This window comes from Thomasclavelia sp. (genome assembly GCF_047249845.1).
Classification (GTDB): Bacteria; Bacillota_I; Bacilli_A; order Erysipelotrichales; family Coprobacillaceae; genus Thomasclavelia.
Map to the genome: position 1 here is coordinate 1 of NZ_JBKTWO010000015.1, position 55,176 is coordinate 55,176.

The window sequence follows — 55,176 nt, forward strand, 5'->3', positions numbered from 1 at the left end:
TTCCCTGCTACAACAGTAGATAAAATAACTGTATCATTATATCTTACCAATACAGATCCATTAGCCTGTTTAGCTAATTCTCCAACTTCCACACTTAGATTTTTACCATAAAAATCCATACTAAACACTTGTTTACTCATTCTTTCACCTCATCTATTATCTTAGCCATTATAACATATAAATTTCTATTTCAAAACAATTTATTACTTAACTACTGCAAATCTATGGAAAAAAATGTTATAATACTAACCAGAGGTGATTTTATGAATGAAAATGAATTAAAAAGCTTAGAAGTATACAATGCTAAATTTAAAGAAGATCCTACTTCCTTCAATGATTTTCAGGCTAACGACTACATAAAATTATTGAAAAAAAGCGACAACAACGAAGAAGCAATCGAGGTTGGAAAGACATTTATGTCACAATGTCCAAACCTAAAAGGGTATTTAAATCAATATGGTTATGCCCTTTACAACAAATTCATCAATGTTGATGATGAAAAAATCAAAGAAAATGAAACACTTTTCTTTAGCGTACTTGAGGATATCTTAGCTGTCTGTAAACAAGAACGCTATTCACCAATGGAACCATCTGTAAATCGGGCAATTAAATATTTACAAAGAGAAAAATCTAGCGATTATGAAAAATTAATTGAAATGCTTGATCTATTAGATCCTAATTTATTAGATGATAAACCATTCACTAATTCTGAGGGTAAAGAATTTGAATCAAAAAAAGAACGGTATTATCGACTAAAAGTAAAAGCTTTATATGATGCTAAAAGGTATCAAGAATGTGTGCAGGTTGCAAACAATGCTTTATCCTTACCATTAAAATGGCATTTCAATACTTTGCAATGGATCAATTATCAAAGAGCTTGTTCATTAGTTGAATTAGAACAATTTGAAGAAGCAAAGAAAGTTTTCTTATCTTTACATAATCGTATCCGTAACATTAATTTCTATGAAGTTCTTTATAAAACAAATGCTAACATTGGTAATATTAAAGAAGCTAATGCCTACTTACTATATGAATTCTTTGAAAATGGTTACAGTTTTAATCATTTAGGAATTTATTTACGATTAAAAGAAGCTACAATGAAGACTAATGATCCTGAATTAATAGAAATTGTTGATGCTTTCTTAACTAAACTTTGCCAAGAAAACAATCAAGAATATACATCAGAAAAGGATTATGGTGATAAATATCTTGATTATGATTCAAGTGAATTATATGATATCATGTATGAAAAAATCATGAATAATTTAGGTAAGTATGTTGAAAGAGTTGAAGGAACTGTTGTTCATTACAACAATCAAAAAGCCTTAGGAACTATTTCTAAATATGATGAAGATGGTATCTTCTTTAGACAAGCTGATTATGTATATGACGAAGAAGTTCAACGTCATGACAAAGTTGAATATACTCCAATTGAAACATTTGATAACAAAAAAGGAATTGTTACAAACAAAGCTATTTTAATTATTACAACTGAAGAATACTTAGATTTTGGGTATTAAAAAGCGCTTTACGAATAAGCGCTTTTTTATTATTACCTTTAGCTAAAACCTCATCATTTAAACTCATATACCATAACTCTTTCACCCTTGGTATCATATTCACCATTAAAATAAAAACCAATTTTTTTATAAAGATGAATTGCAGCTTTATTAATATCATACACACTTAAATAGACTTTATTTTGCTTATATTCATCTTCTAAAATTCTCAACAACTTTATTACTGCCTTTTTTCCATAACCTTTACCTTGATAATCTTTATCTATTAATAGACGGTCTAACCAAACTTGCCCTCTCGATTGAATTTCTTGAAAAAAACCATACATAGCAAATCCAATTAATATTTGATCATCATATATACCAACAGTTTTCCAAATATTACTTTCATCAGCTTCGATTAAACATTCTTTTACTGTTTCAATATAATCTTTTTGATTAGGAAATAGTTTTAATTTCTCTATTTGCTTTCGATTTTCTGATGTAACTTTTTCAAAATGTAAAGTCATAAACTCCTCCTTATATTTAATATTATTATATAACGTTTAGCAGCTGTAACGTCAATAAATTTTCAAAACAAATAAGACACCTCTATTTGAAGTGCCGTTTAAATATTTTTTACTGCTCATTTTAAACCTAATAAAGTATTTACATCCAAAATAATCTTTCAACCTTATACATTAATCCAGTTTCTCTTTTGGGTAATTTTCCATAAATACCTGCATAGCCTTGATGCTCTCATCAGAAATAACATGTTCAATTAAACAAGCATCAGTATCAGCAATTTTTTCATCAATATTTAATACTTCAATAAATAATTGTTTAATTGTTTGATGCTTGCTACAAATAAACTCTGCAGTTTTTCTACCTTTATCTGTCAACTTAATATCAGCATATTTTTCATAGTCAACATAACCATTTTTAGCCAATACTACAACCGCATTATTTACACTTGGCTTCGAGACCCCAAGTTGTTTAGCTATATCACTAACACGTGCTTTTTTTCCATCAAGAGATAACTCATAAATTAACTCTAAATAATTTTGCATTGCAATCGTCATTTCTTCCACTATCTATCACCCCATTGCTTTAATAATAGCACATTATTATAAAAGCCTCAACATATATGCCCAGAAGCAATAATGATATTTGCATATTAATAAATGAGGTGAAATAATGGAATATTTACTATCATTAAGTCCATTTATAATTGTATTGATCGTAGCAACATTTAACTGGTTAATGACTTTTTTAGGGGCTTCATTAGTGCTATTTGTTAAAAGTGCAAGTAAAAAACTAGTATGTATTGCCCTAGGCAGTTCTGCTGGAATCATGGTGGCAGCTTCTTTTTTCTCTTTAATTCTTCCTGCAAAAGAACAGCTTGAAAATGCCGGAAAATTAAATTTATTAATTGTACCAATAGGTTTTATTTGTGGCGTGGGATTGTTAATGTTAATTGACAAACTACTCCCTCATGAACATATGATGTCTCATGTTCAAGAAGGAATTAATCCAAGCCATTATTCAAAAAATAAGTTACTAATGCTAGCAATGACATTGCATAATATCCCTGAAGGCTTAGCTGTTGGCGTGGCTTTTGCTGGATGTCAAAATGGTAACTATCTACCAGCATTGATCTTAGCTATTGGAATTGGAATCCAAAATTTTCCTGAAGGAACAGCTATTTCACTACCGATGCATCAATGTGGCAAAAGTCGTTTTAAAGCAATGATGTATGGTCAGTTTTCAGCAATTGTAGAAATTCCGGCAGCATTATTAGGATTTATTTTTGCTACACTAATAAATGGAATATTACCATTTGCATTATGTTTTGCTGCTGGTGCAATGATGTTTGTATGTATTGAAGAATTAATTCCTGAAGCTAATGCTACAGAAGGAATCGATATTGGAACGATTAGTTTTATGATTGGTTTTGTTATAATGATGTCATTGGATATTTTGCTTTCATAATATGTTTATTATTTTCGCTTATTGACAAATTAATTATGATAACGTATCATAAGAGTAACAATTTATTAAACAAAGACAATGAAGTGAAATAGTAAATATAACTTAGACATCAGAGACATTGTGGTTGGTGCGAACAATGCGTTAAGAAATATTGAATTCATCATGGAGTCGGATACTGATATGTAGGTAATCATCGGTCACTAACCGTTATCTAGTAAAGTTTTACACTTATTGAGATTATTAGCGTGAGTTAATAATGAATTTGGGGTGGTACCACGACTCTGTCGTCCTCTTTAGAGGACTTTTTTTGTTTAATAATTGAAAATATGGAGGGACGATTTATGAAAAAAATATTAGGTAGTTTATTAGCTTTAGCCATGTGTGCCAGTATTACTGGATGTGGTACCGGTGAAGGAGATAGTGGTGAGGCAAAAGATTTATCAGATGTTAAAGTTGGGGTTATTCAATTAATGCAGCATGATGCACTAGATGCTTCATACAAAGGGTTCAAAGATGAATTAGTTAAAGCTGGGGTAAAAGAAGAAAATATTGATTATAAAGTTGCCGGTGATACATCAAATTGTACTACGGTGGCTGATAAATTAGTAAATGATGGTAATGATTTGATCTATGCCATTGCTACACCTGCACTTCAAGCAACAGCTGCTGCTACCACTGAAATTCCTATCATTGGATGTGCAATAACTGATTACGAAAGTACAAAATTAGTAAAAAGTAATGATAAACCTGGTGGTAACGTCACTGGAGCAAGTGACTTAACTCCTGTAAAAGATCAATTTGATTTAATGGAGAAAATGTTACCAGACGCTAAAAAAGTAGCAATTATGTATTGTGGTAGTGAAGATAACTCAATTATTCAAGGAAATTTAGCAGAAGAAGCTGCAAAAGATAAAGGGTTAGAATATAAGGTTTATAAAGTTTCTGATTCAAATGAAATCCAAGCAGTAGCTAGTCAAATTGTTAGTGATAATAATGATGTTGTATATATTCCTACAGATAATTTACTTGCAACGTATATGAGCAGTGTTGAAGCTATTACTACACCAGCAAAAATTCCTTGTATCGTAGGGGAAGAAGGAATGGTAAAATCTGGTGGATTTGCAACTTATGGAATTAATTATGAAAATTTAGGTCATGAAGCTGGTAAACAGGCTCTTGCAATTTTAAAAGGTGAAAAAACTGCAGCCAATACACCAATCGTGACACTAGGGGTTAAAGATTGTACGTTAGCAATCAATTTAAAGGTAGCTGAAAAATGTGGCATTACAATTAATAAAGAAGACTATCCTGATGCTTCTTTTATTGAAGAATAGGAGTTTATAAAATGGGGTTATTTTATACTTACTTAGGAGCAGTTGACCTAGGTTTAATTTGGGGATTTTTAGCACTAGGTGTCTATATTACTTTTCGCTTATTAGACATTGCCGACTTAACTGTTGATGGCAGCTTTGCAACTGGGGGTGCAGTTTGTGCAGTCTGTGTCTTAAACAACATTCATCCCTTACTTGCAATCTTAGTTGCTATCCTAGCAGGATTTTTAGCTGGAGCGATTACTGGTATTTTACATACAAAATGCAAAATACCAGCAATTCTAGCAGGTATCTTAACACAGATTGGTCTGTATTCAATTAATTTAAGAATCATGGGTAGTCGTGCTAATTTACCTTTAACTACAGCAAACACATTATTTTCAGACTTGTCTGTAGCCTTAAATATTAACAAATATTATATTACACTGATCGTTGCTTTGATCTTTGTAATTATCTTTATCGCTTTACTTTACTGGTTTTTTGGAACCGAGACAGGATCTTCACTTAGAGCCACTGGTAACAATGAACAAATGGCTAGATCTTTAGGAATCAATACTAATACAATGAAATTAATAGGATTAATGATCAGCAATGGATTAGTTGGTCTATCAGGGGGATTATATGCATTGTATGGTCAAGCAACTGATGTCCGGGTTGGAACAGGTGCTATTGTTATTGCTCTAGCTTCAATTGTTATTGGTGAGGTTATTATTTCTGGTAAAAAGAGTGGTTTTGCTTTAAGATTAGTATCAATTGTAATTGGTTCTATTATCTATCGTATTATTGTTGCTCTTGTACTACAAATGGGATTAAATACCGATGATTTAAAGTTATTAACAGCAATTCTGGTAGGTATTGCTTTAACAATTCCAATTATGCTTTCAAAACGAAAACAAGTTGCCACATATAAAAAATTAACAAAGGAGATTGATGAAAATGCTTAAATTGCAAAAAGTAAGTAAAACATTTAATCTTGGAACTGTTAATGAAAAAAAAGTTCTACATGAAATTGATTTAGAATTAGAAGATGGTGACTTTGTTACAATCATTGGTGGAAATGGTGCTGGAAAATCTACATTATTAAATATGATTTCAGGTTTATATCCTCTTGACTGTGGAATTATTACTCTTGATGGTGAAAACATTTCTTTACAACCCGAACATCAAAGAGCTAAAAAAATTGGTCGTTTATTCCAAGATCCTATGTTAGGAACTGCTGGCGATATGCAAATATTAGAAAATCTTGCTCTTGCAAATCGTAGAGGTAAACGTCGCGGTTTATCATGGGGTGTTACTAAAGAAGAAAAAGAACAGTATCGTGAACTTGTCAAATCATTGAATCTTGGTTTAGAAGATCGTTTAACAACCAAAATGGGCTTACTATCTGGAGGTCAAAGACAGGCAATTACATTATTAATGGCAACTCTACAAAAACCTAAATTATTACTATTAGATGAGCATACAGCAGCCTTAGACCCTGCTACCTCAGCAAAAGTTTTAAAATTAACTAATGAAATTGTAACTAAACAACATTTAACTGCTATGATGGTTACGCATAATATGCGTGATGCTATCGATGTTGGTAATCGCTTGATCATGATGTATAATGGACATATTATTTATGATGTAAGAGGCGAAGAGAAAAAGAAACTAACGGTTGAAGATCTACTTCGTAAATTTGAAGAAGCCAGTGGTGAAGAATTTGCTAATGATAGAATGTTACTTGGATAGAACTGTTTAACAGTTCTATTTTTTTATTACTAGTAATTTATCTTTCTCTAAAATACAATAAAAAACATCTTCAATATGATTGATATGTTGTTTTTTTAATTCTTTCTTCAACCAATTAAGATCTCGATTTAATAATTTTAAGTTATCTTCATCAACAATTCCATCACAAATCAAAGCATCAGGAAGTTCTACTACACATTCATCTTTAGAAATTATTGATAGCGAGCCATTAGTCTCTAATAAAGCAAATTCTACTTTAGAAATACTATCAATATCATTGACTCTTAAATGATGTGATAAATCATCAACAGTATAACGTTGTTTCTTCATTTTTTCCTGATCTAACTTTCCTTTAAAAATAATATATGTAGGTCTTCCTTCAAATATATCACGCAGCTTCTTTGATTTCATTGTTATCATCGAAACCAGACGATCTACCACAATTAAAGTTACTGTTGCAACAACACCATGAAAAAAAGTAAAATCTTTATTACCAACTGTATCGGTCATAATTTCAGCAATAATTAAAAATACAACAAAATCAAATACATTTAATTGACTAAACTCTTTTTTACCAAAAATTCTTAATAAAACACTTAAATAAATATATATACAAAGACTTATTAAAAACACTTCGAAGATATTCATATTTCACCAATCCTTAAATATAATGTTAGTAAGATAAAAAGGAGGAAATATGAAATCATATTTAAAAATATACTTAAAATTTGCATTATTTATCCTAATCACCTTTACTATAACTAGTCTTATCTTAGCCTCTATTATTAGTTTTATTCATTTATCTAATTTTATTTATCATACTATAGTAAACCTCTTTGCTGGTATTATTATGATTATTTGGGGATTTATGATTGTTAAAACTTTTTCTAAAAATGCTATTTTGCATAGTTTATTATGTGGATTAATTTTTGCACTTATTGCTTTAATGATCAATATTAATGATATTAATATCATTAATATTATTTCTCGACCATTTATTTTAATCATGACAGTAATTATTCTATCTTTATATAAAAAGAAAATAGCAGTTTAAATCCAAAAATTTATATTATAATTTATTTTTTAAAACAACCTCGATTATAAGAAGGGTATTTACTCTATAGTTATAATAATATTTAAATACCATTATTATGACTTTAACTCAAATCAATGATATATATCTAAATAAAAAAGCATCAGATTCTGATGTCTTTTAATTTCTCGATTAGATAAACAATATCTCCTCAGTAAATTTATTAATCTTTTTTAACTAAGTAAAATTAAGATTCATAATCATTATAAGTATATAGTAAAATTTATTTTGTATAGCTATAAGAGAATGACTTTAAAATAACTAAGTATATTACTATTATCACTGAAAACATTTTATTAATCCATAATAAGATATAATAATACTACTGCTTTTCTAACATTTGCTACTAAAACACTTATATTATTGCATGAATTATCAATTCTGATGAATAAATTATTTTATTTACGAGCTAATAATCAAAATAAATATAAGTTAATCTTTGGTCACTAATTCACACAAATATTTATTTTTTACTATAGAAATGTATTGTAATTATCACACTTTATTCACATCAAATTCACACTCATCAAAAAAGAACTAGTTATAATAACTAATTCTTTTTTTAGCTTTTAAATTCAATATTAACAATTCTTACATCATAAGGTTCTGCAACCCCTACTGTAACAATTTCATTTACACCATGTCCTAAAACTGCTTTAGCAAGTGGTGATTCATTTGAAATCTTACCGTTTAAAGGATCAGTTTCAGTAAATCCTACGATTTGATAGCTTTCAGGTTCTGCATCCTTTTCTGATAAATCTAAAATAGTAACTGTAGTTCCAGGTTTAACTACTTTTAAATCCATTTGATCTTCAGAAATAACTTCTGCATTTTGAAGCATATAATCAATTTCTTTAATTCTTGATTCTAAGTGAGCTTGTTTTTCTCTTGCTGCATCATAGTCAGCATTTTCTGATAAGTCACCTTGAGAACGTGCTAATTGTAATTCTTCAATAACTTTCGGTCTTTCGACATTAATCAAGTTATCTCTTTCTTGTTCTAATTTTTCTAACCCACTTTGAGTTAACAATACTTTTTCTTGTTCCATTATCTCACCTCGTAATCACTAATATAGCATATATCTAGCTAAATATCTAGTCCCTAATCCTCAACGATCGAACAAATTTTAGTTATCAATAAATCAATTGCAACTATATTACTTCCACCTTCAGGAATAATAATATGAGCATATTTTTTAGATGGCTCTACAAACTGCTCATGCATTGGTCTTACTGTCGTTAAATACTGATTACAAATAGAATCTAAACTTCGTCCTCTTTCTTCCATATCACGTCGTAATCGTCGAATAAAACGTATATCAGCATCAGTATCAACATAAACCAAAATATCACAACGCTCTCTTATTTGCGGCTCATTCAATACAAATAAACCTTCTAAAATAAAAACATCACGTGGATAAATAGTTTCAATCTCTTTAGCACGATTATGAACTTCAAAATTATAGATTGGCTTATTAATCTCTTGACCAGTTTTTAAACAATCTAGATGATTAACCAATAGCTCCATATCAAAAGCAAAAGGATGATCATAATTAGTTAAAACTCTCTTTTCCATTGTTAAATGTGACTGGTCCTTATAATAATCATCTAATTTAATAATTTTAATCGTATGCTTTCCTTTAAAATATTCATACATTTTAAAAGCAACCTCCGTTTTACCAGAAGCACTTCCTCCAGCAATCCCAATAATAACGGGTTTATCCATCAAATTACTTTCCTTCCCATATCATCCTTTTCTAATTCAACCTCTACAGGAATTTTCAATATTTCCATAGGATGATTAGCAACAACGACTTCCTCATTATCCTCATTAATTATTTTTGTTACAGGAATAATAATATTTTCATGTCGAGGACTAAAAAATTCAATTTTATCACCAACTTTAAAATAATTGCGTTGTTCAATAATCGCTAATTTATTGATCTTATCATAACTAATTACTCGAGCACAAAACTCCTGTGTAGGATGTTCATCACGTTGATTAAATAGTTGCTTAGAGTTATCTGCCTGATTATCATAAAAGCCGGTACATAAAGCACGATTTGCCGCTTTTAAAAGCTCTTGATAATAATTTTGACTAAAAACAAAATTATCAGGATCCTTACAATAATCATCTATCAACTTTCGATAAGTAGAGACTACTGTAGCAACATAATGCAATGATTTCATTCGCCCTTCTATTTTAAAAGAATCTACACCCAATTCAATTAATTCTGGTAAGTGATTAATTAATGACATATCTTTACTTGACATACTAAAAGGAATTTTACCTTCATTAATCTTTTGACTACCATCAAAAATATCATAATACCAGCGACAAGATTGTGAACAACCACCACGATTTGCATCACGATGAGAAAAATAGTTTGATAACATACAACGCCCTGAATAATGAATACACATAGCTCCATGAATAAAATATTCAATATCAATATTTGTCTTATCTAAAATAGTTTTTAAATCTTCATAACAAACCTCACGACCTAAAACAACCCGATCCATTCCCAGATCCTGATAAAACTTAATTGCCTTCGTATTTAAAGTAGAAAGCTGAGTTGAAACATGAACCTCTAAATTCAAATCCAAATCCTTAGCTATTTTCATAATATAAGGATCAGCAACAATAATAGCCTTAACACCAGCTTTATCTAAAGCTTTTAAATACTCTTCTATTCCCTGCAAATTATCTTGATGCAAAATAATATTACATGTCACATGAATCGTTGCATTATATTGTTTTGCAAAATCAACAGCTTCTTTAATATCTTCAAGAGTAAAGTTTGATGCTCCAGATCTAAGAGAAAATTCCTTTCCTCCAACAAATACAGCATCAGCACCATATCTAATTGCAACTTTAAGTTTTTCAAGATTACCAGCTGGTGCTAATAATTCCGGTTTTTTTATGATTACTCTTTTACCATCAATAATCTTACTTATGTTTCTCATTTTCTTCTCGCTTTCTTACATCATCAATCTTATATACAGTAGCATCAAACATAAAACTATGATGATAATCCACGTCAGGTTCTACTTGATGAAGTTGCGGTAATAATTCTTTTCGTTCTTTACCATATGTTCCAATACTAATACTTTTTAGTCCATCTTGATATAAATTTACTATTTCTACTAATTTCAAATCATCAACAAATAAAGATTCAATATATAAATAATCAAAGTCAATAAAGCTACTTAAAATATCCAGTCCACAAATCTGTTTTTGACTTAATATATGACATCCAAACTGATCTTCATATATATGACATCCATAATTCACACCATTAGCTTGAATAATTATATTATCATTTACAGAAACTGATTTCTTTAAATTTGTTTCCATAAAATAATTTGATAATAATTTTCTCTTTGAGTATGCCATATATTCAACTCCATGAATTTGTGTCATAGTCTTTATAGATGTATTTTGAGCAATCATAATTTTTTCATCTAATGGTATCTCACGTGCTAAAAAAGCACTTTTAATTCCTAATGTAGCTAAATAATTTAATGTAGCTTGATTAGTGTTTAAAGTATCAGGACTATAAATTAATTCAAAATCATAGTTATTTTCTTTACATATTTCTAATACACCAAAATCTTGAAATAATATTCCATCTATCTTTAGTCTATATAATTTATCTAAATGTTTAGTCAATTCATCTAAATTATGTTCTTCAATTAAAGCATTAACTAATACCCATATCTTATTATTCTTTAATCTATCTTTTAAATCACTTAATTCCTCATAATCAAGTGATAATGCTTGTCGACAAGAAAAATATTTTGTTCCAACAACAAAATATTTAATCCCAATATCAATAAAATCATTAACAAATTTTACACTATTTAAATGTACTACTAATTCCATTATGTCACCCTTTTTCTTATTACACATATTCCATCACCAACTGAATGGTATGTAACTTCGTATTGTTCATTATCAAAAATCCAATCTTTAAAGCGTTTGATTTTTTTTACTAACTGCTTAGTATTACGATTTTTAATATTATCTATATCAAAAATCATTCCATGGAAATCAAGATTATCAACAATACAAATACCATCATTAGAAATTAACGGCATATATTTCTCAAAAAACTTTTGATACTGCGCTTTAGCAGCATCAATAAAAAGACAATCATAGTTATTCAAAACAAGATTACTTACCTCAAACTGTAAAGCATCATCATGATGAATAATAATTTGACCCTTTAAATTATTATCTACTATATTCTTTAAAGCTTCTAAATACCTTTCATTATTTAATTCAATTGTTTCTACTTTGAAATTTTCAATATTGCTTACCAGCATCATCGCAGAATAGCCAATTGCACTACCAATCTCTAAACAGCAATGACAGTTATTTTCTTTAAAAACACTGATCATAAACTCTAATCCATCACGTTGCATGACAGGAATATTACGATTAATTGCACTCAATTCTAATTCTTTATAGTACTTCATTTTAATACCATTTATTTTCCTTTACTACTTTTTGATGTTCATCATATGTTTTTGAATAAATCACGGTTCCATCTTTCAATGCAAAAAAGAATAGATCATCAGTTGGCTGATAATTTAAACATGATTCCATAATCTCAGTTGAAACCATACTTATAGGTCCTACAGGCAGTCCCTCATACTTATATGTATTATATTTAGAATCAACTTCTAAATGATTATATGTGACTGCTACAGTTTTAATTTGATTAGCATAATTAACAGTTACATCACTTTGTAAACGCATTGGCTTTTCTAAACGATGCATAAAAACACCTGCAATTTTAGACTGATCTTCTTTTTTTCCAGATGATTCACATTGTACAACTGAAGCTAATGATAAAAATTGGTGAACAGTTATATTATTACCATTTATCTTAAATTCTGCAATTTTCTCTTTAATTGCAGTTAAGTTTTTATCCATTTGATCTAACATTAATTTAGTAACATCTTCAATCGTAGTCTTTTTTGAAGTAATTACATATGTTTCTGGTCCAAAATATCCTTCTAAAGGAAACATAATTTCACTACCTAAAATACTTTGATCCAAAAACCAATATTGATCAACCAAGCTTTGTAAATATTCCTTATTAGTCCATTTCTCTAATACAACCTTGGTTTTTGCTGCCAATATCTGTTCCTCATCCAATCCATTAGTATCAACTTCAATGTTTAGTGCCTTAGCTACCTGTTTAGCACATTCTGGAATTGTATTACCATCAAGAATAGTAATTTTAGCAGCAGATATATATTTTTTATCACCCTCAAGAATTTTAAAGATTGTCTCAAGATCCATATTTTTATCTAATACATAAACATTTGCTATAAATTTATGTTGATTTAATTTTGCATAAATACTAGCTACCATCTTATTTTTAATTAATCCTGCTGCATCTAATTGATCTATTACTGTGCTAGTTGACCCTGAAATTTCAACTACTACTTGTTCACTTTTTGAAGACACTGCTTTTTGACCATTAAAATAAAAAAATAGAATACTAAAAACAATGACCAAAACAGCAGCAGTTATCCCAATAATAATTTTCTGCTTATTTTTCATAATTTCCTCCGTTTTTTACATTATAAGATATTTTTCATCCTTATTCAACTTATCTGTAAATATAACAAAAATTGACAATTATATTATTAGTATAACCAATTTTTATGCATCCAAAAAAGAGATATAAATATCTCTAATAAATTGTATTAAATTCCTTTATCAAAAAAAGCTAAAATAATTTAGCTTTTTAATTATCATTTTTATTTTTACAACACTCATGGTTGTCATGACCATGACCCCCACAGCATTCATGATCTTCTTCTTCATGGCAACATCCACCATCACCATGATTTCCACAACATTCATGTTCTTCTTCATCTTCTGCCATAAAACTTTGGAAAACTTCTTCTACCATTTCCCATTCTTCAGGTGTTTCAATTGGATATAATCTTCCTTCATCATCAAAAATCGATGCAAAAACACTAGGCTCCTCAATTGTTGAATCATAATATAAAACATATTGTTTATTTAATTCATCATTATTAAAAGTAAACAACACCTCAAATTCTTTTTCATTTCCTTGATCATCAATTACTTGAATTTTATTTGCTTCCATTAAATTTCCTTTCTATTGAGCATCCAAATATCCTTGTAATATCGCTACTGCTGCCATTTTATCAATTACTTGTTTTCGTTTTTTTCGTGAAACATCAGCAAAAATCAAGCGATCCTGCGCTACTTTTGTAGTTAAACGTTCATCAATTAAAATGACATTTAACCCCTCTACTCTTTTTTCTAACATTTCTTTAAACATGATTGAGACTTCTGCTCTTTTACCTAAATCACCATTCATATGCTTGGGTAATCCTAAAACAACAGTTCTAACCTGATTTTCATCAATTACATTTTTAATGTAATCCGCTGCCTTATCATAAGCATCTTCTTTAAATCGATATGTTTCAATACCATGAGCAAGCATCCCCAAAGCATCACTCATAGCAATTCCACATGTTCTTGAGCCCAAATCTAATCCTAATATTCGTTCCATTTTATTTCTCCAAATATGACTTGACTAATTCTTCAATAATTTCATCACGTTCAATTTGTTGAATTATATTTCTAGCATTTTTATGACTAGAAATATACGCAGGGTCATTAGAGATTAAATAACCTGCAATTTGATGTACTGCATTATATCCTCTTTCATTCAAAGCATCTATTACAGTTTGGAGATTACTACGAATCATCTCCCGACGCATATCTTCGGAACTAAATACTTTTGTCTTTGTTAAATCATGCATATTATTCGACCTCCTTTAAGGCATCGCCTATAGAATTATTTTACACCAATTACTAATAAATTAAAAGAAATTTTTAAGTTCATCATGAATACTTGCAATTTTTTCATTTATTGGACAGCCACCTTGAGCAAAATCAGGTTTTCCACCACCACGACCATCAACAACTAAATTGATTTTTTTAACAAGATCTCCAGCTTTAAAACCATTTGCAACATAATCTTTAGTTACACCAACAAAATATGAACATTTATCCTCAAAACGAGAAACTAAGATTACAATTCCAGAATTCATTTTATCCCTAAAGTCAAATGTTAATTGTTTAGCTTTAGCACTTTCCAAACTTTCTTCAACATACAAAACTTTAACACCATTGATATTTTCAATATCATTAACCTTATTAGCTGCATTTAATGCATTTAATTTAGCAGTTAAAGCTTCAACCTCTTTTTTTACTGCTGATAACTCATCATTTAAAGCATTTACCTTTGCAGTAACTTCTTTACGATTTTTTAACTTTAATGTTTTACTGATCATATCTACAGTTTCTTTTTCCTGAACTAAAGCATTATAAGCACATTTACCAGTAACTGCTTCAATTCTCCGAACTCCACTACCAACACTTTCTTCAGTTTCTATTTTAAATAATCCGATATTAGCACTATTAGTTACATGACAGCCCCCGCACAATTCTTTTGAATAATCACCAACTGAAACCACTCTAACACTATCACCATATTTTTCATCAAATAAAGCCATTGCTCCACTAGTTAGCGCTTCATCTTTTGTCATATTAGCAATCTCTACATTAATTCCTTTAAAGATTACATTATTTACTTTTTCCTCAACTGCTTTTAACTGTTCATTAGAAATTTTTTCAAAATGAGTAAAATCAAATCTTAATCGTTGTTCATCAACATAAGAACCAGCTTGGTTAATATGATTTCCAACAACTTCCTTTAAAGCCGCTTGTAATAAATGAGTAGCTGTGTGATTAGCAATAATTTTATTTCGTTTTTCTTTATCAATATCTAATGTCAAAACATCACCAATATTGATAGTCCCTTTTTCAATCTTAACAAAATGTAAATGCTGCTGATTAGGCGCTTTTAATACATTTATAACATCCGCTTTACAATTTTCATTATAAATTATCCCAGTATCAGCACACTGTCCTCCCATCTCAGCATAAAAAGTTGTAACATCAAAAACAACTTCACCATAATCATCTAGGACATCTGTTTTGATACCATCCTTAAATAAACCTATTACAATCCCATTAATATTAGCTGGATCATATTCAAAAGCTGATGGTAAATCAAATGACATTAAATCTGGTTTTTGACTAGCCATTGACTCATTATCCGCTCTAGCTCCACGAGAACGCATTTGTTGTATTTTCAACTCTTCTTTAAAACCTTCTTCATCTACTTTTAAATTTGATTCTTCAGCTATTTCTAATGTTAATTCAAATGGAAAACCATAAGTATCATATAACTTAAAAGCATCTTCACCACTAATAACACCATCAGTATTCTTTTTAATCAAACTATTTAACAGTTTTTCTCCATTAGATAAAGTTTTATGAAAAGCTTCTTCCTCTTTTTTCACTAAATCACTTATGTAATCAACTTTCTCTGGTAAATAATCATAAAATTCTTTCATAATATCACTAACAACAGCTACCAAATCATACATAAATGCTTTTTCAATTCCAATTTGTTTTCCATAACGAACAGCTCTTCTTAAGATTCTTCTAAGTACATAGCCACGTCCAGCATTATCAAATAAAGCTCCATCTGCTAAAGCAAATGTAACAGTACGAATATGATCTGCAATAACTCGATAAGCCATTTTATTTTCGTTATAACTTACATTCGCTAGTTTTTCTGCAGCATGGATAATCGGTAAAAAGAAATCAGTATCAAAATTTGTTTCACCATTTTGAATAATACTTGTAAGTCTTTCTAAGCCCATTCCAGTATCAATATTTTTTTGTGGTAATTCTTTATAATCTTCTCTAGCTATGCCTTCTTGTGAATTATATTGTGAAAATACTAAATTCCAAATTTCAATATAACGATCATTTTCCAGTTCTTCATAAAATAATTTTAATCCTAAACCATCAGGATCATATTTTTCACCACGATCATAGAAAATTTCTGAATCTGGTCCACATGGTCCTTCTCCAATCTCCCAAAAATTCCCAGGTGTTTTTAACATATGACTAGGTTCCACACCAATTACATCAACCCAATAATTATATGCTTCATCATCATGATCATGAACTGTAATATAAAGTTTATCTTTTTCAAAAGCAAACCACTCTTCACCTGTTAATAATTCCCATGCAAAGTCAATAGCATCTCTTTTAAAATAATCACCAATTGAAAAATTTCCTAACATCTCAAAGAAAGTATGATGACGTGCAGTTTTACCAACATTTTCAATATCATTAGTTCGAATTGATTTTTGAGCGTTGACAATCCGAGGATTGTCAGGTTTTATAGTTCCATCAAAATATTTTTTTAATGCTGCTACTCCAGCATTGATCCAAAGTAAAGTCGGGTCATCATTAGGAATTAATGAATGACTTGGCTCTACTTTATGTCCTTTACTTTCAAAAAAATCTAAAAACATTTTTCTTACTTGATTTCCTGTTAATTGTTTCATTTTTTATCTCCTTTATCCAATATAAAAAGTCGTCCTATTGCTAGGAACGACTTTAATCGCGGTACCATCCTAGTTCATGAATAATTCATGCCCCTTATTTAGCTAGTAACGCAGCTTACACGGTAATATTTAATTACTCTCCAAAGTAGCTTTCCTATAAACATGATTAGTATTTTCACCTGCCATACTATCTCTATAAAACATCTTTATAGTACTCTTCTTTTTCAACGATTTATCAAATTATAAACTATTGAAAACTATTTTTCAAGTCTCATCTTTACATCTTTGCTTTTAAATTATCCATCATATCTTCAACACATTCGCATTCACTAAATAAAATCATTAGTGAAGCAACGGTTAAGCCAATCAGTAATTTATTTCTTGCCAACATAATCTCACCTCAGTATAGTTTGTCATTATTCCATAAAATCATACACATTTAATTCTTCATCAGATTCAAATCGTATTTTCAAAGTTGTTTTACGTCGGCCATCCTGATAATTCTTTAAACCATGCATAAAAGCTTTAGAATTACCCAAAATAAAAAGAGATTGTTTTGCACGAGTTATAGCTGTATATAATAGATTTCTTCTTAACATTACATAATAATCTGACAATACCGCCATAATTACAATTTTAAATTCATTTCCTTGTGATTTATGAATTGACATGCAATAAGCATGTGTAATAGTATTAAAATTTTGTGAAGTATATTCAACAATATTCCCATCAAAATCAACAATTAAAGTATCTTGCAAATATTCAAAATTATCTTTACGACAAATTTCTATCAAAGTACCAATATCACCATTAAAAACATCATCATCAGGACGATTTTTTAATTGCAAAATTTTATCACCAACCCGATATTCAATCCGTCCTATTTTATAACTCTCTGTAAAATCACTCCTAGGATTAAAAACATCTTGCAAAGCATCATTTAAAGCATCAATACCAGCTACCCCCTGATACATAGGCACTAATACTTGGATATCATTTACATCATACCCTTCACTTATCGCCTTTTTAACAATTGTTTTAACATTTTTAACGACATCATAGTTTAAACAGGTAAAGAAGTTTATATCCCGATATTGATTAAATATTTCCATATCTTCGATTTGTCCATCAATAATATGATGAGCTAATTGAATAATTCCAGAATCTTTAGCCTGCCTAAAAATCTCATCTAATTCTATCATTTTTACGCTAGACTCCATTAGATCCTGTAAAACATTACCTGGTGCAACCGATGGCAGCTGATGATAATCGCCAATAAATAAGATTTTATTAATTTTTCTTCCTGCATCAAATAACTTACTTAAAAGCAAACAATCGACCATTGAAAACTCATCAATTATTAAAACATCTATATCTAAAGGATTTGTACTATTCATTGCAAATGTATTACTATGTAGATCCCATTTTAATAAGCGATGTATTGTACAAGCAGGAATCCCTGTTAACTCAGTTAATCGTTTGGCAGCTCTTCCAGTAGGAGCAACTAAGCCAATTCGATCCTCTGGATATAAAGTTGAATAAATTTTTAATAATGCTTGAACAATTGTTGTTTTCCCTGTTCCTGGTCCTCCAGTTAAAATCATTACTGAAGATTTTAAAAAATAATTAAGGGCTTCTTTTTGTTTTTCAGCATAAATAATCCCCTGTTTTTTTTCATAATTACTTAATAAAAATTCAACTTTATCTTCATCGAAAATTTCTTCGGGACGATTAATCCGAACTTTTAAATATTCTGCAATATTTTTTTCAGCTTTATACATTTCATGATAATAATATCGTTCATCTTCTTTTACAACTAAACCTTCATCTATCAATTCTTCTAAATAATCATAAAAAACCGATTCATCAAGATTATAAATAATTTTACTAAACATATTTATTATCTCATCAATTAAACAATATGTACTACCAGTATTAAAACCATATTGCTTGATACTATAAACTATCCCTGCTTTGATACGATTAGGATTATCTAATGAACCACCAGTTTTTAAAGCTAATTCATCAGCTGTTTTAAACCCGATTCCATCAATATCCTCAACTAATTGATAGGGATTATGTTGTAATATATCTAGTGTTTTTTCCTGATAATAAGCTTGAATCAATCCTAGATTTTTTAAACTTATTCCATGTCCCATAAAAAACTGCATTACTTCTTGATCATAATCACCACTAGTCAAAGTATCATAGATTGTATCACGGCGTTTCTCGGTCATTCCAATAACCACATCTAAACTATGTTTATCTGCTTTGATTTTAGATAGACATTCTTCCCCTAAACTATCAACTATCTGTTGAGCTAATTTTTTACCAATTCCTTTAAATAATGGACTAGATAAATATTTAACTATTTCATCACTTTCTTTAGCTAAAACAATTCGATATTCATTTAGTTTAAACTGTTTACCATACTTAGGGTGAACTTCATATTCTCCAATAAATAAATACTTATCATAATCATTAAAATTATTCATATATCCATTCATTGTTATAAGCTTATCTTCTTGTTCAACCTCTATTAAAGCTACAATATAATTAGAAGATTCGTTATAAAAACGAATCTTCCTAATATAACCAGTATACTCAATCATTATAAATAATCAATCGGTTTACCATCTTTATAAACGGTTTCGATTGTTCCTCCTCCCAAACAGATATCACCATCATAAAAAACAGCTGCCTGACCTGGAGTTACTGCTTTAACGGGTTTGTCAAAAGTTAAATATACAGTGTTTTCATCAACAAATTCTAACTGAATTGGATTATCTTTTTGACGGTATCTAAATTTAGCATTACATGAAATTTTATCTATTGGTTTATTGGTAGCAATCCAATTGACATCACTAATTAAAGCACCAGATGAATACAACCAGTCCTTTTGATCACCCTGACAAATATATAAAATATTTTTATCATAATCTTTACCCACAACAAACCATGCCGCTCCAGGACCACCAATCCCTAGACCTTTTCTTTGACCAATCGTGTAATACATTATCCCAGAATGTTCACCAATTATATCCCCAGTTTCTATATCTACCATTTTCCCAGGTAAAGCAGGAATATAATTTTGGAGAAATTCTTTAAAATCGCGTTCCCCAATAAAACAGATTCCCGTACTATCTTTTTTATCAGCAACTGGAAGGTTTAATTCATGTGCTAATCGCCGAACTTCTTTTTTATCAATTTCACCTAAAGGAAATAAAGAATTTTGCAACTGCTGTTGATTTAATTGACATAAAAAATAGGTCTGATCTTTATTATTATCAATCCCTTTAAGCATGAGCGAATCTTCGCCTTCATGATGAACTACTCGAGCATAATGTCCAGTAGCTATATAATCAGCCTTTAAGGTTTTAGCAAAATCTAAAAATGCTTTGAATTTAATATGTTTATTACATAAAATATCTGGATTAGGAGTTCTCCCTTTTCGATATTCATCTAAAAAATACGTAAAAACATGATCCCAATATTCTTTGATAAAATCTACTCTCTTTATTTCAATCCCCAAACACTTCGCTACTGCCTTAGCATCATTAAAATCTTGTTCTTGAGGACAGATATCATTATCATTAGTTGGATTACCTAAAATATCATTATTAAGCTGACTATCCCAATTACGCATAAAAACACCAATTACTTCATAGCCCTGTTCTTTTAACAAATAAGCAGCAACTGCCGAATCAACACCACCACTTAATCCTAATACTACTCTTTTTGACATTCTTGTCACCTCACTTGCATATAATAACATTTCTATAAAAAAAAGAAAAGGAAATTAATCCTTTCTAACCAAGTCTTGACATTGGTAACATCGCAGCTCCAATAGCTCCACAATCTTCAAGTTTAGTTGCTAATAAGGGAATATATCCTCGCATCCCAACATGAATTTTTGAATTAAACTGTTCAACTAATTTATCATAGAAATATTCTCTAGATTTCATTACTCCTCCACCTATTATAAAACAATGAGGATCCACTGTATGCGCAATATTAGCAAATAAAGTAGCCAGCTGTGATACACATTCTTCAACAATACTTTGTGCCTTTAAATTACCCTCACTAGCTAATTTAAAAACATCCCCCGCATGATTCACCTTATCTTCACCTAATAACTCTTTACCTTTTCTAGTGATTGCCGTACCACTAGTTTCTCCTTCAGCAGCCCCAGGATTTAATGCTCCAAATTTATAGCCATTATTTTTAACAATAATATTTCCTATTTCACCGGCATGTCCTCGTCCACCAGATATCAACTTACCATCAACAATAAAAGCTCCACCAATTCCTGTAGAAACAGTCACATAATAACAAGTAGGATAATCTTTCCCTGCCCCTAATAAAGCTTCCGCTAATCCAGCTACATTAGCATCATTATCAATAAATACAGGTAAATTAAAATGGTCTGATAATTTATCACAGATTGGATAATTTTCAAAACCAGGTAAATTAGTAGCCATGATCATTGTTCCTTTTACTGTATCCACAGGTCCTGGTACACCAATTCCAATTCCACTAACTCCCTTTAACCCACCACAAGCAAACATATCTAAGCTTTCAATTTGTTTGATAATTTTAGCACACACATAATCAGGTCCATTTTCTCTTTCTGTATTATCCTTTACCTCACTATATGTTATCCCATTTTCATCCACCAGTAAGGTACGAACATTTGTTCCACCTAAATCAATTCCAATATAATATTTCATTTTATTCCTCCTGCACATATATAGATAATTATACAATAAAGATAAGTCTAATAAAAGATATCTAGAATAAACTTTTTTCTATTTTTTTAAACAGCTCAGGCTCAAAACAAACGATTTCTTTATCTTGCAAATAATCCAATACCCCAAATGTCTTAACAAATTTTATTTTATAAGCATGTAAAAGCTGATTATTTAATCCAAATTGTTTTTTCATACACTTATTAAGTTCAAAATCTCCATATTTACGATCTCCAATAATCGGATGATCAATACTTGCAAGATGCACTCTAATTTGATGCATTCGCCCTGTTACTAAAGTTACCTCTACTAAACTATAATCATGATTAGATTTTATTGGCTCAACTAGCGTTTCCATCGTTAATGCACCAGGATAATTTTTATTAACCAATTTTACTTGTGCCTTATCTTCAAGTTTTACTATATAACCTTTAAGATTACGTTTTTGGTTTAGCCTTCCTTTACAAATTGTCAAATATGTTTTTTTTATACAATGTCTTTGTTTGATCATCTCATTCAATATTTGTAATGCCGCCAATGTTTTACCAAAAATCACAATACCACTAGTATTACGATCTAAACGATGTACTGGCCCAGGCATAAAAGTATTTTCACGACTTAAATCCAGCTCATTTTTCTCAACCAGATAACTTAAAACCTGATTAGTTAAAGTATTGATACTTTCATTAACATCTTCATGTACAAGTAATCCAACCGGTTTATCTACTATTAAAACATGTTTATCTTCATAAAGAACTTTAAAAGTCTTAGCTACTTGATATACATTTTTTACAGTCGTAAATTCTTGAAATTTATCTTCATACAAAAACAATTCAACAAGATCATTATTTTTTAATATATATTTTTCATCTACTTTTTTTCCATTAACCTTAATATCTTTTTTTCGAAACATTTTATAAATAAAATTAGTTGGTGCATTAACTAATAATTTCTTTAAATATTTATCAATTCTCTGATTAGCATCATTTTCAGTTATTCTAAGCTCCTTCATCTATATCACCGCTAATCATTATACCAAATTTTATAATAAATACCTACTTATTTTAATGAAACCCTTTACATTTATTGGTTTGGATGCTATAATGACATTGTCAAGTGAAGATATTTCGCTTTACATACCCCCTATTATCACCCTTACGTGAAATAATATAAAAAAAGTATGCACCCCCGCATACTTTTTTTGTTATAATTCAACTGAGGTGAAACTATGGAAAAGAAAATAGATAGCCATTTAATTTATGATGGTAAAATTATTAAAGTCTACAAAGATACTGTAAAATGTGAAAATGGTAATGAAGCATTTAGAGAAGTAGTAAGACACAATGGCGGGGTAGGGGTTTTAGCAGTTGTTGATAATAAAATTCTACTAGTAAAACAGTATCGTTATCCTAACGCAACTGATACTTTAGAAATTCCCGCTGGCAAACTAGAATTAGATGAAGATACTAAGATTTGTGCTTTACGAGAACTAGAAGAAGAAACTGGATACAGTGCTAAAAGCATTAGTCAAATCGCTAAATTTTTACCGACACCAGGCTATAGTGATGAATGGTTATATGTATATGAAGCTAAAGATGTTTTCAAAGTCGAAGATCCACTCAACTGTGATGAAGATGAAGAAATTGAAGTTATCACTATGGATATAGATGAAGCATATCAAAAAGTTGTATGTGGTGAAATTTTCGATTCTAAAACAATGATTGCAATTATGCATGCTTATATTAATAAAAAAGACATTTAATTTAAACTACTGAAAAAGTAGTTTTTTCTTACTTAAATATATGCACAGTGTATCGATATAAAATTTATCTTATTTTAAATAAAAAATCAGATTCTCACTTTTTTAAGCAAGTTTTCTGATTCATTAATTAATCTTTTTTATTATTTATTTTCATTTGTAATAAAGTTTTAATATCTGTTAAATATTCTATTGATTTCACTTGGTAATGAATCCATCCCCCATTACCACAAGGATACCTATTATCAATTAGTTCTTTTGTATAAATTGACATATCTGGATAAAGCTTTTCAAACTGTTCATCACTCAATCTAATCATAATAGTAAAAGCTTCTTTTTCAGCAAATATATCACAAATATGTCTATTCTTTTTATAATACTTTATCCCCCATCCATAATTATTACCATAAGGAAACCTTATTAATTTATCTAATCCATCTATACTCATTATAAAAGCATCTAAGTCAATTAACAATTTTTTGCATCTTCCACAATAAGAAAAAAACTCCTCCCATGATGGTTTATTATTTTTATCCAACATTCTTTCAAACATATTTACACCTCCTAATCAATTACTATATAACCATATATCTCATTTTAGCAAACAATTGCTTTTAAACAAGCTTTTATCTCTTCTAACTTTTCAACCGCTTGATCAACTTGTATTTGAGCCTCTTTAATTTTTGATTGAACCATCCAATCAGCAACAATTCCATCAAAAAAATAATCAGCAAGCTTTAAAAAATCATCAATTTCTAAATCTACATCAATAACTTCATTGACATCAAGAAGTTCTTTTTTTAAGTTCTTAATTGAGTCTTTAGCCATCATCAAAGCTTCCTTTGCATCATCCATTTTTCCATGTTTTATCATTGTGGCAAAAAAACCGCCTCCCAACATATCAAAAACACCCCAATTACCAGCACCACGTAAATATTTCTGCGCTTCTATTAAATGATCTAAAGTATAATTAACAGCCTCAATAGCCTCATCGATTTCTTTTCTTTGATCAAATTCCATAAACAATCTCCTTATAGTTAACTTAGTATTTATTAAATAATATATCACATTGGTTTTAAGTTCTTTTTTAAGCGATCAATAATCCATGTTAATCGTTTAGTGCGTCCATTCTCCGTTTTAGCATCTAAATAAGCTCTAGTATATGTCCTTTTAACTGATAACGACATATTTTGAAAATTATCATAAGCACTTTTATATTCTTTTAATAATTCCATCAACGTTTCAATTTGTTTATCTGTAATATTAGAAGGTTTGCTAGCATTATCCCACTGCCCATTTTCTCTTGCTTCATTAATTTTAACTCGACCAAGATTGCCCATTAATCCTTGTTTTTCTAAACTAATTGCAAGAGATTTATTTTTTTGAGACCACTTGCTATTTTTTCTACGTACTGAAAAATATTTCATGTATGATTTATCATCAATACGTTTCATTACATCATCGATCCATCCAAAGCAAAGTGCCTCCTCAAGTGCTTCATTTGCTTTTAGTGTTTCTACTTCCTTAGTTTTTCCAAAACCTAGCCAAACCCCTTCACTTGTTGAACAATTTTCTATCAACCACTTTCTAAAATCATCACGTGTTTTAAAATATAATGGTTCAATCATCGGATTACTCCCTTCTAATGATTTTTAATCTTTTAATAATACACCAAACAAATAATATTAAGAGCTTCAATTATTATTTACAATTATCAAATATAACGTCTAATCTTATTCATATATTCTAAATACTCACTTCCAAAACTTTCAATACACCATCTTTCCTATAACAGGATAACAACTTGAAATATTATAACAATACCACATATATAGTCCAAAATAAAACTACCTGAAAAAATCTATTTTAACATTGAGAAAATATAAATAAATAAAATCATAATATTTAAAATCTGATATACCTAATATACTGACCTTTTTTCCAAACATTGTGAAAAATAGGCAGCACGTTGTAATGCCCCCTTATTTACAATATATAAAATTCCAAATCTAATTAGTAAAAGTGGTCTCAATAATAAAAATTCATTCATATTTATCCCTATATAAACCTTCTAACTTCATATTACTGCATTATTTAATTACTAACAAGAAATATCGTATATAAACAAAAAAAACAACCCTTCAAAGAGTTGTAATATACTTATTGGCGGTCTGGACGGGACTCGAACCCGCGACCTCCGCCGTGACAGGGCGGCATTCTAACCAACTGAACTACCAGACCATTTAAATGGCGGAGACAGAGGGATTTGAACCCTCGCGCCAGTTTCCCGACCTACACCCTTAGCAGGGGCGCCTCTTCAGCCTCTTGAGTATGTCTCCGTTTCCTCAACTGCCTATATATAATATCATGTTTAAATACATATTGCAATACATTTTTTAATTTTTCATTGAAATCATTATCTTAAATTACTGATATTTCTAAATTATTCTGTTTATATCATATTTTTTTATTTTACGATTTTAAAAATTTTTTTGTCTTAATTAACGATATTTATAATTATTTCTGTTCTTTTTGATTTACTAATTTATTGGCTACTTCTAACCCTTTTGTCAATACTGCCGGAACATTATATCCAGCTTCTACAAAGTTTTCTACAATACTTCTAAGTTCATTTATAGTTAAAGATGCTAAAACAAACCACCCTAACAGTCTAGTCACACCTAAATCAATACCTAAAGTTTTTCCGATTTCTACAAATGTAACTGAAGCTAAAAAAGCAATCAAAACCATCAACCAATAACCCAACTTTTTTAATACTCCTTTAAAACCAGTTACTGAATTTACTTTATTAGTCATTACTGCTTTCATCCATCCAGTTATAAGATCAATGACATTGAATAACAAAAATAAAGCAAATAAAATCCAATGCTCCCCAAAAATAAAACTCAAAAACGCAACAAAAGCACCTATTACTGCATTATATGAATCAATATACTTTAAATCACTTAATGTATTCATTTAAATCCCTCCTTTTATTATTACTTTATGTTATTCTCTTTTATTTGGTATAGACGCTATATGGTATTATTTAATTAAAAAACAGTCAATTTCTAATAAATATATGTCGCACTTTCTTTAGTAACTATAATATGAAAATGTAACATTGATCATCACATAATAAAAACGTGTATTTAAAATATTTCGTATATCTTAAGTTCACGCCATTGTTTATGAGATTAATTTTACATATAAAGAAAATACTATAACAATAAAACACTATAAAATTAGTTTTGTAACAAAAAGTCCAAAAATATAAAGTACCTAAAAAAATAAAAAAAGATAACTAACAATAACTTCTAAAAAGACTTTTAATGAAGTATATAATGAATCTTTAGATATAGGAAGTTCTCAATATCAGGCAAATACAATTTATGAGACAAAGAAATATTATACTATTTTGAAAAAGAATCGGGAAGATATTATACATTAAATCAAAAATCTAAACTTGATTATAAAGCTTCAAAATCAAATCGGGGTAATAATTAATCTGTCTCAAGATTCAAATCCAAAAGTTTGGAGTATATTGAAATTTTTGTTAAGTTTATAAAGGATTAAAAAAGGAAGGCTCGAATGAAATTTAAAAGTTCCAATGCAATTATTTCTCTAACTAATGTTTTAAAAGATATTATAGTTCAATAGTTTAGCGAAAACACATATAACAAAGTTGTATATGATGTTAATAGTAATAATATAAATCCCAACATTAAGACAAGATGTAAAGAAAATAGCTAATTAAGAAAAAGGACATTTATATATGTTATCGCATCTTTGCTACTTGTCTTGTTAATTGAGGTGTAAATATAAAACAACCCAGGAATTAATGGAACACAGTAGTTTCAATACAACAATAATTTTATATACACGTGTTGATAATAAACATAAAAAAAGGGATTAAACAAAATTTTTAACGATTGCGTGCATGGGGTTATTCATAAATAAAAAAAGCCCCGATTTATCGGAACCTCTTGCTTTTAAATGGTCTCCCCTCACGGTCTCGAACCGTGGACCCTCTGATTAAGAGTCTGTGTTTATAAATCTCTAAAACCTCTTATGTATCAATAATCTTAGAAGTTTATTTTTTGTTTTGACTACCATTTTGACTACTTTAATCATTAATGAGTAACTTATTAAAGTTGTTGCAAACTCTTATCTATTAAATATATAATGTTTCGAGAAAGGATGGAAAATGTAAAACTTAATATAAAATTGAATATATTTCTTTAAATAAAATAAAGGAGTATAAAAGATGAACAAAATAAACTTAGATGAATTAAATGATTTAATCTTCAAAAAAGGAAAAGAACTATTAAATAATTTAAACTATGTAGAAGACGAAGAAGAACAAGAAGATAAAAAAAGCGGTATGATACTGAATGATAAATATTATAGTTTATATGATGAAAATAAAAATTTGATTGATATGGTATCTTATGTTCGCGCATGGGATAGTCCAAAAAAACAATCTTTATTATATAGTTATTGGGAAAAAGTTGAAATTGAATAATTTAAGCACCTATTTGGTGCTTTTTTTTGTTATTAGTTTGGATAAGCATAACTTACGTATACATCTAATAGGTTATAATGCTCTGGATTATACATTAAAGACAGTTCTAGCGTAATCCGCAAACACAAGACCACGTAAAAACAAAACCGTTTTTAATTTTTTAGTTATCATTTTTATACACCCCCTTATCTAATGATAGTGTTATTAAAACACTACTAAAAAGGTGTGTAAAATATTGTTTCCAAGCTTGGTGCTACAAAGTAAGAATAATTATTGTACTTTTCTGCAATATCGCTTAATTCTATAAATTTATTAATAATAATATTATTATCTCCTCCTTTTCTTTTATAACTGTTATATAAATTATCGACCATTTTTTTAGGTCTTAATGGTCCCCCGCATTGTGTTTTTGTAAATAGTCTTTCCAATTCTCTAAGTGTTTTTATTTTATCTCCATATAATTTAGCTACTTCTTTTAATACTCCATCAAACTCTTTTACAAATTCTTCATAAATTTTGTTTTCCATTTTTCTTTTCTCCTTTTTAAATATTGCTTAATTCTACATAATTTATTTTACTGTTGTTCCAATATTTAGACATACCATTAGTTGTATAATATGCTCTTGTTTTACCGTAATTTTGCCATAATTTGAATTCAAAATCATAGCATTCACTAATTCCATAATAAGCTCTTATTTGAGCTTCTTTTTTAGCCATAGCCCAAGCCATTTTTAAAGCTTTGCTTAAACTAACACCCCATTTTTTAATACATTTCCAAGCGTTTTTGAATAATTGTGATCTATTTACTTTCATTTTCCTTATCCCTATGAGTTTTTTAACTCCCTTTCTTACCTTACACCTATATTATAAAAATATATAGTTATATTGTCAATACTTTTTTTGTAAATTTATGTAAATAATTCAACAAAAAAAAGCCTAGGTCTAAATGATCTAGGTAATTTCTTTATGTTTGTTTTGCATATCCTCTCTAATCAATTTTTTTATGTATCCCATTTTGCTAGGGGTTACATTTTGTAAATGTTCTATAATATCTTTATCAGTGTTTTTATTCAGCTTTACAAGTACGCTGGTTGTGTTTTTTTTATCGTACTGATTGCTTGCCTTAACTTGTGCTTTGGTTGCCATTATTATCATCCTTTACTTCTTTATCATTAAATTCATTATAATACCATTCGAGAAAATCGTCAAACAAAGCCTGTTCTGCGACTTTTCTAACTTTTAATGCTTCACTAAAACTGTGATACCTACCTAAATAATAAATCTTTTTTTTAAATGTTATTGTTGCTTTCCACATTCCTCTTGGTTTGTCATATGTAACCCCACTGTGAGGATTTTTTTTAGAACGTTCCAACGCTTTAATATCAGTATCGTTTATTCTAAATTCATTACGTTTAGCACTTGCTTTCTTCATGTTATTACTCATTGTTTCTTTTTGCAAGCATCCACAACTTTCAATCTCACCTTTCACTAATCTAGACTGACTTACATATAACATTTTCCCACAGTTACATTTACATAACCATATAACAGAGCCATTATATTTATCACGGTCTTCTGTTGGTTTAATTGCGGTCAATCGTCCAAATGAATGATTAGTGATGTCTATTCCTTTTTTATAATTATTCTCTTTGTTATAGCAACCACAGCTTACTACTTTCGGATTATTCAAAGTGTCAGAACGCATCCACTTTTTATTGTGACAAATTGGACAGACTGAATAAAAATAAGTCCGTCCATTTTCACGCTTGTAATCTAAGATTTTAAATCCTTTGACCGTTGTTCCTATACGATCTTTTGCTAAAATTCTAACCATTTTACCACCTTAATATTTACAGTACACATCAAATTCTTGACCATCCACTGTTTTGACACTGAAATAATTATATGATGGGTATCTACCAGAGTATCCCATTATTTCAACCCCAACAATTTCTTCATGCTCTTCAACAAATTCAACTTCATCTTCTGTTAATATTTCTTTTTCTAATAATTCTTTTAATCTTGCATCCATTTTATTTCTCCTTTTCAAATCTTTAAATGTCAATAGTAATTAAACTTTAATATTCATATGTCCATATATCAGTTATAATCTTGTTTTTATCTACGCTAAACAAGTATTGAATCCCAAATGGTTCATTTATATATGCAATATAATCATATCCTTTGTTTTCTGATTTTTTAGCAATGACTTGTTTGTCTGTATAAAATGCACATATTACATCTTCATAATCCCACTCTTGACCAATCAACTCTTTAAGTTGTTGTTCTGTTATTTGTTCCCATTCTTTATTATTTTTATAAATCTCATAGTCATATTCATCAATTTGACAAAAATTACTGTTAATCAATTCATTTAAAACAACTCTACAATTGATATTTTTACCATTTTCATAATCATGATAACATTGAGATTTTAGATAATTAAACATATCTATTGCATCAGATATTGTGTTGAATGATTCTTTATCACTACTCAAGATTACCTCATAAACTTCTTTTCCCATTTTTCTTCCTCCTTGATGTTCTGCCCCATCTCTTACCTTACACTTATATTATATAACTATATAGTTATATTGTCAACTGTTTCTGGCAAATAAATGAAAAAAATTTTAAATAATTTAACACAAAAAAACCTAGATCATTTTAAGACCTAGGTTCGAATTTTATATATTACCGTTTACATAAATTTATAATATCTTAATCTCGATAGCTTCTAACTGTAACCCTTGTCCGACACTTCCTAATGTACTAATCCCATCCGCTTTAGTCCAGCTCGACCACCCCACATTAGCTTGGTGAACTCTATACATTAAATTAGCATTTGTACAGTTTAAACATAAACATTCCAACGCCTCGGATTTTCCGACAGTTCCGATTACTGTGTTATTGTCTATTTTCCCGTAATCATGCCATCCCTCATTTGCAATATGAGCTTTAACGTATAAATCTAAATTAGAATATCTAGTGTCGATATGGATTGCTTCTAATCGTCTATTTTGTCCGACTGTACCGCATGTAGCACCATCGCATACCGCATCATTCCATCCTAAATTTTGGACGTGTCCGTTATATGCAATTTTAGGTTTGCTAATATTAAGATTCATCCCTGTTAACCCTTTAACAATCGCATCTGCCATTCTATCTGCATTATATAAAGATGCATCAATCTCACTGTCACAAAAACAACACTCAATTAAGATAGCTGGTGCTTTTGTCTTTTTAAGCACGTATAAATCGGTTCTCTGTTTTACACCGCGGTTCTTAAATCCTAATTCCGCTATTGCATTACTAATATTTTGCGCTACCTCTTGTGTTTTGTTAGAATATTGTAAAATTTCAACTCCATGTCCCTCACCGTTTGAAGCATTAAAGTGGATACTAATATCCAAATCAGCAGTATGTGCATTACATTTTGAAACGATGTTTTTTAGAATTTCATTCTGTGTTTTTCCCTTATCATCGGTACAGTCATATACAGTAAAATTTAAAGAACGTAATTTAGATATTACAATATCTTTTACCTTTCTATCCTCTGTAGTTTCACTAAAATATCCATATGCGCCACTAACGTTAAAATTATGACCGCCATGCACATTTAAAATTTTTAGTCTCATTTTATTTCTCCTTTTCTAAATTAAATATTCTTAATTCATGTCTATCTATAATTTTTTCTGTCTGTTGTTGTCGCTCTACAACTTTATCTAATTTATCACTGTGCGCGTCTAGGCGTCTATCTTGTCTGGTGTTATCTTCTATTATCTTTTCCAACAAAGTATTCATACGAGTGATATTTGAGTTTAATTTAAGCATCGGGGTGACAAAACTTATTATTGCCACCCCTCCAACAACAACTGAACCTATCATTTGTATTTCGCTCATATTATTTTTTACTTGGTTCGTTGTATTCTAATGCTCTTTTACTGTCTTTAACACCACTTGTGGTAGGATCATTAATTGCATTCCATACACTAACCGCAACTAAGCTAAGTACATAAGGGTTAGAAATTGCTTCTAATAACAATCTTCCCAACGCTCCCCAAGTTGTTAAATCTTGTGCGGTTAATCCTGCATAAGCTAAAACAGGTGTTAAAATAGCAAGAATAATTTGAGCTATAAATACAGGGTTTTTTAATCTAACTAACCAATTCATTTAATCACTCCTTTCATTAAAATTATATCATTTAAAGAGTTTGCTAATTTAAAAAAAGGCACTTGAAACGCACCTTTTAAATCTTTAAATTAAGCTGTTCTTTTCCACATATAACATGTTATATATGGTTGTAAATTGTTATGGGGTTGATCGCCTCCGATGGCATCACATTGAAGTTGGTATTGACCTGTTCCGCTAGATGGATAACCCGCTATTTTACTGTTACTGCCTCCGCTCGTGCTTCCCGTCCATGCGTTTGTTACTTTTGGTTGGAACGTCGGAAGTTCTTCTAATGTTAATGCATGTTGCTTTTCTCCGCCTGTTTTTTCTACTGTATTAAAACTACTATCACTTGTATCTACACCAACTGGAACTCTACCATTACCCCAGCTGATCCAAGTACCACCAAACAAAGTTTTTGGATTAATATTATTTGTACTAATGTATATAGAGCCTACAGGATATATTTTATTCCAAATATTATCAATTTGTTTTTGCAGATTTCCCGCAACATTTTCATTCATTATATTTTTAATTGTATCAAACCATTTTAAAAATTCTTCCTGTTCTGTATTTTTAAATTCCAACAAATCACTTTTAATTTGGTTGTAAAAAGTTGTTGTATCTATACTTTTTATAGTATTTGATACAATACCGCAATATTCACTGTTCAATCTCAAATCTGTTATATTTGACTGATAAACTGTTATAATATTTGGTTCTAGTGTTACTTTAGCAACAACCAAATCATAGATTGTTTCATTCCTAATGAATACAGGTAAATTATTTCCGATACTGCTTAAGATTTTAACAGAAGTAGCGCGTACATTGTGGCTATCATCGTGCCTAACAATAACCGCTAAAGTTACAGTTGTATTGCTTTGTATGTATTCTGTTATGTTTATTGTTTGATCATTTTCCAGCTCTGCATATACACCGTTAATATTTGCACAACCAGCCTTTACTATAATATTTTTACCATTCGCCAAGACTTGAAACCCTGTACTTGGATTAGGGAACACTCCTGTCGTAAAATACTTGCTTAATAAATGTCTGTATAATTTACTGTCAATCGCCCTGTCTAATGTTACTGTTTGATCTTCTCCAATCGTCATTAAACTGTCGTATGGAAATGCTAACATGTTAATACCTCCTATTTTCTTAATTTCTCATATTCTGTTATTATTTTGTCACCAATTTCTAATTCTATTGTGTGTTTCCCCTCCTTGAATACTTCATATACAGCTATTATTCTTGCTTCTACCGCTAATTCTATATCATTTATAATTACATCACATTTAGTTCCTAAATCATAATCGGTCAAATACTTAAATGTATCACCGATTACATTAAAGTCTATGTTAACGATACGTTTATAATCTTCTAACTTTTCAAGCCCGTTTTGATTTAATTCTAGCTTGTACTGCTCTAAAGTCTGTTCTTTATTGTTAAAGGTTGTGTTTCTGTCGTCGACAAAAAGTTTTTTTATTCCCTCGTGTGAACTAGAACGAATATCAACGATTATATTAATTCTTTCTGCACCCTCACCGCTTCCCGCTACTACTGCATAGTTTTTATAATTGCTATCATCGACATATACTATAGGATTTTCGATGTTTCCCCACTCGCTAGAGAATGTTGTATAAGCTTTGTTTTCGCTTGCCTGTGTTTTATCCTCTCCTTTATAAAATTCTAAATATATATGTTGTTCTTCGTAGTTATATGTTACTCTGTAGGACATTTCCTGTGTTTTTAATATTTCATACAGTTTCATTCCTAATTCATCGCCTGTTGCTTGAAAATCAATTTTAGAGCCTATACATAGTGTTGTTATATCGTATAGTCTCCATAAATCATCAATTTCAACTTGGTATTTTTCTATCATTGTTTTTAATACCGCAGTTATTTCACCGCTTCCATAAAATGTTGGGTAAATAATCGCGTTATCTAATACTTTTTCTAAAAAATAACCCTGTATTTCAACTGTGCCATCATTTTTTACGGTAGTTTTATTAACTATTCCTACCTCTTTTCTTTCATCGCATGAAATGTATTTTATGTTGTTAGTGTACTGTTTTTTAGGCATTGTTATAGCATAATCACCGCATTCATGATATTTTCTATTCCACTGTACTATAACAGGGTTAATAATTCCTATAAGCTCAAATCCTATATCTAACGCTCTAAACTCCATCTATAAACCTCCGTAACGTTTATTAAAATATACTGTAACGTCCATTAAATTAGCTCCCGTTTGAGCATCATACGAAAAATCATTACTCCCTATTTCTATTTTAAAATTTGTAAAACTTGATCTTCTGTCTGTTTTACCTATTACATTCGTATCATTTAGCATTACCTGTGCTTGATCATTTGTCAAATCAATTGTTAATACATCATTGGTTTTTAATATGTCATTATATTTAATATACTTATCATTTATCATTACTTTAGGATTGGTTATTTCTCCGTTTGCATGGATCACAATTCTTGGATATGTATATATATCACCATCATTTTCGAGTATTGCGCTTTGTGCATACTTTAGAACACTAAAAACAAAACCCTTGTTCACTATAGACGGTAGAGGAAATCCAAACTTAGCATATCTTTGCCCGATGTTTTGACCAAATTCATCAGCGCTTAACAAATAAGGCTGGGGGCTTAATATCGTTACTGTTAGTGTTAAAAAATCATAAATATTTTTAGTCGGCAGTTTATAAGCATACAAATAACCGCTAAATTTTCTCTCTACACCATTGTAATTTATAAAAACATCAAATACCCTCTTAACACCAAAAAAGCTCCTTAAACGCTCTCTCATGGAATTATTTAATGCTCTGTTTAACAAAACCGCGGTTATAGTTCTATCCTTTTCGCCAACTGTGGTTGATTGATAAAACGAACCGTCGTTATACGCTTTTTTATGTGTTGTTATTAGAGGGTTTATATAGTCAAATCCCTCTAATCCGTCACTTGGAATTTTCCAAGTTTCACCATCTATAAAAAATTCCTCATTATCATCCCTAATAAATTTTACTGTTACCATTCAATCACCCCACCATGCTATACCTTTGTTCTAAACGTAACCGTCTTGCTAATTCGTCACTTGTTTCTACAGGCTGGTTAATTTCGATGTATTGGTTATTTGTGGTGTTTGTTGTTGTATTTCCGCTACTAAAATATGGCATTGCCATAGAACCTCCGACACCATAACCAATATCATTAATATTTTTCGAAACTGTTAAATTAGCCACTTTTAAACTCGCTTCCATATCTTTTATAGATTTAGGCATTTCATTTTCAAACCCAACTGCTATACCTTGTGGTAGAAATTTACCGACCAAATCACGCAATACATGAGATGGAGACTTAATACCAAAAAAGTCTTTAAACCCATCAACTACACCGTCACAAAATCCGCCAATTTTACCGAATAACCAGTCTTTAGCTCCCTTTATACCTTCCCATAGACCTTCGACAAGCCATTTTCCTACATTCTCAAGTGTTTTAGGTAATTCCTCTACTTTTTCTTTAATTGTGTCGACTAAATTTTGCGCGCCCTCTAATCCTTTTTTTACCATCTTCGAACCCCAATCACCAACACTTTTTACCGCTCCTATAATAGCATCCCAAATTTTACTTGGTAAAGTTACAAACCATTCTACAATACCGTTAACAAACTCTGTCACTACCTCTATGCCTTTAGCGATAATATCTCCGCCCCACTTGGCAATATTTGTATAGGCATTAACGAGCCATTCCCAAATTCTGCTTGGCAGAGTTGCAAACCAATTAATTATCTCGCCTATAAAATTCGGTATTGTTACTGTTGCAAAATTCCATAAATCCAGCCCCCACTGTACAAACTGCGCAATTACATAACCGACCATATACCCTATATAATAAGGTATCTTTTGGAAAAACTGTATTACACTGTCTATCCATGCTGGTATTGTCTGCGTGAAAAATTCAATAATACCGTTCCACATATTAACAAAGAAAGTTTTTATGCTTTCTACAAAACCGCCAATAAATTCTATAAACCCGTTAAATGCTTCGGGGATAGTTTTAGTAAAAAATGATACTATTGAGTTTACTACATCTTTAGTGATCTTTTTAACTTTGTTCCAAACGCCCATCCAAAACTTTCTAAATCCATCGCTTGTATTCCATAGATATAAAAAGCCAGCAACAACCGCCATTATCGCTCCGACTATAAGAGCGGTTTTGTTTGATGTTAAACTTATAGCGATTTTTAACAATTTCAATCCAGCAGTAACAATTTTTGTTGGTGCATCTAAAGCAAATAATGCAATCCTATAAGAAACAAACCCCGATACAAGAGCCACTATATACGGTGTAGCTTCTTTAATTATATTGGCTATTGCTTCTATGTCGATGTTTTCTATAAATTCTATTACACTTGGCAAAATATCTTTTAATTTATCATTTACAATTTGGAACGCTTCACCTAGTTTACTTTTTACCGTATCTCCTAACGTTGATAATTTACCATTTAATGTTTCAGATTGCTTTTCCATTGATTGGAAATATTTTCCACCCTCACTGGTTGAACGTTCCATAGATGCGGTTATTTCGTCTACAGACATAGTACCTTTAGAAATGCGATCATATAAACTTCCCATGCTTTCGCCTGTGGTTTCGCTTATCTCCTGTAATGGGTTAAATCCCGCTTCTATCATTTGTTTAACATCTTCCAATAGAACTTTCCCCGCACTGCTCATTTGACCGTATGCAGTCGCAATACGGTTCATTTTATCGGAGTTACCTTGGGAAATATCACCTAACATTGTCATTTTTTCTATTGCGCCATCTGCGCTAAACCCATAATTCATTAAGAGCTGGGTTGTTTCTGCTAAACCTGTTAATTCAAAAGGAGTTTTTGAAGCAGTAGTTTTTAATGTTTCGACTATTTCCTTAGCTTTTTCTGCACTTCCTGTCATTGTTTCGAAACTTGTTGTATACTGTTCTATTTGTGCATTAAACTGCACCCCTTGGGTTAGTGCATCTTTAAAAAGATTAACACCAATATATGTCCCGACAACTTTAGCAACATTCTTCAAAGAAATTAAACTTTTCCCGTTCCCTTGAAGCCCTCTGTCCATATCGTCGGTGGCTTGTTTGCCTTTTCTCTTTAATTTATCTACGTCTTTATCAAAACCCGCGTGATTTACGCCTGTGTTAAACTCTAAAGTTCCATCCGTCATACATTCACCTCCTACTTAAAATAATCATCAAATTCTTTTATTTTTTCCTGTTCTTCCTGTGTTAACTTTGTTTTAAAACTCCATGCTTTTCTTTCTCTTTGCCAATACTTATCTTCTGTATCGTTTTTAGATGGCTTTTTATACCCTCTAGCTCTCTTTGCGTGTAAGAATATACCAACGTCCAAATCGTCGCATAATGCTTTAAATTTATGCCAGTGCATATCTGCTTCTAATAAATCAATTCCATATTGTCTATAAAAAGCACTATATATGTATTCGCCATCCAAATAATAATCAATTATTTTACCGTTTGTTTCATTTGCTTCATAATTGGGAGTTTCATTTGGATTATATAAAAACTGCATAATAGCATTGCTTAACTCTTCATTATATTTCGGTTCAATTTCAATTTTTTTATCTTTTACAAGATTTTCTATTTTAGCATTACCGTTGTCGCTTAACTCTTGCCAAAATTTTATCCATACTCTAAAGTCGGTATTTAATAAAATAAACTTACCTCCCACTTTTATCGAGGTTGGTAAGTCTTTTTTTGTTAAATCTATCATTTTTTCATGTTGTTAGCGACATTTGCAAGATTATCAAGCGGTAAATTTGATAATATATTGTTTATTTTATCTATCTGCGGTTGCTGGATCATATCATCGTACGCCATTACAATATCATTAGACAACATATTCAATTGGACTAAATCTACTTTATTTACATCTGTTGTTCCTAGGATTTCTTTAATCTTATCTTTTCCTAATCCTGTAACAACAAAATCCATCATAGCAGCATAAGCGGTTTTGGTTGATTTTGCATTGTTAATCGCTTCTATTTTATCGTTTAACGCCATTGTCTTTTTTGGTAGTTCATATTCAATATCATTAAAATACATATTTATTCTCCTTTTGTAAATGTTGGTGTTCCATCTGTCATTTTTGCAGTCCCTAACGTAATATCGCCAAAATTAAGCGTGAAATTAATCTTACCGTCAACACCGTTTAAATTATCATACATAATGTTTGCTTCTGTTTCCCATGCCTTGTAGCCTGTTGTTTTATCACCTTTAAACATAAATACAATCATAGCTTTAGCTTTTACTTCAGGCGATACAGGAAGATTATAGAAATTATCAAAGAAGTATTCAAAATCATCTTCACCTTGTATCATCACTAAATCCTGTGCTAAAGATACTTTGTAGTTCTTTAACAGTTCTTCGGGATTTACATTAGCGATAAAGTCAAATTCTTCTGTGTTTGCTTCTGTTGTTATCTCTAATTCTGTAGATTTTTTAATTCTTTTATAACCTGCGCCGTTACCGCTTGTGTCTATAAACAATGCGATCATATATTTTTTGATCATGGTACCAGCACCGACCTCGTCAGCAAATAATTGAATATTTAAAGGAAATTTAGTTTTTTCCATTAGTTAAGCTCCTTTCTGTATATAACCTCTATTGTAAAAATATATATCCCGTTCCGTTCTCCATTTTCAAACAAATACGGTACGGTAGAAAGAGAAATATTGTCACAATAGCGGTTGTTCTTTAATTGTGGCAGTTCGCCATTATAATTTTTTTCACTAATCCAGTCTTGAAATTCTTCAAGAAATTCATCATATTTTTTTCTCAAAATTTTATTAGTAACGATTTTTTTAGCTTGAAAAGTATAATATTCGGTTCTTTTTTCTGAACCGTCTATGAATGTTTCGATAATTGAATCGGGTTCTTTTGCTAAAGCATAACTTGTTTCAGTGCTTAGTACATCTAATTCTATCTCGTCACTAATTTTAAAATTTGGGTAATTATTTAACCATTTTATTAAACTTTCTTTAACTGTTATTTTGACCAGCCCTTTCTTTTAAGCCCCTGCAGAATAGCTTTAGCTCCTCCATTTTGCATACGACGTTTAAACCACTTATTGCCACGAGGTGGACCTCCTGTAAAATTAGCTTTTTTGTAATACCATTTCTTGCCGTAAGGCGCTTTTCTACCGCCTTGTCTAATTACCCCGCTTCCGATTTTCGTTAATTCATCGGCAGTTTCTATTAAAGTTCCTTTATCTTTTGGAGTATAAGCGGACATTAGCCTTATAACATTACTGTCGATATACTTTTGTACTTCCTGTCCTTTTAAAAGTCCTCTGTCACTCTTTAACTTCTTATTACTGTTAATTTTAAAACCCATTATTTACATACCACTTTCCAATGTTGCAGATAAGGAACTTTTGTATTATCTGCCACACTTTGTATGACGCCTATATCATCATAATCACTTAATAAATCTTGATACAGTAATTCGTCTATATCCTCTTTGTATTCCCCTAGAATGATCAAATCTTCGTTATTGGGGTTTAACGTCCAATAATCTTTAACTTTATCACTTGGGGTAAGACGATATTTATTAGGCGATAAATAACCGTCTTGAAACAATATGGTTACAGAAAAACAATCCAACATCTTTATATTACTGTTTTCAATTGTTTTTTCTGTTTTCTTCTTCCACATACAGTTATTTAAAACAGTTTTGTTAAACGATACTTGTTTGGTTATATGATCTACATGCTTGTTAACCACAGTTACGGTTTGTTCAAAAACGAATCCAGCCACTTTTTTTTAATGCTCCTAACCAAGTGTTAAAAATCCGTTCTAATTCTTCCTCTATTTGTTCATTTGTTTTTCGGATATATGAAACCGATAATCCGTCGTTCGATACGCTAGACTTATTACCCTGTGTTTCTAATTCGCATTTGTAGTTAATAACATTGCATATACAGTCTTTAACTCTTGTTAATTCACTTTCATTCAAAGTGTCAACATCTTTTATTAACCTGTCTGTTGTTAGTACTGTACACATATATACCATTTTATTAAAATCGTTATTAATTAATTTTGGAAAATGGGAGTTGTAATACTCCCAATCTAAGATATTCATATTACACCTCCCAATTAATTTACTATTCTTTTTTAGGCTCTTCGGGCTTTTTAGTTTCTTTAGGCTCTTCGGGCTTTTTAGTTTCTTTAGGCTCTTCGGGCTTTTTAATCTTTTTTACAGGTTCAGGAATAAACCCAACAATCTTCCCCATTAAGATACCCCCTTGTGAGAACATCTAATACCAGCAGTTTTATTTTCGTAAACATCAACAATACCGTATTTGCGGTATTTTTGCATATAAGCATCACTTGTTTGATTATCTTCGGGACGAATAATGTTATTCGCAATATGCTTACCATCTTTAATAACCGCTGATTTTTCTACAATAAGAAAGTTTAGATCACTAGCTCCTGTAGCTTTTTTATATCCACCTTTCATATTGTTGTCTTTGTCCGCTTCATCATTTAATAATTCAATGGCGCTATACATTCTTGACTGTGGTGTTTTCTTTACCGATGCAAAATCATCTAAAACTCCTTTGTCTTTGTGCTTGTCTACACTTCTAGCTAATCTTAACAAAGTAGGGGTAATAAACAGGTGTCGGCTTTCTGCTGGTACTTCGTCCTCGTCCATTTCGCTTTGAATAGCTCTTAACGATTCTAATACCTGTTCTCCTGTTGTTAATGTTTCTGTTTTTGCTTTTGTATCTTCACTGGCTAAAGCGGAAATTGTAACCGCATCCGTTTCGGGCGCTACTTTAGTTCTCATAAATTCAGCTCCCAAACGTCCAAATGATAATTCGATTGTTTCCTCGTTATCCATTGTATCGACTTCAAATTTAATTCCGCGGTCATAGTTATATTTAAGTGTTTCCCACTCTAATTTAACATCACCTTTAGAGTAACCACTGTTTCTTGAATAGTCTTTTAAACCATCCATGCTTAATTTAGCAACTAAAATTTCATTTGCGTTAGCACCAGCTCTAACTGTTCCTGCGTCACTGTCTAATACGCTTGTTACCGACGCTTCTTTGTAAACTTCGTCCAACATTGGGACATAATTTTTAGATAATGTAATATTATTTGGCATTTATTTAATCTCCTTTCGTGGGTAACCCCATTGCTTCACGCAACTGTTGATCATGTAAATCTAAATCTGTTTTTTCGACTTTTCCACCAGCGTTAATAGTATCTACTTTTTTTGCTTCGGGTTCTTTAAATAACATAGCCTTACTTTCTACAACCGTATTTAAAGCATTGTCTAAATCGCTTTCTTGATTTTTACTTGTTAGCAGATCATCTAAATTAAACTGTGTAATTGCTAAATCTATGTCTAAGCACCCTTTTTCTCTCAATTTGTCTTTTAATTTAGATGTTAAATCAAGACGATTTAAATTTTTTTGATATTCAGTTTCCTTAGTGTTTAACTGTTCATTTAGTGTGTCAACTTTTACTTTAAGTTCTTCAACGTCAACACCATCATAATTTTTTTTGAAGTCTTCAAAAGCTCCTTTAGTTTCTTCTAATTGATCGTTAGCCAATTTCAATTTATCTGCCTGTCTGTCGTAATCAGCAACGGTTTTGTAATTAGCTTTAACTTCATCATTAATTGCTTTTGTCTGCTCTTCTGTTAATTCAATGTTTTGTGATTTTAAAATCTCAATAATGTTTTTCATGTTTTTTTCTCCTGTCCTTACAATTTTAGTTAAAGGTGCTTGCCACCTTAGAGGCTATAATAATTATAACATTTGGTATTTTTGACTTTTCTAATAAAATGGCTTTTAACGTACCTTTTTGGCAACAAAAAAAAGGGTGTTATACCCTTGTTATTCTGTATATATCCTTGTTCTGTTAGTACGTGGATATGTATTGTATGCCTTGCAAAATTCTCTATACTCTTTCTGTTTGTATCTTAATTTTGCATTTACTTTTTTATCTGTTAAGTTATTTTTGTCAAGTAAGGCTTTTTCACGTTTCAAAGCGCGTATTTGTCGCTCTAAATATCTCATGTTCTGCTTTGCTTTATATCCGTCATATTCCTTTCCTTTAAAAGTAAACGGGTTGGTATTAATGTTTTTTAGCATTTCTTCGGTATACATTGGAGCATCATTTGGATCGGTTACAGGATAAGCAAAATGGTTACAACCGTAATCGCTTAACGAACCATTACCGTGAGAAATTTCTTCAAATGTTGGATAGTATTTACCTGTTATATCATATCGTTTACCCTGCCACACTTGATGGCTCGGTCTTGCGTCGGGATGTGCATCAATATCGAAGATTGTTATATCATTCTCTCTAGCAAATTGAGTTCTTATATCATGTGCAGACATTTTCTGTGCATATAACAGTTCCTGTCTAACATAAACATCTATATTTCTTATAGTGTTTTCATACGTAATAATTTTAACACCGCTATCACTCATTTTTTTAATTGCTCTTCTAACTATATTGTCTATTGTGTCTGTTCCGTCAACAACCGCTTTTATTTCACTGCTGCATAAATTATAAAAAAACTTTTCTAACTTTTGACCATCTAATACTAATCCTTTTGATCTTACATACTTTCTAATGTTTTTATTTATTTTCTTATCCCAATTTGAAATATTTTTAGAATAATGTTTTAAATCATTTTCTTTATCTAAATCTTTAATCACTTTTATGCTTGTTTTATTTAGTGCATCTAATGTACTAATGGTTATTGCTTTAACGAACAGACTTATTTCATTATCTGCGTTTTTGCGTATATTATTTAAAGCAATAGAACGTTGTTTTTGCGTGTCATTTTCTAATACTTCTTTAAATTCATTTAATACATTAGACATAATCGCGTATTCTAACGACTGTGCTAAATCTACACTTTCTTGTGTGTTTTTTTCATTATCCATTTTAACCACCTTTAAAAAATAGGGCTATACGCCCTAAATTGTTTCTATTCCTAATTGCGGACTAATAATTCCGTCCAACTTAATGCTAATCTCTTGGTACTCCTCTTGGCTAATTCTCTGCATTGCTACATACAGGTCCATTAGCGATTTTAAGTATTCTGCATACTCTACGTCTATCTGCCCCGCATCTTCCTTTAGCTTTATAAGCCTAAGCAACATATCGTAAGTTTTTAACATTATATACCTCCTTGTAATTTTAATAAATCCATGTTGTACTGTGTTTCTAAAGCAGACTGTAACTGCATAACCTCGAGATTGTTCTGTTTAACTTGCATGTTATAGATAACGTCCTTGGCATCTTCCACTTGTCCGCTAACTACTTTGTGCCATGCGGGCATATTTAGCTTGTAAGCGAACTCTAAAGGTACGTTGCTAATAATATGGGTTATAGGGTAGAACGTTTTAAGCGTCTTTAGTTTTTCTATAAGCTCGGGTTCTAAAGGTTCGGTGGTTGGGGTTTCTAAAGCATAATATATATACTCGTTTCCCGTTCCTTTTAGCGATTTTATGTATACGTCTAATTTTTTAGTTCTTTCTGCACTAGAATCGTTACTATTTATTCCTATTAACAAATTTGGCAAAGAAATATGTACTTGCTGGTAGTTTATGGTAATACCCGTTTTATCATAAAGCCAAACACTTTGTACATAAGGTAATATACTCGACATAACATTTTGGTGGTTTGGACTAGCTTTAGCATTAGAACTTACATTAAGGTTATAAAACCTATTTGTTGTGTTTGTATGGTTATAACTACCCGCATTATCTACCGAACTAACTGTTAGCGTTGTAATATCTTCTTTGTAGATATTATTTTTTCTTTCTAATTTATTTAAATCTATGGTATCTGCATAATCTCCGACTTTTAAAAGCGGGATTGCTAAAGTGTGGGTAATAACAGTTTCTTTGTAAGGTTCGTACTCGGTTGCGGTGTCGCCTTCTTCGATTTGCAACCATCCTAATACATCCCAAGTTTGATTTAGTTTTTCTTGGTTACTCGTTGCAATAATTATTTCAATTGTTCCATCTTCTGTTGATGTAATGTACCCCTTATTAACATTTATGTTTTCGTTAGTAGTATGCACCATCCAAAATGATGCAACTCCTTTTATCCATACATAACAGTTAGTACCTAAACCAACGGTATCTCTTCTAGAAACTACATACTTCGTACCAGGTTTAACACTTACTATAAATTTACTGTACCAGTTTCCAAGAGAAACATAATTGCTATAATCTTTTGCTAAAGTTTCGTTCAACAAATTCTTTCCGCATGCTTTTATATTTAGAACTTTTACAGACTCTATAGGAGATTTAATATTTGGACTTGGACTTGTTGTATCTTGGGAACTAATACCAAACTCGCTAGTATCGCTTTCGACATAAGGGATTTCTTCGACAATAGGAGTTTCTAAAGCATAATAAGCAACTGCGTTTGGATTATTAATATAATCTAAGAGAGCTTCTTTAGTGTGCTCTGCAACATTACTGTCTTTAACAATAACAGAAAGTGTTTTACCACCGCTCGTATTACCACCGTATATACTTTCTTTTGTATAATCGTAACTTTTGTAGCTTGGAAAACTGTTAGAATATATCTCACCGACGTGTTTTACAGTTGGGTTAAGTGGAGCGTAAAACCTTGTATAATCTGTTTTAGTATCGTTGTACACAAAATTTAGATTGTTTAAATTTACTTCTTGTATATTCCTTTCTATCCAACTTTTTTTATTAACGTGGTCCACGATTTTGTAGTCTCTAACGGTTGGTGCAACGTAAGAAGATAGTGATGAAACTCCTTCCGATATAACAAAACCATTATTTACAATTGCTAAATCGCTGATTAATGTTGAACCGTTAATTGTAACACCACATCTTACATATTTGCATTCGTTAGGTGTTACATAAGGTCGGCTATCAGTTTTACTAATAAATTCTTTATTTTTGTTATAAAAAAATATTCCCGAACTAATAATAGCGCCACTGTTAAATGTTCCACTCATGTATTTTGTATTTGGCTTTACTTTTATAAACCCAGATGAAGCGTAGCTTTTAAAATTAGAATTTAATACCCCGTTATCATCTAATAAACCGTTTTCAAATCCATACATTTTAATGTCAAATAGATTGCTACTTTCTTTTAAGCTCCTAAGTTCCACGACTTCTCCATTAACTGCTATTTTCTTACTAACAATCGGCACTGGTCTATCTGGAGTAGGGACAATATCTGTTTCTACTTTCTGTGTGCATTTACCGTAGATTTTCAAGTTTCTTAACTGCCCTTCGTCGCTATCGGAAATGGTAGCGTTCTCGATAAGAGGGCTAGACACGTACGGTTGTGTTAATTTAGTGTCGACTACATCCTCTAAGTGCTTAACCTTATCCACTGCTTGGCTAAGCTCCGTAGCCTTAGAGGTCGCTATATTAGCCTGCTCTGTAGCAACAGTTACTTTACCATCTATAGAATTATTAGCATCTGCAATCTTCTTATCTAGGCTGGTATTAGCATCTAACACTTTCTTGTCTATATCTGTGTTAGCTTTTTCTATTTTTGCATCTAATGTGTTATTGGCATTTTCTACATTAGAATTAAAGTTATTTACTTTTTCCGTATAATCCGCATTAAACGCATTAACTTTCTCTATAACATTGTCTAAATGCTCTTTAGCTTTGTTAGCGTTATTTAAAGCACTAGAAGCACTGCTGCTACTAGCTAATGCATCTTGTTTTACCTCTTTAGATAACTGTTCAAATTCTTCACTATGTTCATAGTCTTTTCCGTTTTCACCGTTAAATTCTCCCGCAACTAATTTTCTGTTTATTTCATTTGTTGTATCAACCATACGATCGTATTCATTTTTAAATGCTGGTGGCACAACCTCTTTTATTTTACTGCTTTGTGGAATAGATGTTTTTAAACTCATTTTAAACACTCGTCCATGAGCTATTAATTCGTTATCTATTTTATAATAAATTTGCCCTGTAAGGAGTGTTTTTTGAGTATATGTATTTGTTATTTCAAATTCGTTGTTTGGTATTGGAAACGCTTGATAAGATTGAGTATCTTGCAGTTTTAAATAATAATTACTGTCCTCTAATCCGTCAAATACAATTTTTGTTGCTTTGTGATCAAATTGATAGCCTATGTTAATTTCTTCCTCTACTGTAAAAGGGTTAATAACTATCTCTTTCATTCTTCGTCACCGTCCCCATCTTCTTTTTGTTGCGCATTATCAAGCCATGCTTGCGCTTCCTTTTTAGATAAATTATATTTAGTCATAAAATATTCTAATGTTAACTGTGGAATATCGAAAGATAAAGCGTCATTCCTCATACTTTCTGCTCTAGCTTCTTTGTCTACGATGTAAGTATCGTCAAAATCAATATTTATTTCATCATCTTTTAAATCTGTGTTGTATAAAGAATTTTTAAACCAGCGAATAGCTTTAACAATCCCGCTTATATACTGCTCTGCTTCAAATCTTTGTTTATTTACTTCTTGCATTGCATCTTGTCTAGAACCGATATATTCTGTTGCGGTTACTATCCGTCCATCTTCGAATGTGTATTTGCGCGTTCCGAATCCAAACATTAAAGACAACATACTTAATGCTAATTCCATGCTTTCTCTAACATCGTTGATCCTAACGACAGGGTTATACTCCTGTACCAACAAATCTTTATTTGGAAGTGAGCTGGAATCCACGTGCAAAAATATTTTTTTACATTCTTGACTTGGAAGCTCATATTTGCTAGTTTCAGAATTATATTTTCCTAACTCCTTAGACAAAAATACCATCTTATCGCTTTTGTCTATATCTCTAAACCACATATTAAATGTCATATCCAATATTTGCAAATGCGGTATAGCATTAAATAGTTTCGGTAATCCATATCCCGCCATTTCTTCTAAGTTATTAACCTCTGCAACTCTCATGATTGCAAAAGGCTTTACTTCTCCATATGTAACTGTTGTTTCGGTTATAAATTTACCGTTTTCATCAAAATAAGCAGTTCTACAGACATATTTTTTATCATTATTAAGTTTAAATGACACAATAGAATATTTAGAACCCTGTATGTCGTAACTCCCGCCCATAAAAGCACATTCTAATATATCGTTGTTTACGCAATTTAATATAACTATGTTCTTAGCTTCTACCCAATTTATAACTATCTTACCGCCTCTTATCTCGCCATTTTCTAGCAAATCAGCATTTTCTATTCTTAGATAAGCTCCTACTGTGCCCGCTGCACTCATTTGCTCTAACTGTTTACGATACATTACATCAAAGTTATTGCTTTTCAATACATCTAAAATAATATCATTATCACTTGTATTTGTTTGTGCATTTATCTCTATAACCTCACACAAATTAGCATCATCGGCGCATAATCTCTTACCCATGTTTAGTCGTTCAAGATCATATTTTACACCCGATATAGTTTCGCGTTCATGGAACTTTGTTTTTTTATTCCTGTACCATTCGTTAGCTAAGTCTATATATTCAAACGCTTTTGTGTTTACTTTGCATCCTAATTTATTTAGATACTGCACCATAAACTCTTGATTGTTTTCCATCTTATACCCCCTACATCCGCTCGATATATTCTGTGTGCGTTATAAACGTATAACAGAAGCTATCGTAATAGTCGTTTATATTGTCTATGTTTTCATCTTCGGGTCTTGTACTGTCTTTTTCATCCCAAACAAGACTTCGCATAGCTTTTCTTAAATTCTTACATTTTCTATTTATCTTTAACCTACCACTACGCAGCAGTAAATCTATTGTTCTTGGTCTGTCTGATACCTCATTTTTAACAACGCCTGTTATTATATCTGCGTTTAGCTTTGCTTTCCTACACGCAGAAATTAACGTATTTATTAAAGTATTTGATGCACTGTCGCAAAAAGCGAATTCGGGATAACCATAGTTTTTTATAACTTCTCTATAAAACATTATAAATTCGTTACAAAGTCTATCCGTATCAATCCCGTTTGATTTCTCTATATCACGTTCGGTCAATACTGTTAATGTATACCAATCGTTAGTATATCCCGTTGCATGGAATGAATATTTTGAACCACTGTCACCAAAATCCACCCCTATAATGATATGATCGTATCTTAACGGTTTTCCTCTTTTATCTATTAATTCATCATCATTTACTAAATACTGTTCTTCGTTATTAGGATAGTATGGAAATATCAGCCCCTCCGCAACTCTTCTTAAACCTTTTATATCACGGTCATACCAGACCGTACCTTTTTCGTATGTGTTTAGAATGTTTCTTAATTTTGTGTTAGATATACTCATGTTGTCGGCTATAGTGAAATGACCATAGTTATAACCGTATGAATCATCTAACTTTTGTTGTTTCTCATGAAAGCCTAATATTTCATCATAATAATAATGGTGAGGGTCTTTTGGGTTAAGATCATGGAATATTTTTCTATTAGAACTCGATAACGTTCTGTCCGATACTTCTTTTAAAAAGTCTTTGTGACACTCGTTGGCTTCTGTTATATACGAACTCCCTAACGTAAATCCTTTTATAAATGCTTCATCGCCTTTTTTTCTACCGCCAGCAACTAATATAACCTTTTCCCCGACTTTTGTCTGAACGTATATACACTGTCGATCTTGAAACTTGCCCTCTCGGTATCTGCCCTCAAAGTAATTAAATATTCCAAATCCGTCGCATACTGCAATATTTATTCTTGCGGTTGAATTAGTTACTCCAGCTATTAAATGTATTTTATCGGGGTGTGTTTCTAGGTTAAGACAGAAAGCGTATGTATTTAGTACATTCTTGCTTCCTCTTTTACCGCCCTCTGCAACATTTAGCCAGCAGTCAAACGTATTTGCTAAATAATTTAACTGCTTTTGATTAAAAGGTGCTGGTATGTTCATTATTCAAATTCCTCTAATTTACGCGTTGGGGCTATGTTGCTTAATACCGCTTTAGATAATGTGTTTATATTCTTAGCAATGTCATTAATGTCAATTTCATCAACAGGCTTATCCCTCCATTGTTTCGGCTTGCGGTTCTTTAACCAATATATCATTGCGGTTGTATCGGGTATAACTTGTTTAGTTATCTCTTTGGTAACAATCAACTCATATTTCCCTGTATCGGGATTTAGTTTTCGTTCCTTGGTAACTTCTACATAGTTGTATCCTACTGCACGTTTATAAAGCGAATTTTCTACCTCAATATCGGGAACTTCTTTGCCTCTTTTTAGGGCGTTGCCAATGTTGGGATATTTCTTAGCCCACTCACTAAGTGTTTCTCTTCTTATTCCAATGTTGCGGGCTATCTGCTCGTTGATCAGCCCGTCACGCGCCCACGCTTCTATTTTAAGCAAGCCATCGGGCTCTAGCCATTCTTTATATTTACCTTTCGCCATCGACTCACCACCCCTTTTAATGTTCTAACTCTATTTATACTTTTGCAACTATAATTATACTATAAAAAGACACCTGTAAAGTGCCTTAATTGCTTCTTAACTTACCTAAATCGCTTCCTCTTTATTTCCTCAAAATATTTTTCAAATTCTTCACAGGTCATTTGTATTTCATTGTAGTATCTTCTTGTTTCTTCATTGATCTGTGTTACTTTTGTTGCTAATTTAATTATGTTTCCTCTCCTGTTATGGAAAGGATCGTATATATATATTTTACCTTTTGGAATTTTAACTAATCTTCTCCAATTATCGTTTATTTTTTTATATGCTAATACATCTTTTACGACTCTAAAGTATCTATTTGCGTCGTGTTCTAACGAATAAGCATTATAACGTTTCCCGTTTCTTATTTCACCGTTACGCAATTTCCTTACGTGTTCTGTAAAAGTTGTTAATGACATTCGCATATATTCCGCACATTCTTCACGTGTTCCTATTTTTACTAAATTGTGGTCTAAATCATAAACAACATACTTTTTTTTGCGTTCTGTATCCATTAACCAACCTCCATTAAATTAGCCATTTGTACGGGATAGAAACGGTTTTCTTCGAATTTCATATCTAATTTTCTTATTTCTTCTAAATTCTTATAAATTCCTAAATAACTGAAACATTTAACTCCGATGACTGTACTTACAAAAGGTTTAATAACATACAAACATTCCTTTTCTACATTATCCCAAACCCATGTTTTAGGCTTTAACTCTTCAAATTTATAAGGCTTTATTGTATTATTAGCTAATAATTTTTTTAGCTTTTTGTATTCTTCAAGAAAATCTTTAACAAACGATGTTGCAAGTGGAATGTTATTTTTATATTTATCTTCTTGCAACATTTCTTCTAACAAAGGTATTTCATAATCTCTAAGCATCTTCATCACTCCAATCTATTGCTTGAGCGCAATTAGAACAATATTTAAATCTTTTGCTATACTCATAATCGAATATAGTATGTTTCCCACAATTAGGACAAACACATATTGTTTCATTTATATAACCATCTTCATCGTAGATGGTTTCTGTGTCTTCGTCTTTAAATATTTCACTTAGATGTGGCTTTTTAGGTGTCGCTTTATCAACTAACTGTTGTAATGTATCAACATATTCTTTTGCCGTACTGTTGCAAATTTTATTTATGTCACATTCAGCGCAACTTACTTTTTTAGCACATGAAACCTTTACTAAATCATCTAATGCTTCTTGATATTTATGCATACTTCACCTCATTATCTTGACTTCTAATCCATATTGCCATTGTTTTTCACTCCTTTCATGCATGTCCGCACATTTTACCAACTAGATATGTTTCGCGTTTACCATAGTTGTTATAACGATAAATTTCACCATGTAACGGACTTTCGACGATAATTAAGTAGTGTCCGTCTTTATTTAAACCGTCTAATAATTCCTTTAAAGAAAAATACGGTTGTTCTATAAGTAACTCATTGTTTTTAATTACTTCATTATTGGATAAATTAATTACTAAAGCACCCTCTAACCCAAACGGACTAATTAATATGTCCGCAGGATTAATTTCTAACATTTTCATCTTCTAGTAGCCCCTTTTTTACTTCTATGTATGCTTTAAACTTTATTTCTCTATTCATTTTTATATTTCTCCTTAATTTTTATATCCACCATATCTTTTTATTTTCTAATGCTGGTATGTTGTAACAAACCCAGCAACACGCTTTATTAAACGTTCCTTTACAGTTTTTAAATTTAATACGTTTTTTAAAAATACCAATAGACAATCCGTTTACATGCTCTTCGTACATGTTTGCACGTGTAAGAGTTTCTAAAGTGCTTAAAGGAAGTAACAATGCAAAAGACTTTATTTGTCCGCTATCAGCAAGATAGAAAGTTCTTTCAATTATCTTGTTTTGTTCTCCAAAAGGTGGATTGCTTATTAAAAGTTCGCATCCTATTGGCGGTAAGGTTTTAAAAAAATCATTTCCTAAATCGTCAAATATATGTGTGGCTGAATATTTTAAATTCAGTTCATCAGCTCTTAGTTTAAATTCACTGTCATAGTTATTGAATGGAAACCATATATTTTTAAATTCCTTAATCCCGATAATGTTATAAATACATTCAACTACAAACCTTGGCGTAGCAACGTGATTAGGATCATTTACTTTTGTTTCTTGATATAATTCTTCGTTTGTTTGAAATAAATTAGTTTGCATATATTACCTCGGCGCCATAATCAAATATTGTCATTTGCCTATCTATGGCTTTTGTTTCTCCTAATATAATTTTTCTAAAAATGCTTTCAAAAATTGTAACTGGAATAGAATTTCCCGCCTGTTTATATAAAGCGGTATTCATTTTATTTTCGTGTTTGTTTGGGTTGGCTTCTAACGCCTTATAGTAATCGTCGTCACTGTATCCTTGTAATCTCCAGCACTCAAGTTCTGTTAAATACCTATACTGTCCATTACCTAAATCAATAACACCCGAGTTAGGTGCACGCATTTGTTTGCATGTTATTGTATAACAATAGTCTTTTATAACTTTTACCCCAAACGAAGTACTGTTTTCGATATCTATTTTTTTTAGCATAGATGGTTGTGTTACCAAATATTTATCATTAAAATCATTTTCTAAAAAATCATTAATGTTTTTCATTTTGTAAGTTATAAGATCATCAAACTCAAAAGGGACGCTGCCTAAAGTTGAAACTGTAAATACTCTTTTTCGCGCTTGTGGAAGTCCAAAGTCTCTTGCGTCTAAAATTTTATAACTGTTTGTATATCCTAGTTTTTCCATTTCGTTTAAGTATTTTACAAAATTTTTACTCATTTTCTTATGTAAAACACCTACTACATTTTCCCAAATAACATATTTTGGTTTCCATTCTCCCATCTGTTTAATTATGTTAACTGTTTCCCACATTAACGATGATCGGGTCCCGCTGTTTTCGTCATTTCCCTTTTTCAGTCCCGCTATAGATACATCTTGACACGGACTTCCATGTATTAAGATATCAGGCTTTAAATTCCATCCAACAACAGATTGGGTTTTATACTCAAGTTCATCAGCGAACATAGAATTATATGATTTAACTGCTTTTTCATCAATTTCCACATAATCAATTGCTTTTGTATTAACGCCTATATTTCTTAAAGCGCACCGCGGAGAACCAACGCCGCCAAACAATTCTAAAATCTTAACTTGCTTCATTGCGTTATCTGCGCCCCTAAATCTAAACGCTTCTTAGTTCCTAATGTTACATACCCGTCTTTGCAGTAATCTTCAACTACGCACATTACTTCTACGTGGATAAAACGACCTGTATAGTCTTTGTTGTACTCTTCCAAACACAATATGTCACCCTCTTTAAAATCACGATCATTTAAACGTATTTCAAAGTTCTTTTTATCCTGTAACTGTAGGTTAAAGTGTTTTGGTTTGGTTTTTAATCTTATAATTCTCATGTATGTATTCTCCTTTATCAAAATCTCGCTAGGGATTAATCCCTAGCTTAGATATTATTTAATCAATTCCAATCATAATTGGCTTAGGCGCTTCCTGTACCTCACCGTCGATATTAAATTGTCCTACCGCTACGTCTGTAATCTCCTGTAGCATATTTGTAACTACACCTGTCGAATTATCTACTTTTTGCATATTAAATAAATTCGTTTCAATTTTATTTAGTGGTCTTAATTTAGATGTTGTTGTAAAAGTGACTACTAACTGTTTTTTATCCTTTATAGGGACAATTTTTATTTTAATTGCTATTTCACGTGGCTTATCATCCGTGTTAATATCATTAATGTTATTAACAACCTTATCAAGTTCATAAGCAACGTTTTTTAACAGTTGTCCGTCCTGTATTCCTAATATCCCTAATTCTTTTACATCGCTAATTTTTAATTCATCATTCATATTACTGCTCCTAACCAATTATTTTAACCTTGCCATCGTTAATAAGTTCTTTTAAACTTCCATTAAGATACTTAACGATGCGTTTTTGCACATCGTATCTCCATTGTCCGCCATCCGCTTCGTACAATATCACTTCTCCTCTTTGATCAACTCTAAATAAAAACTTAGATTCTACCTGTTCTATTTCTGCATATGATCTTATTGGCTTTAATTTAACAATAGGTTGTATCGTATATTTCTGGTTTAACTGCGCTCCTTTTTTCGCAGTAATAGTCTGCCCTATTCCATCATCATTAAATTCTACATCCTCAACTATTCTCAAACTTGAAATAGAATTTATAAACTTGGTTGTATTTTCTGTTTCTATGAACGCGGTAGACAACTTGATTATTAGTTCCTCTACACTTTGTCTACGATCCAACCCTAAATCGGGAATTAATGGATATGCTTTAATAATTTGGTCCATTTCTCCCGCGATGTTATGAGAAGTAGATACAATAATGTCGTTTACATCCACGTTAACTACTAAAGCTGGTATCCCTAATACTTCGTTTTTGATAACAACTTTGACCATTTCAACAAGACCGTTTAAACTGTTTACATTAATAATATCCATTCTTGGTTTTTTTAACTGTTCATATCCTTTAGCGGTTTTTATATAATCAACTCCGTTAATTGTTTCTAATTCGGGTTCTACCTGTCCATTCACTAATTCTTCAATCTTTTCTGCTAATTCTTTTAACATTATTCTTTCCTCTTTCTTAATCAAATTTTATTACCAGCCATGCCCACGATTTATCAAGCGGGCATATATTTTTTGTTTTAGGACACTTTATAAAATCATTTGTGCATTCGATCATATTTTGTTTTTGTTCGCAATATGGTAAATACTGTCCTAAATCGTGAGTGATATTGTTTATATGTTTCTCATTTTCTATACATTCATGTACTGCATTTTTAAACTGTTCATTACTGTAGTTCATAAATCTTGGGTAAAGCATTTTTATATGTTCGGGTGAAAAACCCTTATTGTTTATATAGTTCATCCCTAGAAATGTCATAGCTTTTGTAAATTCTTCGAGTGTCATTTTAATAGAACTCGCTAAAATCCATTACAGGAGCTATATCCTTAGTTGTTTGTGTTTTTCTAGGTTTGTCCTGTTCACGTGCTAACCACCCGTTTACGAATTTAAGTATTCCCCGTTTGGTCTTTCTTTTGGTCGGGTTAGCATCAAGCCACCCTTTCATATTTCGTAGGCATTGCATAACTTCTACATTAGGGTATAATTCTTGCCATTCATTTAACTGCTTATTTGTAATCGGATATAGAGATTTATCATTTAAAACAAGTTCGATTACAGACGGCTCTAAAGCGACTTGTTCGCTTGGAGCAGTATATATATTATTATTTATATTATCTTCTATAT

At 30.9% G+C, this 55,176-nt stretch carries 69 protein-coding genes, 2 tRNA genes and 2 other annotated features; of the genes, 8 read left to right on the forward strand and 63 right to left on the reverse strand.

All coding sequences use genetic code 11. From position 1 onward, the window contains the following. The coding region (locus ACLR9T_RS05535; RefSeq protein WP_413108603.1) for a hypothetical protein at nucleotides 1-140 on the reverse strand (140 nt) is incomplete at its 3' end. A 123-nt stretch (nucleotides 141-263) separates the two neighbouring features. Here ACLR9T_RS05535 and ACLR9T_RS05540 point away from each other — a divergent pair. Next, nucleotides 264-1,520: a hypothetical protein gene (locus ACLR9T_RS05540; RefSeq protein ID WP_413108538.1), complete on the forward strand. Its 1,257-nt coding sequence runs from the start codon at nucleotides 264-266 to the stop codon at nucleotides 1,518-1,520. A gap of 53 nt (nucleotides 1,521-1,573) precedes the next feature. On the opposite strand, the gene ACLR9T_RS05545 is transcribed toward ACLR9T_RS05540, so the two are convergent. Together ACLR9T_RS05545 and ACLR9T_RS05550 are read right to left on the reverse strand one after the other, a co-directional pair. Then, nucleotides 1,574-2,026, reverse strand: coding sequence for a GNAT family N-acetyltransferase (locus ACLR9T_RS05545; protein ID WP_413108539.1), 453 nt, complete (start codon nucleotides 2,024-2,026; stop codon nucleotides 1,574-1,576). 171 nt (nucleotides 2,027-2,197) lie between these two features. Next, nucleotides 2,198-2,578, reverse strand: a complete 381-nt coding sequence (locus ACLR9T_RS05550; protein ID WP_413108604.1) for a metal-dependent transcriptional regulator — start codon at nucleotides 2,576-2,578, stop codon at nucleotides 2,198-2,200. A gap of 115 nt (nucleotides 2,579-2,693) precedes the next feature. On the opposite strand from ACLR9T_RS05550, the gene ACLR9T_RS05555 reads away from it, so the two are divergent. From ACLR9T_RS05555 to ACLR9T_RS05570, 4 genes are all read left to right on the forward strand, one after another. After that, nucleotides 2,694-3,488, forward strand: coding sequence for a ZIP family metal transporter (locus ACLR9T_RS05555; RefSeq protein ID WP_413108540.1), 795 nt, complete (start codon nucleotides 2,694-2,696; stop codon nucleotides 3,486-3,488). Nucleotides 3,489-3,557: 69 nt separating this feature from the next. Next, nucleotides 3,558-3,783: a binding site (T-box leader), on the forward strand. A 46-nt stretch (nucleotides 3,784-3,829) separates the two neighbouring features. Then, complete coding sequence (locus ACLR9T_RS05560; RefSeq protein ID WP_413108541.1) at nucleotides 3,830-4,822, forward strand: ABC transporter substrate binding protein; 993 nt, start codon at nucleotides 3,830-3,832, stop codon at nucleotides 4,820-4,822. Nucleotides 4,823-4,833: 11 nt separating this feature from the next. Continuing rightward, a complete protein-coding gene (locus tag ACLR9T_RS05565) occupies nucleotides 4,834-5,763 on the forward strand; it encodes an ABC transporter permease (protein WP_413108542.1) in 930 nt (309 codons plus the stop codon). Beyond that, a complete protein-coding gene (locus tag ACLR9T_RS05570; protein WP_413108543.1) occupies nucleotides 5,756-6,550 on the forward strand; it encodes an ABC transporter ATP-binding protein in 795 nt (264 codons plus the stop codon). The genes ACLR9T_RS05565 and ACLR9T_RS05570 overlap by 8 nt, the downstream gene beginning before the upstream one ends. A 15-nt stretch (nucleotides 6,551-6,565) precedes the next feature. Here the strand turns inward: ACLR9T_RS05570 and ACLR9T_RS05575 are convergent, their stop codons facing one another. Then, nucleotides 6,566-7,198 (reverse strand): YetF domain-containing protein, encoded by a 633-nt coding sequence (locus ACLR9T_RS05575; protein WP_413108544.1) that lies wholly within the window; start codon nucleotides 7,196-7,198, stop codon nucleotides 6,566-6,568. Between the two features lie 49 nt (nucleotides 7,199-7,247). Between ACLR9T_RS05575 and ACLR9T_RS05580 the strand changes: the two genes are divergently transcribed. Beyond that, nucleotides 7,248-7,604, forward strand: coding sequence for a DUF3792 domain-containing protein (locus tag ACLR9T_RS05580; RefSeq protein WP_413108545.1), 357 nt, complete (start codon nucleotides 7,248-7,250; stop codon nucleotides 7,602-7,604). 601 nt (nucleotides 7,605-8,205) lie between these two features. On the opposite strand, the gene greA is transcribed toward ACLR9T_RS05580, so the two are convergent. The 14 genes from greA to ACLR9T_RS05650 form a co-directional block, all read right to left on the reverse strand. After that, nucleotides 8,206-8,691 carry a transcription elongation factor GreA gene (greA, locus tag ACLR9T_RS05585; RefSeq protein ID WP_413108546.1) on the reverse strand — a complete coding sequence of 162 codons (486 nt, stop codon included), beginning with the start codon at nucleotides 8,689-8,691 and terminating at the stop codon, nucleotides 8,206-8,208. Between the two features lie 53 nt (nucleotides 8,692-8,744). After that, nucleotides 8,745-9,368 (reverse strand): uridine kinase, encoded by a 624-nt coding sequence (gene udk / locus ACLR9T_RS05590; protein ID WP_413108547.1) that lies wholly within the window; start codon nucleotides 9,366-9,368, stop codon nucleotides 8,745-8,747. Beyond that, nucleotides 9,368-10,609, reverse strand: coding sequence for a peptidase U32 family protein (locus tag ACLR9T_RS05595; RefSeq protein WP_413108548.1), 1,242 nt, complete (start codon nucleotides 10,607-10,609; stop codon nucleotides 9,368-9,370). The genes udk and ACLR9T_RS05595 overlap by 1 nt, the downstream gene beginning before the upstream one ends. After that, nucleotides 10,593-11,528 (reverse strand): peptidase U32 family protein, encoded by a 936-nt coding sequence (locus tag ACLR9T_RS05600; protein ID WP_413108549.1) that lies wholly within the window; start codon nucleotides 11,526-11,528, stop codon nucleotides 10,593-10,595. Before ACLR9T_RS05600 ends, ACLR9T_RS05595 begins: the two co-directional genes overlap by 17 nt. Further along, on the reverse strand, nucleotides 11,528-12,124 hold the full coding sequence (locus ACLR9T_RS05605) for an O-methyltransferase (protein ID WP_413108550.1): 597 nt from the start codon (nucleotides 12,122-12,124) through the stop codon (nucleotides 11,528-11,530). Before ACLR9T_RS05605 ends, ACLR9T_RS05600 begins: the two co-directional genes overlap by 1 nt. A 1-nt stretch (nucleotide 12,125) precedes the next feature. Next, nucleotides 12,126-13,220, reverse strand: a complete 1,095-nt coding sequence (gene mltG, locus ACLR9T_RS05610; protein WP_413108551.1) for an endolytic transglycosylase MltG — start codon at nucleotides 13,218-13,220, stop codon at nucleotides 12,126-12,128. A 187-nt stretch (nucleotides 13,221-13,407) separates the two neighbouring features. Then, nucleotides 13,408-13,776, reverse strand: a complete 369-nt coding sequence (locus ACLR9T_RS05615; RefSeq protein ID WP_413108552.1) for a DUF1292 domain-containing protein — start codon at nucleotides 13,774-13,776, stop codon at nucleotides 13,408-13,410. A gap of 12 nt (nucleotides 13,777-13,788) precedes the next feature. Beyond that, nucleotides 13,789-14,208, reverse strand: coding sequence for a Holliday junction resolvase RuvX (gene ruvX / locus ACLR9T_RS05620; protein ID WP_413108553.1), 420 nt, complete (start codon nucleotides 14,206-14,208; stop codon nucleotides 13,789-13,791). A 1-nt stretch (nucleotide 14,209) separates the two neighbouring features. Continuing rightward, nucleotides 14,210-14,461: an IreB family regulatory phosphoprotein gene (locus tag ACLR9T_RS05625; protein WP_024720679.1), complete on the reverse strand. Its 252-nt coding sequence runs from the start codon at nucleotides 14,459-14,461 to the stop codon at nucleotides 14,210-14,212. Nucleotides 14,462-14,521: 60 nt separating this feature from the next. Then, on the reverse strand, nucleotides 14,522-17,131 hold the full coding sequence (gene alaS / locus ACLR9T_RS05630; protein ID WP_413108554.1) for an alanine--tRNA ligase: 2,610 nt from the start codon (nucleotides 17,129-17,131) through the stop codon (nucleotides 14,522-14,524). A gap of 39 nt (nucleotides 17,132-17,170) precedes the next feature. After that, nucleotides 17,171-17,368: a binding site (T-box leader), on the reverse strand. Between the two features lie 179 nt (nucleotides 17,369-17,547). Continuing rightward, nucleotides 17,548-19,743 carry an ATP-dependent RecD-like DNA helicase gene (locus ACLR9T_RS05635; RefSeq protein ID WP_413108555.1) on the reverse strand — a complete coding sequence of 732 codons (2,196 nt, stop codon included), beginning with the start codon at nucleotides 19,741-19,743 and terminating at the stop codon, nucleotides 17,548-17,550. Then, nucleotides 19,743-20,876, reverse strand: coding sequence for a tRNA 2-thiouridine(34) synthase MnmA (gene mnmA / locus ACLR9T_RS05640; RefSeq protein ID WP_413108556.1), 1,134 nt, complete (start codon nucleotides 20,874-20,876; stop codon nucleotides 19,743-19,745). Before mnmA ends, ACLR9T_RS05635 begins: the two co-directional genes overlap by 1 nt. 64 nt (nucleotides 20,877-20,940) lie before the next feature. Continuing rightward, nucleotides 20,941-21,861: an ROK family protein gene (locus tag ACLR9T_RS05645; RefSeq protein WP_413108557.1), complete on the reverse strand. Its 921-nt coding sequence runs from the start codon at nucleotides 21,859-21,861 to the stop codon at nucleotides 20,941-20,943. 61 nt (nucleotides 21,862-21,922) lie between these two features. Next, nucleotides 21,923-22,891: an RluA family pseudouridine synthase gene (locus ACLR9T_RS05650; RefSeq protein WP_413108558.1), complete on the reverse strand. Its 969-nt coding sequence runs from the start codon at nucleotides 22,889-22,891 to the stop codon at nucleotides 21,923-21,925. Between the two features lie 216 nt (nucleotides 22,892-23,107). Here ACLR9T_RS05650 and ACLR9T_RS05655 point away from each other — a divergent pair, with 216 nt between their 5' ends. Then, nucleotides 23,108-23,641, forward strand: a complete 534-nt coding sequence (locus ACLR9T_RS05655; protein ID WP_413108559.1) for an NUDIX hydrolase — start codon at nucleotides 23,108-23,110, stop codon at nucleotides 23,639-23,641. Nucleotides 23,642-23,768: 127 nt separating this feature from the next. Here the strand turns inward: ACLR9T_RS05655 and ACLR9T_RS05660 are convergent, their stop codons facing one another. The 6 genes from ACLR9T_RS05660 to ACLR9T_RS05685 form a co-directional block, all read right to left on the reverse strand. Further along, nucleotides 23,769-24,191 (reverse strand): DUF3788 domain-containing protein, encoded by a 423-nt coding sequence (locus ACLR9T_RS05660; protein ID WP_413108560.1) that lies wholly within the window; start codon nucleotides 24,189-24,191, stop codon nucleotides 23,769-23,771. A 44-nt stretch (nucleotides 24,192-24,235) separates the two neighbouring features. Continuing rightward, nucleotides 24,236-24,658 (reverse strand): hypothetical protein, encoded by a 423-nt coding sequence (locus ACLR9T_RS05665; protein WP_413108561.1) that lies wholly within the window; start codon nucleotides 24,656-24,658, stop codon nucleotides 24,236-24,238. 44 nt (nucleotides 24,659-24,702) lie between these two features. Then, on the reverse strand, nucleotides 24,703-25,266 hold the full coding sequence (locus ACLR9T_RS05670; RefSeq protein ID WP_413108562.1) for a YdeI/OmpD-associated family protein: 564 nt from the start codon (nucleotides 25,264-25,266) through the stop codon (nucleotides 24,703-24,705). Between the two features lie 536 nt (nucleotides 25,267-25,802). After that, nucleotides 25,803-25,879, reverse strand: a tRNA-Asp gene (locus ACLR9T_RS05675). 7 nt (nucleotides 25,880-25,886) lie between these two features. Then, nucleotides 25,887-25,977, reverse strand: a tRNA-Ser gene (locus tag ACLR9T_RS05680). Between the two features lie 178 nt (nucleotides 25,978-26,155). Next, nucleotides 26,156-26,617 carry a holin family protein gene (locus ACLR9T_RS05685; protein ID WP_413108563.1) on the reverse strand — a complete coding sequence of 154 codons (462 nt, stop codon included), beginning with the start codon at nucleotides 26,615-26,617 and terminating at the stop codon, nucleotides 26,156-26,158. Between the two features lie 1,288 nt (nucleotides 26,618-27,905). Between ACLR9T_RS05685 and ACLR9T_RS05690 the strand changes: the two genes are divergently transcribed. Then, on the forward strand, nucleotides 27,906-28,163 hold the full coding sequence (locus ACLR9T_RS05690; protein WP_413108564.1) for a hypothetical protein: 258 nt from the start codon (nucleotides 27,906-27,908) through the stop codon (nucleotides 28,161-28,163). Nucleotides 28,164-28,378: 215 nt separating this feature from the next. Here the strand turns inward: ACLR9T_RS05690 and ACLR9T_RS05695 are convergent, their stop codons facing one another. From ACLR9T_RS05695 to ACLR9T_RS05885, 39 genes are all read right to left on the reverse strand, one after another. Beyond that, nucleotides 28,379-28,690, reverse strand: coding sequence for a hypothetical protein (locus tag ACLR9T_RS05695; RefSeq protein WP_413108565.1), 312 nt, complete (start codon nucleotides 28,688-28,690; stop codon nucleotides 28,379-28,381). A gap of 16 nt (nucleotides 28,691-28,706) precedes the next feature. Next, on the reverse strand, nucleotides 28,707-28,976 hold the full coding sequence (locus ACLR9T_RS05700) for a hypothetical protein (RefSeq protein WP_413108566.1): 270 nt from the start codon (nucleotides 28,974-28,976) through the stop codon (nucleotides 28,707-28,709). A gap of 138 nt (nucleotides 28,977-29,114) precedes the next feature. Next, the gene (locus ACLR9T_RS05705) at nucleotides 29,115-29,309 is read right to left on the reverse strand and encodes a hypothetical protein (protein WP_413108567.1); all 195 of its coding nucleotides are present in this window, start codon (nucleotides 29,307-29,309) and stop codon (nucleotides 29,115-29,117) included. Next, nucleotides 29,287-29,997 (reverse strand): AP2 domain-containing protein, encoded by a 711-nt coding sequence (locus ACLR9T_RS05710; RefSeq protein ID WP_413108568.1) that lies wholly within the window; start codon nucleotides 29,995-29,997, stop codon nucleotides 29,287-29,289. Before ACLR9T_RS05710 ends, ACLR9T_RS05705 begins: the two co-directional genes overlap by 23 nt. Nucleotides 29,998-30,006: 9 nt before the next feature. Beyond that, nucleotides 30,007-30,195 carry a hypothetical protein gene (locus ACLR9T_RS05715; protein ID WP_413108569.1) on the reverse strand — a complete coding sequence of 63 codons (189 nt, stop codon included), beginning with the start codon at nucleotides 30,193-30,195 and terminating at the stop codon, nucleotides 30,007-30,009. A gap of 46 nt (nucleotides 30,196-30,241) precedes the next feature. Next, nucleotides 30,242-30,688, reverse strand: a complete 447-nt coding sequence (locus tag ACLR9T_RS05720) for a hypothetical protein (protein ID WP_413108570.1) — start codon at nucleotides 30,686-30,688, stop codon at nucleotides 30,242-30,244. A gap of 183 nt (nucleotides 30,689-30,871) precedes the next feature. Then, entirely contained in the window at nucleotides 30,872-31,798 is a 927-nt protein-coding gene (locus ACLR9T_RS05725; RefSeq protein WP_413108571.1) for an N-acetylmuramoyl-L-alanine amidase, read from the reverse strand. A 1-nt stretch (nucleotide 31,799) separates the two neighbouring features. After that, the gene (locus tag ACLR9T_RS05730; RefSeq protein ID WP_413108572.1) at nucleotides 31,800-32,063 is read right to left on the reverse strand and encodes a hypothetical protein; all 264 of its coding nucleotides are present in this window, start codon (nucleotides 32,061-32,063) and stop codon (nucleotides 31,800-31,802) included. Nucleotide 32,064: 1 nt separating this feature from the next. Then, nucleotides 32,065-32,334, reverse strand: coding sequence for a phage holin (locus tag ACLR9T_RS05735; protein ID WP_413108573.1), 270 nt, complete (start codon nucleotides 32,332-32,334; stop codon nucleotides 32,065-32,067). Nucleotides 32,335-32,423: 89 nt separating this feature from the next. Continuing rightward, nucleotides 32,424-33,476 (reverse strand): phage baseplate protein, encoded by a 1,053-nt coding sequence (locus tag ACLR9T_RS05740; RefSeq protein WP_413108574.1) that lies wholly within the window; start codon nucleotides 33,474-33,476, stop codon nucleotides 32,424-32,426. An 11-nt stretch (nucleotides 33,477-33,487) separates the two neighbouring features. Further along, the gene (locus ACLR9T_RS05745; RefSeq protein ID WP_413108575.1) at nucleotides 33,488-34,528 is read right to left on the reverse strand and encodes a Gp37-like protein; all 1,041 of its coding nucleotides are present in this window, start codon (nucleotides 34,526-34,528) and stop codon (nucleotides 33,488-33,490) included. Next, nucleotides 34,529-35,383 carry a phage distal tail protein gene (locus tag ACLR9T_RS05750; RefSeq protein ID WP_413108576.1) on the reverse strand — a complete coding sequence of 285 codons (855 nt, stop codon included), beginning with the start codon at nucleotides 35,381-35,383 and terminating at the stop codon, nucleotides 34,529-34,531. A 4-nt stretch (nucleotides 35,384-35,387) separates the two neighbouring features. After that, entirely contained in the window at nucleotides 35,388-37,565 is a 2,178-nt protein-coding gene (locus ACLR9T_RS05755; protein ID WP_413108577.1) for a tape measure protein, read from the reverse strand. A gap of 11 nt (nucleotides 37,566-37,576) precedes the next feature. Next, a complete protein-coding gene (locus tag ACLR9T_RS05760) occupies nucleotides 37,577-38,131 on the reverse strand; it encodes a Gp15 family bacteriophage protein (RefSeq protein WP_413108578.1) in 555 nt (184 codons plus the stop codon). Further along, entirely contained in the window at nucleotides 38,128-38,463 is a 336-nt protein-coding gene (locus ACLR9T_RS05765) for a hypothetical protein (protein ID WP_413108579.1), read from the reverse strand. Before ACLR9T_RS05765 ends, ACLR9T_RS05760 begins: the two co-directional genes overlap by 4 nt. A 2-nt stretch (nucleotides 38,464-38,465) precedes the next feature. Continuing rightward, entirely contained in the window at nucleotides 38,466-38,993 is a 528-nt protein-coding gene (locus ACLR9T_RS05770) for a hypothetical protein (protein WP_413108580.1), read from the reverse strand. A gap of 412 nt (nucleotides 38,994-39,405) precedes the next feature. Beyond that, complete coding sequence (locus tag ACLR9T_RS05775; protein WP_413108581.1) at nucleotides 39,406-39,753, reverse strand: hypothetical protein; 348 nt, start codon at nucleotides 39,751-39,753, stop codon at nucleotides 39,406-39,408. Then, a complete protein-coding gene (locus tag ACLR9T_RS05780; RefSeq protein ID WP_413108582.1) occupies nucleotides 39,753-40,142 on the reverse strand; it encodes a hypothetical protein in 390 nt (129 codons plus the stop codon). Before ACLR9T_RS05780 ends, ACLR9T_RS05775 begins: the two co-directional genes overlap by 1 nt. A gap of 13 nt (nucleotides 40,143-40,155) precedes the next feature. Further along, nucleotides 40,156-40,500 (reverse strand): hypothetical protein, encoded by a 345-nt coding sequence (locus tag ACLR9T_RS05785; RefSeq protein WP_413108583.1) that lies wholly within the window; start codon nucleotides 40,498-40,500, stop codon nucleotides 40,156-40,158. 22 nt (nucleotides 40,501-40,522) lie between these two features. Next, on the reverse strand, nucleotides 40,523-40,651 hold the full coding sequence (locus ACLR9T_RS05790; protein WP_413108584.1) for a hypothetical protein: 129 nt from the start codon (nucleotides 40,649-40,651) through the stop codon (nucleotides 40,523-40,525). After that, nucleotides 40,651-41,490: a hypothetical protein gene (locus ACLR9T_RS05795; protein ID WP_413108605.1), complete on the reverse strand. Its 840-nt coding sequence runs from the start codon at nucleotides 41,488-41,490 to the stop codon at nucleotides 40,651-40,653. Before ACLR9T_RS05795 ends, ACLR9T_RS05790 begins: the two co-directional genes overlap by 1 nt. A 43-nt stretch (nucleotides 41,491-41,533) precedes the next feature. Further along, nucleotides 41,534-42,115, reverse strand: a complete 582-nt coding sequence (locus tag ACLR9T_RS05800; protein ID WP_413108585.1) for a phage scaffolding protein — start codon at nucleotides 42,113-42,115, stop codon at nucleotides 41,534-41,536. 150 nt (nucleotides 42,116-42,265) lie between these two features. Further along, on the reverse strand, nucleotides 42,266-43,327 hold the full coding sequence (locus tag ACLR9T_RS05805; protein WP_413108586.1) for a phage minor capsid protein: 1,062 nt from the start codon (nucleotides 43,325-43,327) through the stop codon (nucleotides 42,266-42,268). Between the two features lie 33 nt (nucleotides 43,328-43,360). Then, the gene (locus ACLR9T_RS05810; RefSeq protein WP_413108587.1) at nucleotides 43,361-43,564 is read right to left on the reverse strand and encodes a hypothetical protein; all 204 of its coding nucleotides are present in this window, start codon (nucleotides 43,562-43,564) and stop codon (nucleotides 43,361-43,363) included. Then, nucleotides 43,564-46,581, reverse strand: coding sequence for a hypothetical protein (locus tag ACLR9T_RS05815; RefSeq protein ID WP_413108588.1), 3,018 nt, complete (start codon nucleotides 46,579-46,581; stop codon nucleotides 43,564-43,566). Before ACLR9T_RS05815 ends, ACLR9T_RS05810 begins: the two co-directional genes overlap by 1 nt. After that, entirely contained in the window at nucleotides 46,578-47,969 is a 1,392-nt protein-coding gene (locus ACLR9T_RS05820) for a hypothetical protein (RefSeq protein WP_413108589.1), read from the reverse strand. Before ACLR9T_RS05820 ends, ACLR9T_RS05815 begins: the two co-directional genes overlap by 4 nt. A gap of 10 nt (nucleotides 47,970-47,979) precedes the next feature. Then, entirely contained in the window at nucleotides 47,980-49,302 is a 1,323-nt protein-coding gene (locus ACLR9T_RS05825; protein WP_413108590.1) for a hypothetical protein, read from the reverse strand. Then, the gene (locus tag ACLR9T_RS05830; protein WP_413108591.1) at nucleotides 49,302-49,799 is read right to left on the reverse strand and encodes a hypothetical protein; all 498 of its coding nucleotides are present in this window, start codon (nucleotides 49,797-49,799) and stop codon (nucleotides 49,302-49,304) included. Before ACLR9T_RS05830 ends, ACLR9T_RS05825 begins: the two co-directional genes overlap by 1 nt. A gap of 101 nt (nucleotides 49,800-49,900) precedes the next feature. Further along, entirely contained in the window at nucleotides 49,901-50,353 is a 453-nt protein-coding gene (locus tag ACLR9T_RS05835) for a hypothetical protein (RefSeq protein ID WP_413108592.1), read from the reverse strand. Next, nucleotides 50,353-50,733 carry a hypothetical protein gene (locus ACLR9T_RS05840; RefSeq protein WP_413108593.1) on the reverse strand — a complete coding sequence of 127 codons (381 nt, stop codon included), beginning with the start codon at nucleotides 50,731-50,733 and terminating at the stop codon, nucleotides 50,353-50,355. The genes ACLR9T_RS05835 and ACLR9T_RS05840 overlap by 1 nt, the downstream gene beginning before the upstream one ends. Next, entirely contained in the window at nucleotides 50,720-51,070 is a 351-nt protein-coding gene (locus ACLR9T_RS05845; RefSeq protein ID WP_413108594.1) for a hypothetical protein, read from the reverse strand. Before ACLR9T_RS05845 ends, ACLR9T_RS05840 begins: the two co-directional genes overlap by 14 nt. A 55-nt stretch (nucleotides 51,071-51,125) precedes the next feature. Next, entirely contained in the window at nucleotides 51,126-51,404 is a 279-nt protein-coding gene (locus ACLR9T_RS05850) for a hypothetical protein (protein ID WP_413108595.1), read from the reverse strand. A 79-nt stretch (nucleotides 51,405-51,483) separates the two neighbouring features. Then, nucleotides 51,484-52,044, reverse strand: coding sequence for a hypothetical protein (locus ACLR9T_RS05855; RefSeq protein WP_413108596.1), 561 nt, complete (start codon nucleotides 52,042-52,044; stop codon nucleotides 51,484-51,486). After that, nucleotides 52,034-53,041: a DNA cytosine methyltransferase gene (locus ACLR9T_RS05860; RefSeq protein ID WP_413108597.1), complete on the reverse strand. Its 1,008-nt coding sequence runs from the start codon at nucleotides 53,039-53,041 to the stop codon at nucleotides 52,034-52,036. Before ACLR9T_RS05860 ends, ACLR9T_RS05855 begins: the two co-directional genes overlap by 11 nt. After that, nucleotides 53,038-53,295 carry a DUF3850 domain-containing protein gene (locus ACLR9T_RS05865; RefSeq protein WP_413108598.1) on the reverse strand — a complete coding sequence of 86 codons (258 nt, stop codon included), beginning with the start codon at nucleotides 53,293-53,295 and terminating at the stop codon, nucleotides 53,038-53,040. Before ACLR9T_RS05865 ends, ACLR9T_RS05860 begins: the two co-directional genes overlap by 4 nt. A gap of 58 nt (nucleotides 53,296-53,353) precedes the next feature. Next, entirely contained in the window at nucleotides 53,354-53,749 is a 396-nt protein-coding gene (locus tag ACLR9T_RS05870) for a hypothetical protein (protein WP_413108599.1), read from the reverse strand. 10 nt (nucleotides 53,750-53,759) lie between these two features. After that, entirely contained in the window at nucleotides 53,760-54,494 is a 735-nt protein-coding gene (locus tag ACLR9T_RS05875; RefSeq protein WP_413108600.1) for a hypothetical protein, read from the reverse strand. Nucleotides 54,495-54,510: 16 nt separating this feature from the next. After that, nucleotides 54,511-54,837, reverse strand: coding sequence for a hypothetical protein (locus ACLR9T_RS05880; protein ID WP_413108601.1), 327 nt, complete (start codon nucleotides 54,835-54,837; stop codon nucleotides 54,511-54,513). Nucleotide 54,838: 1 nt separating this feature from the next. After that, on the reverse strand, nucleotides 54,839-55,176 hold a 338-nt coding region (locus ACLR9T_RS05885; protein ID WP_413108602.1), incomplete at its 5' end, for a hypothetical protein.

Bases quoted from the DNA above. Each gene is read 5' to 3' on its own strand.
- ACLR9T_RS05715 (WP_413108569.1), bottom strand. From the start codon at position 30,195: ATGGATGCAAGATTAAAAGAATTATTAGAAAAAGAAATATTAACAGAA.
- ACLR9T_RS05685 (WP_413108563.1), bottom strand. From the start codon at position 26,617: ATGAATACATTAAGTGATTTAAAGTATATTGATTCATATAATGCAGTA.
- ACLR9T_RS05875 (WP_413108600.1), bottom strand. From the start codon at position 54,494: ATGTTAAAAGAATTAGCAGAAAAGATTGAAGAATTAGTGAATGGACAG.
- ACLR9T_RS05650 (WP_413108558.1), bottom strand. From the start codon at position 22,891: ATGAAGGAGCTTAGAATAACTGAAAATGATGCTAATCAGAGAATTGAT.
- ACLR9T_RS05850 (WP_413108595.1), bottom strand. From the start codon at position 51,404: ATGAAAATGTTAGAAATTAATCCTGCGGACATATTAATTAGTCCGTTT.
- ACLR9T_RS05860 (WP_413108597.1), bottom strand. From the start codon at position 53,041: ATGAAGCAAGTTAAGATTTTAGAATTGTTTGGCGGCGTTGGTTCTCCG.
- ACLR9T_RS05795 (WP_413108605.1), bottom strand. From the start codon at position 41,490: ATGTTGGACGAAGTTTACAAAGAAGCGTCGGTAACAAGCGTATTAGAC.
- ACLR9T_RS05540 (WP_413108538.1), top strand. From the start codon at position 264: ATGAATGAAAATGAATTAAAAAGCTTAGAAGTATACAATGCTAAATTT.
- ACLR9T_RS05745 (WP_413108575.1), bottom strand. From the start codon at position 34,528: ATGGAGTTTAGAGCGTTAGATATAGGATTTGAGCTTATAGGAATTATT.
- ACLR9T_RS05855 (WP_413108596.1), bottom strand. From the start codon at position 52,044: ATGCAAACTAATTTATTTCAAACAAACGAAGAATTATATCAAGAAACA.
- ACLR9T_RS05660 (WP_413108560.1), bottom strand. From the start codon at position 24,191: ATGTTTGAAAGAATGTTGGATAAAAATAATAAACCATCATGGGAGGAG.
- ACLR9T_RS05595 (WP_413108548.1), bottom strand. From the start codon at position 10,609: ATGAGAAACATAAGTAAGATTATTGATGGTAAAAGAGTAATCATAAAA.
- ACLR9T_RS05775 (WP_413108581.1), bottom strand. From the start codon at position 39,753: ATGGGTTTTAAAATTAACAGTAATAAGAAGTTAAAGAGTGACAGAGGA.
- ACLR9T_RS05790 (WP_413108584.1), bottom strand. From the start codon at position 40,651: ATGGGGAAGATTGTTGGGTTTATTCCTGAACCTGTAAAAAAGATTAAA.
- ACLR9T_RS05560 (WP_413108541.1), top strand. From the start codon at position 3,830: ATGAAAAAAATATTAGGTAGTTTATTAGCTTTAGCCATGTGTGCCAGT.
- ACLR9T_RS05690 (WP_413108564.1), top strand. From the start codon at position 27,906: ATGAACAAAATAAACTTAGATGAATTAAATGATTTAATCTTCAAAAAA.
- ACLR9T_RS05770 (WP_413108580.1), bottom strand. From the start codon at position 38,993: ATGGAAAAAACTAAATTTCCTTTAAATATTCAATTATTTGCTGACGAG.
- ACLR9T_RS05665 (WP_413108561.1), bottom strand. From the start codon at position 24,658: ATGGAATTTGATCAAAGAAAAGAAATCGATGAGGCTATTGAGGCTGTT.
- ACLR9T_RS05555 (WP_413108540.1), top strand. From the start codon at position 2,694: ATGGAATATTTACTATCATTAAGTCCATTTATAATTGTATTGATCGTA.
- ACLR9T_RS05570 (WP_413108543.1), top strand. From the start codon at position 5,756: ATGCTTAAATTGCAAAAAGTAAGTAAAACATTTAATCTTGGAACTGTT.
- ACLR9T_RS05765 (WP_413108579.1), bottom strand. From the start codon at position 38,463: ATGTATTTTAATGATATTGAATATGAACTACCAAAAAAGACAATGGCG.
- ACLR9T_RS05840 (WP_413108593.1), bottom strand. From the start codon at position 50,733: ATGAAGATGCTTAGAGATTATGAAATACCTTTGTTAGAAGAAATGTTG.
- mltG (WP_413108551.1), bottom strand. From the start codon at position 13,220: ATGAAAAATAAGCAGAAAATTATTATTGGGATAACTGCTGCTGTTTTG.
- ruvX (WP_413108553.1), bottom strand. From the start codon at position 14,208: ATGGAACGAATATTAGGATTAGATTTGGGCTCAAGAACATGTGGAATT.
- ACLR9T_RS05735 (WP_413108573.1), bottom strand. From the start codon at position 32,334: ATGAATTGGTTAGTTAGATTAAAAAACCCTGTATTTATAGCTCAAATT.
- ACLR9T_RS05615 (WP_413108552.1), bottom strand. From the start codon at position 13,776: ATGGAAGCAAATAAAATTCAAGTAATTGATGATCAAGGAAATGAAAAA.
- ACLR9T_RS05565 (WP_413108542.1), top strand. From the start codon at position 4,834: ATGGGGTTATTTTATACTTACTTAGGAGCAGTTGACCTAGGTTTAATT.
- ACLR9T_RS05655 (WP_413108559.1), top strand. From the start codon at position 23,108: ATGGAAAAGAAAATAGATAGCCATTTAATTTATGATGGTAAAATTATT.
- ACLR9T_RS05605 (WP_413108550.1), bottom strand. From the start codon at position 12,124: ATGAAGTACTATAAAGAATTAGAATTGAGTGCAATTAATCGTAATATT.
- ACLR9T_RS05725 (WP_413108571.1), bottom strand. From the start codon at position 31,798: ATGAGACTAAAAATTTTAAATGTGCATGGCGGTCATAATTTTAACGTT.
- ACLR9T_RS05865 (WP_413108598.1), bottom strand. From the start codon at position 53,295: ATGAGAATTATAAGATTAAAAACCAAACCAAAACACTTTAACCTACAG.
- ACLR9T_RS05825 (WP_413108590.1), bottom strand. From the start codon at position 49,302: ATGAACATACCAGCACCTTTTAATCAAAAGCAGTTAAATTATTTAGCA.
- ACLR9T_RS05760 (WP_413108578.1), bottom strand. From the start codon at position 38,131: ATGATAGATTTAACAAAAAAAGACTTACCAACCTCGATAAAAGTGGGA.
- ACLR9T_RS05645 (WP_413108557.1), bottom strand. From the start codon at position 21,861: ATGAAATATTATATTGGAATTGATTTAGGTGGAACAAATGTTCGTACC.
- mnmA (WP_413108556.1), bottom strand. From the start codon at position 20,876: ATGTCAAAAAGAGTAGTATTAGGATTAAGTGGTGGTGTTGATTCGGCA.
- ACLR9T_RS05805 (WP_413108586.1), bottom strand. From the start codon at position 43,327: ATGGATAATGAAAAAAACACACAAGAAAGTGTAGATTTAGCACAGTCG.
- ACLR9T_RS05710 (WP_413108568.1), bottom strand. From the start codon at position 29,997: ATGGTTAGAATTTTAGCAAAAGATCGTATAGGAACAACGGTCAAAGGA.
- ACLR9T_RS05635 (WP_413108555.1), bottom strand. From the start codon at position 19,743: ATGATTGAGTATACTGGTTATATTAGGAAGATTCGTTTTTATAACGAA.
- ACLR9T_RS05845 (WP_413108594.1), bottom strand. From the start codon at position 51,070: ATGCATAAATATCAAGAAGCATTAGATGATTTAGTAAAGGTTTCATGT.
- ACLR9T_RS05835 (WP_413108592.1), bottom strand. From the start codon at position 50,353: ATGGATACAGAACGCAAAAAAAAGTATGTTGTTTATGATTTAGACCAC.
- udk (WP_413108547.1), bottom strand. From the start codon at position 9,368: ATGGATAAACCCGTTATTATTGGGATTGCTGGAGGAAGTGCTTCTGGT.
- ACLR9T_RS05700 (WP_413108566.1), bottom strand. From the start codon at position 28,976: ATGAAAGTAAATAGATCACAATTATTCAAAAACGCTTGGAAATGTATT.
- ACLR9T_RS05550 (WP_413108604.1), bottom strand. From the start codon at position 2,578: ATGACGATTGCAATGCAAAATTATTTAGAGTTAATTTATGAGTTATCT.
- ACLR9T_RS05720 (WP_413108570.1), bottom strand. From the start codon at position 30,688: ATGGGAAAAGAAGTTTATGAGGTAATCTTGAGTAGTGATAAAGAATCA.
- ACLR9T_RS05600 (WP_413108549.1), bottom strand. From the start codon at position 11,528: ATGGAATTAGTAGTACATTTAAATAGTGTAAAATTTGTTAATGATTTT.
- ACLR9T_RS05545 (WP_413108539.1), bottom strand. From the start codon at position 2,026: ATGACTTTACATTTTGAAAAAGTTACATCAGAAAATCGAAAGCAAATA.
- ACLR9T_RS05820 (WP_413108589.1), bottom strand. From the start codon at position 47,969: ATGGAAAACAATCAAGAGTTTATGGTGCAGTATCTAAATAAATTAGGA.
- ACLR9T_RS05580 (WP_413108545.1), top strand. From the start codon at position 7,248: ATGAAATCATATTTAAAAATATACTTAAAATTTGCATTATTTATCCTA.
- ACLR9T_RS05695 (WP_413108565.1), bottom strand. From the start codon at position 28,690: ATGGAAAACAAAATTTATGAAGAATTTGTAAAAGAGTTTGATGGAGTA.
- ACLR9T_RS05670 (WP_413108562.1), bottom strand. From the start codon at position 25,266: ATGATTGAACCATTATATTTTAAAACACGTGATGATTTTAGAAAGTGG.
- ACLR9T_RS05740 (WP_413108574.1), bottom strand. From the start codon at position 33,476: ATGTTAGCATTTCCATACGACAGTTTAATGACGATTGGAGAAGATCAA.
- ACLR9T_RS05625 (WP_024720679.1), bottom strand. From the start codon at position 14,461: ATGCATGATTTAACAAAGACAAAAGTATTTAGTTCCGAAGATATGCGT.
- ACLR9T_RS05830 (WP_413108591.1), bottom strand. From the start codon at position 49,799: ATGGCGAAAGGTAAATATAAAGAATGGCTAGAGCCCGATGGCTTGCTT.
- ACLR9T_RS05800 (WP_413108585.1), bottom strand. From the start codon at position 42,115: ATGAAAAACATTATTGAGATTTTAAAATCACAAAACATTGAATTAACA.
- ACLR9T_RS05575 (WP_413108544.1), bottom strand. From the start codon at position 7,198: ATGAATATCTTCGAAGTGTTTTTAATAAGTCTTTGTATATATATTTAT.
- ACLR9T_RS05810 (WP_413108587.1), bottom strand. From the start codon at position 43,564: ATGTTAAAAACTTACGATATGTTGCTTAGGCTTATAAAGCTAAAGGAA.
- ACLR9T_RS05730 (WP_413108572.1), bottom strand. From the start codon at position 32,063: ATGAGCGAAATACAAATGATAGGTTCAGTTGTTGTTGGAGGGGTGGCA.
- alaS (WP_413108554.1), bottom strand. From the start codon at position 17,131: ATGAAACAATTAACAGGAAATCAAGTAAGAAAAATGTTTTTAGATTTT.
- ACLR9T_RS05755 (WP_413108577.1), bottom strand. From the start codon at position 37,565: ATGACGGATGGAACTTTAGAGTTTAACACAGGCGTAAATCACGCGGGT.
- ACLR9T_RS05785 (WP_413108583.1), bottom strand. From the start codon at position 40,500: ATGAATATCTTAGATTGGGAGTATTACAACTCCCATTTTCCAAAATTA.
- ACLR9T_RS05705 (WP_413108567.1), bottom strand. From the start codon at position 29,309: ATGGCAACCAAAGCACAAGTTAAGGCAAGCAATCAGTACGATAAAAAA.
- ACLR9T_RS05880 (WP_413108601.1), bottom strand. From the start codon at position 54,837: ATGACACTCGAAGAATTTACAAAAGCTATGACATTTCTAGGGATGAAC.
- ACLR9T_RS05815 (WP_413108588.1), bottom strand. From the start codon at position 46,581: ATGAAAGAGATAGTTATTAACCCTTTTACAGTAGAGGAAGAAATTAAC.
- greA (WP_413108546.1), bottom strand. From the start codon at position 8,691: ATGGAACAAGAAAAAGTATTGTTAACTCAAAGTGGGTTAGAAAAATTA.
- ACLR9T_RS05750 (WP_413108576.1), bottom strand. From the start codon at position 35,383: ATGGTAACAGTAAAATTTATTAGGGATGATAATGAGGAATTTTTTATA.
- ACLR9T_RS05870 (WP_413108599.1), bottom strand. From the start codon at position 53,749: ATGAATGATGAATTAAAAATTAGCGATGTAAAAGAATTAGGGATATTA.